General features: G+C 71.3%; 51 protein-coding genes and 2 tRNA genes (1 of these 53 running past the window's edge). 10 read left to right on the top strand and 43 right to left on the bottom strand.

The genetic code is table 11. The annotated features are described in order from the left end of the window. On the bottom strand, positions 1-662 hold the 5' portion of the coding sequence (locus tag P3G67_RS03230; protein WP_276092100.1) for an adenosine deaminase. 337 nt of this gene lie to the left of the window's left edge; the window shows 662 of its 999 coding nt (coding positions 1-662); the start codon lies at positions 660-662; its stop codon lies off the left edge, out of view. Positions 663-764: 102 nt separating this feature from the next. Here P3G67_RS03230 and P3G67_RS03225 point away from each other — a divergent pair, with 102 nt between their 5' ends. Next, on the top strand, positions 765-1,490 hold the full coding sequence (locus tag P3G67_RS03225; RefSeq protein ID WP_276092099.1) for an MgtC/SapB family protein: 726 nt from the start codon (positions 765-767) through the stop codon (positions 1,488-1,490). A gap of 115 nt (positions 1,491-1,605) precedes the next feature. Here the strand turns inward: P3G67_RS03225 and P3G67_RS03220 are convergent, their stop codons facing one another. From P3G67_RS03220 to hrcA, 7 genes are all read right to left on the bottom strand, one after another. Then, on the bottom strand, positions 1,606-2,511 hold the full coding sequence (locus P3G67_RS03220; RefSeq protein WP_276092098.1) for a ribonuclease Z: 906 nt from the start codon (positions 2,509-2,511) through the stop codon (positions 1,606-1,608). 54 nt (positions 2,512-2,565) lie between these two features. After that, positions 2,566-2,925: a histidine triad nucleotide-binding protein gene (locus P3G67_RS03215; RefSeq protein WP_276092097.1), complete on the bottom strand. Its 360-nt coding sequence runs from the start codon at positions 2,923-2,925 to the stop codon at positions 2,566-2,568. 79 nt (positions 2,926-3,004) lie between these two features. Further along, positions 3,005-6,250, bottom strand: coding sequence for a S41 family peptidase (locus tag P3G67_RS03210; RefSeq protein ID WP_276092096.1), 3,246 nt, complete (start codon positions 6,248-6,250; stop codon positions 3,005-3,007). Between the two features lie 67 nt (positions 6,251-6,317). Then, positions 6,318-7,055, bottom strand: coding sequence for a 16S rRNA (uracil(1498)-N(3))-methyltransferase (locus P3G67_RS03205; RefSeq protein WP_276092095.1), 738 nt, complete (start codon positions 7,053-7,055; stop codon positions 6,318-6,320). Next, positions 7,052-8,119, bottom strand: coding sequence for a nitronate monooxygenase (locus tag P3G67_RS03200; protein WP_269854053.1), 1,068 nt, complete (start codon positions 8,117-8,119; stop codon positions 7,052-7,054). Before P3G67_RS03200 ends, P3G67_RS03205 begins: the two co-directional genes overlap by 4 nt. An 85-nt stretch (positions 8,120-8,204) precedes the next feature. Then, the gene (gene dnaJ / locus P3G67_RS03195) at positions 8,205-9,344 is read right to left on the bottom strand and encodes a molecular chaperone DnaJ (protein WP_269854052.1); all 1,140 of its coding nucleotides are present in this window, start codon (positions 9,342-9,344) and stop codon (positions 8,205-8,207) included. Then, positions 9,345-10,361 (bottom strand): heat-inducible transcriptional repressor HrcA, encoded by a 1,017-nt coding sequence (hrcA, locus tag P3G67_RS03190; protein ID WP_269854051.1) that lies wholly within the window; start codon positions 10,359-10,361, stop codon positions 9,345-9,347. A 237-nt stretch (positions 10,362-10,598) separates the two neighbouring features. Between hrcA and P3G67_RS03185 the strand changes: the two genes are divergently transcribed. After that, positions 10,599-11,342: an MBL fold metallo-hydrolase gene (locus P3G67_RS03185; protein WP_276092094.1), complete on the top strand. Its 744-nt coding sequence runs from the start codon at positions 10,599-10,601 to the stop codon at positions 11,340-11,342. A gap of 24 nt (positions 11,343-11,366) precedes the next feature. Further along, on the top strand, positions 11,367-12,194 hold the full coding sequence (locus P3G67_RS03180) for a DUF3097 domain-containing protein (protein ID WP_276092093.1): 828 nt from the start codon (positions 11,367-11,369) through the stop codon (positions 12,192-12,194). A gap of 78 nt (positions 12,195-12,272) precedes the next feature. Here the strand turns inward: P3G67_RS03180 and hemW are convergent, their stop codons facing one another. The 4 genes from hemW to lepA all read right to left on the bottom strand — a co-directional run bounded on the left by hemW (position 12,273) and on the right by lepA (position 18,199). After that, positions 12,273-13,505 carry a radical SAM family heme chaperone HemW gene (hemW, locus tag P3G67_RS03175; protein WP_276092092.1) on the bottom strand — a complete coding sequence of 411 codons (1,233 nt, stop codon included), beginning with the start codon at positions 13,503-13,505 and terminating at the stop codon, positions 12,273-12,275. Positions 13,506-13,560: 55 nt separating this feature from the next. After that, a complete protein-coding gene (locus P3G67_RS03170) occupies positions 13,561-15,462 on the bottom strand; it encodes an AMP-dependent synthetase/ligase (protein ID WP_391858179.1) in 1,902 nt (633 codons plus the stop codon). A gap of 265 nt (positions 15,463-15,727) precedes the next feature. Further along, positions 15,728-16,177 (bottom strand): hypothetical protein, encoded by a 450-nt coding sequence (locus tag P3G67_RS03165; protein WP_276092090.1) that lies wholly within the window; start codon positions 16,175-16,177, stop codon positions 15,728-15,730. Between the two features lie 153 nt (positions 16,178-16,330). After that, complete coding sequence (gene lepA, locus P3G67_RS03160) at positions 16,331-18,199, bottom strand: translation elongation factor 4 (RefSeq protein WP_276092089.1); 1,869 nt, start codon at positions 18,197-18,199, stop codon at positions 16,331-16,333. A 197-nt stretch (positions 18,200-18,396) separates the two neighbouring features. On the opposite strand from lepA, the gene rpsT reads away from it, so the two are divergent. Further along, entirely contained in the window at positions 18,397-18,663 is a 267-nt protein-coding gene (gene rpsT, locus P3G67_RS03155; protein ID WP_269854044.1) for a 30S ribosomal protein S20, read from the top strand. A gap of 204 nt (positions 18,664-18,867) precedes the next feature. On the opposite strand, the gene holA is transcribed toward rpsT, so the two are convergent. Next, positions 18,868-19,854: a DNA polymerase III subunit delta gene (gene holA / locus P3G67_RS03150; protein WP_276092088.1), complete on the bottom strand. Its 987-nt coding sequence runs from the start codon at positions 19,852-19,854 to the stop codon at positions 18,868-18,870. Positions 19,855-19,938: 84 nt separating this feature from the next. Between holA and P3G67_RS03145 the strand changes: the two genes are divergently transcribed. Then, positions 19,939-20,184: a hypothetical protein gene (locus P3G67_RS03145; RefSeq protein ID WP_269854042.1), complete on the top strand. Its 246-nt coding sequence runs from the start codon at positions 19,939-19,941 to the stop codon at positions 20,182-20,184. A gap of 20 nt (positions 20,185-20,204) precedes the next feature. On the opposite strand, the gene P3G67_RS03140 is transcribed toward P3G67_RS03145, so the two are convergent. From P3G67_RS03140 to P3G67_RS03105, 8 genes are all read right to left on the bottom strand, one after another. After that, the gene (locus tag P3G67_RS03140) at positions 20,205-21,467 is read right to left on the bottom strand and encodes an MFS transporter (RefSeq protein ID WP_276092087.1); all 1,263 of its coding nucleotides are present in this window, start codon (positions 21,465-21,467) and stop codon (positions 20,205-20,207) included. Beyond that, positions 21,464-22,072 (bottom strand): winged helix-turn-helix domain-containing protein, encoded by a 609-nt coding sequence (locus tag P3G67_RS03135; protein WP_276092086.1) that lies wholly within the window; start codon positions 22,070-22,072, stop codon positions 21,464-21,466. Before P3G67_RS03135 ends, P3G67_RS03140 begins: the two co-directional genes overlap by 4 nt. Before the next feature lie 16 nt (positions 22,073-22,088). Further along, positions 22,089-24,644 (bottom strand): ComEC/Rec2 family competence protein, encoded by a 2,556-nt coding sequence (locus P3G67_RS03130; protein ID WP_276092085.1) that lies wholly within the window; start codon positions 24,642-24,644, stop codon positions 22,089-22,091. Beyond that, on the bottom strand, positions 24,641-25,498 hold the full coding sequence (locus P3G67_RS03125) for a ComEA family DNA-binding protein (protein ID WP_276092084.1): 858 nt from the start codon (positions 25,496-25,498) through the stop codon (positions 24,641-24,643). Before P3G67_RS03125 ends, P3G67_RS03130 begins: the two co-directional genes overlap by 4 nt. A gap of 195 nt (positions 25,499-25,693) precedes the next feature. Continuing rightward, positions 25,694-26,539, bottom strand: coding sequence for a DegV family protein (locus tag P3G67_RS03120; RefSeq protein ID WP_276092083.1), 846 nt, complete (start codon positions 26,537-26,539; stop codon positions 25,694-25,696). Positions 26,540-26,612: 73 nt separating this feature from the next. Then, on the bottom strand, positions 26,613-27,218 hold the full coding sequence (locus P3G67_RS03115) for a hypothetical protein (protein ID WP_269854038.1): 606 nt from the start codon (positions 27,216-27,218) through the stop codon (positions 26,613-26,615). A 131-nt stretch (positions 27,219-27,349) separates the two neighbouring features. Further along, a complete protein-coding gene (leuS, locus tag P3G67_RS03110; protein ID WP_276092082.1) occupies positions 27,350-30,223 on the bottom strand; it encodes a leucine--tRNA ligase in 2,874 nt (957 codons plus the stop codon). Positions 30,224-30,487: 264 nt separating this feature from the next. Continuing rightward, positions 30,488-32,431: a S53 family peptidase gene (locus tag P3G67_RS03105; RefSeq protein WP_276092081.1), complete on the bottom strand. Its 1,944-nt coding sequence runs from the start codon at positions 32,429-32,431 to the stop codon at positions 30,488-30,490. A 360-nt stretch (positions 32,432-32,791) separates the two neighbouring features. Here P3G67_RS03105 and P3G67_RS03100 point away from each other — a divergent pair, with 360 nt between their 5' ends. Beyond that, a complete protein-coding gene (locus P3G67_RS03100; RefSeq protein WP_276092080.1) occupies positions 32,792-33,643 on the top strand; it encodes a hypothetical protein in 852 nt (283 codons plus the stop codon). Here P3G67_RS03100 and P3G67_RS03095 read toward each other — a convergent pair. Then, a tRNA-Ala gene (locus tag P3G67_RS03095) sits at positions 33,625-33,697 on the bottom strand. The two genes, P3G67_RS03100 and P3G67_RS03095, sit on opposite strands and share 19 nt — an antisense overlap. 233 nt (positions 33,698-33,930) lie before the next feature. On the opposite strand from P3G67_RS03095, the gene P3G67_RS03090 reads away from it, so the two are divergent. Then, positions 33,931-35,289, top strand: a complete 1,359-nt coding sequence (locus P3G67_RS03090) for a glycosyltransferase 87 family protein (protein WP_276092079.1) — start codon at positions 33,931-33,933, stop codon at positions 35,287-35,289. Here the strand turns inward: P3G67_RS03090 and P3G67_RS03085 are convergent. From P3G67_RS03085 to P3G67_RS03050, 8 genes are all read right to left on the bottom strand, one after another. Beyond that, positions 35,234-35,704, bottom strand: coding sequence for a hypothetical protein (locus P3G67_RS03085; protein ID WP_276092078.1), 471 nt, complete (start codon positions 35,702-35,704; stop codon positions 35,234-35,236). The genes P3G67_RS03090 and P3G67_RS03085 overlap by 56 nt on opposite strands. A 172-nt stretch (positions 35,705-35,876) precedes the next feature. Continuing rightward, a tRNA-Ala gene (locus P3G67_RS03080) sits at positions 35,877-35,949 on the bottom strand. A gap of 75 nt (positions 35,950-36,024) precedes the next feature. Further along, positions 36,025-36,714, bottom strand: a complete 690-nt coding sequence (locus P3G67_RS03075) for a histidine phosphatase family protein (protein ID WP_276092077.1) — start codon at positions 36,712-36,714, stop codon at positions 36,025-36,027. 20 nt (positions 36,715-36,734) lie between these two features. Next, a complete protein-coding gene (gene rsfS / locus P3G67_RS03070) occupies positions 36,735-37,169 on the bottom strand; it encodes a ribosome silencing factor (RefSeq protein ID WP_269854031.1) in 435 nt (144 codons plus the stop codon). An 88-nt stretch (positions 37,170-37,257) separates the two neighbouring features. Next, positions 37,258-38,898 (bottom strand): LCP family protein, encoded by a 1,641-nt coding sequence (locus P3G67_RS03065; protein ID WP_276092076.1) that lies wholly within the window; start codon positions 38,896-38,898, stop codon positions 37,258-37,260. Positions 38,899-38,940: 42 nt separating this feature from the next. Then, positions 38,941-39,591, bottom strand: a complete 651-nt coding sequence (gene nadD, locus P3G67_RS03060) for a nicotinate-nucleotide adenylyltransferase (RefSeq protein ID WP_269854029.1) — start codon at positions 39,589-39,591, stop codon at positions 38,941-38,943. Positions 39,592-39,634: 43 nt separating this feature from the next. After that, positions 39,635-39,781 carry a hypothetical protein gene (locus P3G67_RS03055; protein ID WP_269854028.1) on the bottom strand — a complete coding sequence of 49 codons (147 nt, stop codon included), beginning with the start codon at positions 39,779-39,781 and terminating at the stop codon, positions 39,635-39,637. 195 nt (positions 39,782-39,976) lie between these two features. Continuing rightward, complete coding sequence (locus tag P3G67_RS03050) at positions 39,977-40,117, bottom strand: hypothetical protein (protein WP_269854027.1); 141 nt, start codon at positions 40,115-40,117, stop codon at positions 39,977-39,979. A gap of 91 nt (positions 40,118-40,208) precedes the next feature. Between P3G67_RS03050 and P3G67_RS03045 the strand changes: the two genes are divergently transcribed. Then, positions 40,209-41,258 (top strand): M48 family metallopeptidase, encoded by a 1,050-nt coding sequence (locus P3G67_RS03045; protein ID WP_269854026.1) that lies wholly within the window; start codon positions 40,209-40,211, stop codon positions 41,256-41,258. On the opposite strand, the gene P3G67_RS03040 is transcribed toward P3G67_RS03045, so the two are convergent. The 13 genes from P3G67_RS03040 to P3G67_RS02980 all read right to left on the bottom strand — a co-directional run bounded on the left by P3G67_RS03040 (position 41,224) and on the right by P3G67_RS02980 (position 55,601). After that, positions 41,224-42,291, bottom strand: coding sequence for an SCO2583 family membrane protein (locus tag P3G67_RS03040; RefSeq protein ID WP_276092075.1), 1,068 nt, complete (start codon positions 42,289-42,291; stop codon positions 41,224-41,226). The two genes, P3G67_RS03045 and P3G67_RS03040, sit on opposite strands and share 35 nt — an antisense overlap. Positions 42,292-42,400: 109 nt before the next feature. Continuing rightward, a complete protein-coding gene (locus tag P3G67_RS03035) occupies positions 42,401-42,919 on the bottom strand; it encodes an SCO2584 family spore wall biosynthesis protein (protein WP_269854024.1) in 519 nt (172 codons plus the stop codon). Positions 42,920-43,010: 91 nt separating this feature from the next. Further along, positions 43,011-44,303 (bottom strand): glutamate-5-semialdehyde dehydrogenase, encoded by a 1,293-nt coding sequence (locus P3G67_RS03030; protein WP_276092074.1) that lies wholly within the window; start codon positions 44,301-44,303, stop codon positions 43,011-43,013. 60 nt (positions 44,304-44,363) lie between these two features. Further along, on the bottom strand, positions 44,364-44,834 hold the full coding sequence (locus P3G67_RS03025; RefSeq protein WP_269854022.1) for a hypothetical protein: 471 nt from the start codon (positions 44,832-44,834) through the stop codon (positions 44,364-44,366). Positions 44,835-45,071: 237 nt separating this feature from the next. Then, entirely contained in the window at positions 45,072-46,169 is a 1,098-nt protein-coding gene (gene proB / locus P3G67_RS03020; RefSeq protein ID WP_276092414.1) for a glutamate 5-kinase, read from the bottom strand. A gap of 136 nt (positions 46,170-46,305) precedes the next feature. Further along, positions 46,306-47,739, bottom strand: coding sequence for a GTPase ObgE (gene obgE, locus P3G67_RS03015; protein WP_276092073.1), 1,434 nt, complete (start codon positions 47,737-47,739; stop codon positions 46,306-46,308). 117 nt (positions 47,740-47,856) lie between these two features. Beyond that, complete coding sequence (gene rpmA, locus P3G67_RS03010; RefSeq protein ID WP_269854019.1) at positions 47,857-48,111, bottom strand: 50S ribosomal protein L27; 255 nt, start codon at positions 48,109-48,111, stop codon at positions 47,857-47,859. Between the two features lie 14 nt (positions 48,112-48,125). After that, complete coding sequence (rplU, locus tag P3G67_RS03005; protein WP_255928715.1) at positions 48,126-48,446, bottom strand: 50S ribosomal protein L21; 321 nt, start codon at positions 48,444-48,446, stop codon at positions 48,126-48,128. A 283-nt stretch (positions 48,447-48,729) separates the two neighbouring features. Beyond that, entirely contained in the window at positions 48,730-52,224 is a 3,495-nt protein-coding gene (locus P3G67_RS03000; RefSeq protein ID WP_276092072.1) for an Rne/Rng family ribonuclease, read from the bottom strand. A 255-nt stretch (positions 52,225-52,479) separates the two neighbouring features. After that, positions 52,480-53,304, bottom strand: a complete 825-nt coding sequence (locus tag P3G67_RS02995; protein WP_276092071.1) for a TIGR03936 family radical SAM-associated protein — start codon at positions 53,302-53,304, stop codon at positions 52,480-52,482. A 113-nt stretch (positions 53,305-53,417) separates the two neighbouring features. After that, positions 53,418-53,849 carry a VapC toxin family PIN domain ribonuclease gene (locus P3G67_RS02990; RefSeq protein WP_276092070.1) on the bottom strand — a complete coding sequence of 144 codons (432 nt, stop codon included), beginning with the start codon at positions 53,847-53,849 and terminating at the stop codon, positions 53,418-53,420. Continuing rightward, positions 53,819-54,106, bottom strand: a complete 288-nt coding sequence (locus tag P3G67_RS02985; RefSeq protein WP_391858178.1) for a type II toxin-antitoxin system VapB family antitoxin — start codon at positions 54,104-54,106, stop codon at positions 53,819-53,821. Before P3G67_RS02985 ends, P3G67_RS02990 begins: the two co-directional genes overlap by 31 nt. A 127-nt stretch (positions 54,107-54,233) precedes the next feature. Beyond that, positions 54,234-55,601 carry a hypothetical protein gene (locus P3G67_RS02980; protein WP_276092069.1) on the bottom strand — a complete coding sequence of 456 codons (1,368 nt, stop codon included), beginning with the start codon at positions 55,599-55,601 and terminating at the stop codon, positions 54,234-54,236. 760 nt (positions 55,602-56,361) lie between these two features. Here P3G67_RS02980 and P3G67_RS02975 point away from each other — a divergent pair. Continuing rightward, a complete protein-coding gene (locus P3G67_RS02975; protein WP_276092068.1) occupies positions 56,362-56,583 on the top strand; it encodes a hypothetical protein in 222 nt (73 codons plus the stop codon). Further along, positions 56,583-57,560: an ATP-grasp ribosomal peptide maturase gene (tgmB, locus tag P3G67_RS02970; RefSeq protein WP_276092067.1), complete on the top strand. Its 978-nt coding sequence runs from the start codon at positions 56,583-56,585 to the stop codon at positions 57,558-57,560. The genes P3G67_RS02975 and tgmB overlap by 1 nt, the downstream gene beginning before the upstream one ends. The last annotated feature ends 111 nt before the right edge of the window (positions 57,561-57,671 follow it).

The raw sequence follows: 57,671 nt of genomic DNA, 5'->3' as shown, positions 1-57,671 counted from the left end.
AGGCAGCGCAGCCCGTGGTCGATCCGCTCCACGCCGAGGACGTCCAGCGCCTCGGTGATGTACTCGGCCGGCCCCTCCTCGCCCGCGTGCGCCACCCGGTGCAGTCCGGCGTCCGCCGCGCGCTGGAAGACCTCCCGGAACTTCGACGGCGGGTTGCCGACCTCGGCGGAGTCCAACCCGACCCCGCAGATGCGGTGCAGATGCGGTCTGGCGGCCTCGAAGGTCTCCAGGGCGGACTGCCCGGACTCGTCGCGCAGGAAGCACATGATCAACCGGGTGCTGATGCCGTACCGCGTCTCGCTGCCGTCCAGTGCGCGGGCGAGCCCCTCGATGACCGTGCCGATCGGCACCCCGCGCGCGGTGTGCGCCTGCGGGTCGAAGAAGATCTCGGCGTGCCGCACACCCTGTGCGGCGGCGCGGGCCAGATAGGCGTCGACCAGCTCCGCGAAGTCATCCTCGGTTCGCAGCACGGCCATCAACGCGTAGTACAGATCCAGAAAGGACTGAAGGTCCTTGAAGGAGTACGCGCGGCGCAGTTCCTCGGTGGTGGCGTAGGGCAGGGTGACACCGTTGCGCTCGGCGAGGGCGAATGCCAGCTCGGGTTCGAGGGTGCCTTCGATGTGCAGGTGAAGTTCGGCCTTGGGCAGGGGCTTCGCAGGCATTCCGCCATCGTAATGTGCCGTCGATATGCTCGCGTGAGCACGCAAAGAGCTGTTCCGAGCGGGCCGGATCCGTCCCGCCCCCGTCTTCGAGGAGGTGCGCCCATGCACGCCCTGTCCACCGCGGACTTCGTCGTCCGGCTCATCACCGGCCTGGGTTGCGGCGCACTGATCGGCGTCGAGCGGCAGTGGCGCGCCCGGATGGCCGGGCTGCGGACGAACGCCCTGGTCGCGACGGGCGCGACGCTGTTCGTGCTCTACAGCGTGGCGGCCGGGGACACCGGCAGCCCGACCCGGGTGGCCTCCTATGTGGTCTCCGGCATCGGCTTCCTCGGCGGTGGGGTGATCCTGCGCGAGGGCGCGAGCGTACGGGGGCTGAACACGGCGGCCACCCTGTGGTGTTCGGCGGCGGTCGGTGTGCTGGCCGCCTCCGGCCGGCTGGCGCTGGCCGTGCTGGGGACGCTGGCGGTCATCGGCGTCCATCTGCTGCTGCGGCCCGCCGGGCGGCTGATCGACCGGGTGCCGCAGGACGACCCGGACACCGGTCCGGCGCACGCCACCGTGCATCTGGTCTGCGACCGGCGTGACGAGACGCACATCCGCGCACTGCTGCTTCAGGCACTCGGCGCGGTGGGGCTCGCCCCGACCGCGCTGCGGGCCCGCCGCGACCAGTCGGAGAGCACCCGCCTCCAGGCGGTGGTGAGCGTCACCGGCGACCCGGCCCGGGGCCTGGAGCAACTCGTCTCCAGGCTGTCCCTGGAGCCGGGGATCCGCGATCTCCACTGGCATCTGGCGGACTCGTCCGACGAGGACTCGTCAGCGGACGCGTAGGCCCTTGGGGCTTCACCCCCTGGTTTCGGGGGCGTTGGGGGTCTGCCCCCGGCACCCCTTCCACCACGACGGCGCGAACCCCGACGGACCGGACCGGCGGTTAGCGCACCGCGGCCTAGACCCGCTTGGGCACCGGGATACGGTCCAGGTCCCGGGCGATGGTCAACTCGCCGGTGAAACCGGCGGCCCGCGCCTGCTGGGCGAAGACCGCGGGATCCGGGTACCGCTGCGAGAAGTGCGTGAGCACCAGATGCCGCACCCCGCAGAACGCGGCGACCCGGGCGGCCTGCCCCACCGTCAGGTGGCCGTGCTCGGTGGCCAACGGCTCGTCCTCGTCGAGGAACGTCGACTCGATGACCAGCAGGTCGCAGTCCTCGGCTAGGGCGAAGACCGCGTTGCACAGCCGTGTGTCCATCACGAACGCGAACCGCTGCCCACGCCGCGGCTCGCTGACGTCCTCCAGCAGCACCCCGCGCAACTCGCCCTCGCGCTGCAACCGCCCGATGTCCGGCCCCTGGATCCCAAGCTCGGCGAGCCGCTCGGGCAGCATCCGCCGGCTGTCCGGCTCCACCAGGCGGTACCCGAAGGACTCCACCGGGTGGTCCAGCCCGCGGGCGTACAACGTGAAGCCCTGGGTGGTGGTCAACGCGCCGCCCTGCGCGATGGGTTGCTCGCGCAGCCGCACGGTCTCCCGGTACGCGGTGGCGTACCGCAGGCGTTCGAAGAACCGCTGTCCGCTGGCCGGGTAGTACGCGGTTACCGGGTGCGGAACGCGGTCGAGGTTGATGCGCTGGATGACCCCGGCGAGCCCCAGGCAGTGGTCGCCGTGGAAGTGGGTGACGCAGATCCGGGTGAGGTCGTGCGCGGCGACCCCGGCGTGCAGCATCTGCCGCTGAGTGCCTTCGCCGGGGTCGAACAGGATGCCTTCACCGTCCCAACGCAGCACGTAGCCGTTGTGGTTGCGGTGCCGGGTGGGCACCTGGCTGGCGGTGCCCAGGACGATGAGTTCTCGTTGTGACAAGGGACTGTCCCGCGGCGCGAAGCGCCCGTTGAGGGTGGTGGGCGACGGGTGGGCTTATCCGGGCGGCCAGTTGAAGCCGCGGCCGCCGAGTACGTGGGCGTGGGCGTGCCAGACCGTCTGGCCCGCGCCGGAACCGGTGTTGAAGACGATGCGGTAGCCGGTACCGTCCACCTTCTCGTCGGCGGCGACCGCGCCCGCCTCACGCAGTATGTCCGCGCACAGTTCCGGTGCCCCGGCCGCGAGGCTGGCCGCGTCCTGGTAGTGGGCCTTGGGGATGACGAGAACGTGCGTGGGGGCCTGCGGGTTGATGTCGCGGAACGCGACCGTCGTGTCGGTCTCCCGGACGATGGTCGCGGGCACGTCCCCGCTCACGATCTTGCAGAACAGGCAGTCGGCCTGCGGTTCTCCCGGCACGGATGTGTCTCCCTCGGGTGTGTGACCTACGGGGCGCATGCTACCGGGCGCGCCCCGTAGGGATGGTGGCGCGCCGGGCCTACGGGACCGTGGGCGGCGTCTTCGCGGGGGTGGCGGCCAGCGCCTCCAGCGCGAGGGCGATGGCGGTGTCCAGTTGTGGGTCGCGGCCCGCCACCCAGTCCTGCGGGGTCGGCACCACCTCGACATCGGGGTCCACGCCGTGGTTCTCCACGTCCCAGCCGTACCCCTCAAGCCAGATCGCGTACTTGGGCTGGGTGACGCCGGTACCGTCCACCAACTCGTAGCGCGAGTCGATGCCGACCACACCGCCCCAGGTGCGGGTGCCGACCACCGGGCCGATGCCCAGGGCCTTGATGGCGGCGTTGACGATGTCGCCGTCGGAGCCGGAGTGCTCGTTGGCGATCGCCACCACCGGGCCGCGCGGCGCGTCCAGCGGATAGCTGGACGGCCGTACGCCGCGCGGTACGTCCCAACCGACGATCCGGCGGGCCAGCTTCTCCACCACGAGCTGCGAGGTGTGGCCGCCGCGGTTCTCCCGCAGGTCGACCACCAGCCCCTCGCGGGTCACTTCGACCCGCAGGTCGCGGTGGAGCTGCGCCCAACCGGAGCCGACCATGTCGGGTACGTGCAGATAGCCGAGGCGGCCACCGGTCTGCCGGTGGACGTGGGCGCGGCGGTCCGCCACCCAGTCGTGGTAGCGCAACGGCTCCTCGTCGGCGATCGGCACCACGACGACCGAACGGGTCTCCGCGGTACCGGAGTTGGCCGGGGCGATGGTCAGCTCGACCGGTTTGCCGGCGGTGCCGACCAGCAGCGGCCCCGGACCGGTCAGCGGGTCCACCGGGTGGCCGTTGACCGCGAGCACCCCGTCCCCGGCGCGTACCGCGACGCCGGGCGCCGCGAGCGGTGAGCGAGCCGCCGGGTCCGAGGTCTCGGAGGGCAGCACCCGGTCGATCCGCCACACGCCGTGCCGGTCCCGGGAGATGTCCGCGCCGAGCAGGCCCTGGCGGCTGAGCGCGTCACCGTGTCCGCCGGGCGGCGAGACGTAGGCGTGCGAGGTGCCCAGTTCGCCCTGCACCTCCCAGAGCAGGTCGACCAGGTCGTCATGGGTGGCGATCCGGTCCAGGACCGGACGGTAGCGGTCCAGCGCGCCGTCCCAGTCCACCCCCGACATGTCCGGCCGCCAGAAGTGGTCGCGCATCAGGCGGCCGGTCTCCTCGTACATCTGGCGCCACTCGGCCGCCGGATCGACGGTGACCCGTACCCGCGAGAGGTCGACGGTGACGCTGCTGTCACCGTCCTCGTCGTCGGAGGCCTTGCTGTCGGCCGGGACCAGCCGCAGCTTGCCACCGCAGACCAGCAGCAGCCGCTCGCCGTCCCCGGTGACCGTGAAGTCGTCGACGTCCTCGGCGAGTTCCTCGGAGCGCAGCCGGTGGAGGTCGTAGCGCTCCAGCGTGGTGGCGGGCGGCTGGGCCTGCGGGGTGGCCAGCGCCGAGCCGAGCACACCGGAGAGCGGGTGCCGCAGCCACAGCACGCCGTCCTTGGCGGTGCGCAGCCCGGAGTAGCGGGCGGCCTCCACCGGGAACGGCACGATCCGGTCGGCGAGACCTTCCAGGTCGACCCGGGTGACCGGCGCCCGCTGCTCCTCGCCGCCCGCGTTGTCGCCCTCGTGCCTGTCGCCCTCCGGCTTCTCCTCGGAGGGGGCGCCGAGCGGGCGTCCGTGGCGCTGCGGGCCGAACGGGGACGGGGTGTCGGCGGCGAGCGTGATCAGGTGCGGGCGGCAGGCGTTGGGGAACGACAGGTCGAAGACATGCGCGTCATAGACCGGGTCGAAGGCCCGCTCGGACAGGAACGCCAGGTGCTTGCCGTCCGAGGTGAACGCGGGCGCGAAGTCGTTGAAGCGCAGCGGTGTCGCGTCGGCGGCGGCGAGCGTGGTGGTGTTGGCGATCCTGAGCTGCCGCAGCGGGTCGGGTCCCGGCTGCGACCAGGCGAGCCAGCCGGAGTCGGGCGAGAACGCCAGGCCGCTGGCGTCGCCGTACTCGCTGGTCGACACCTCCCGCACCTCGCCGGTCTCCCGCTCCACCAGCAGCACCCGCCCGTCGTGCGAGGCGACCGCGATCCGCCGGCCGTCCGGGGAGACGACGAGTTCCAGCACCCGGCCGAGGCGCCCCGCGGCCAGTCGGCGCGCGGTGCCGCCGGGCGGCAGACCGGTGGCGGGCGCGTACTCCAGGGCGTCCTCGCCCTCGGCGTCGGTCACCCAGACCACCTGCGGCGCGCCCTCGCCGCCCACCCGGAAGGTACGGGGCAGCCGGGCGCGCACCCCGGGCTCGGCGGCGAGCGCCCGGGCCGGTCCCTCGCGGTGGGTCAGCCAGTGGATCGTGCCGCGCACCTCCACGGCGCTGCCGCGGCCGGTGTGGTCGGGCGACGCGTCGCCGAGGTGGTGGGCGGCGCGGACCAGGTGCGGGCGCAGATCGGTGCGCTGTCCGCCGAGCCGGATGGTCAGCGGGCGCGGCTCGGTACCGCTCGACAGGTCGTCCAACAGGTGGAGCCGACCGGCGCTGGTGTAGGCGACGCGGGTGCCGTCGGTGGCCGCCTGACGGGCGTAGTAACCGTCCAACGGGGTGTGGCGCCGCAGGTCGGAGCCGTCGGGCAGGCTGGAGTAGAGGGCTCCGGTGCCTTCGTGGTCGGACAGGAACGCGATCCGGTCCCGCACCCACATCGGGCATTCGAGGTTGCCGTCCAACTCCGCGTGGATCCGCCGGAACTCACCGTCGCCGTCGGTGTCCAGCCACAACTTGCCGGCCGTACCGCCCCGGTAGCGCTTCCAGGCGGCGGCGTCCCGGCCCATGGTCACCGACTGCAGCAGCACCGCGGCTCCCGGCCCGAAGGCGAGGGCGCCGACCGGGCCGTACGGGAGGCGGCGGGCGGGGCCGCCGTCGACCGGGACCGCCCAGGCCCAGGTGCGGCGCAGCGACGCCTGCCCGTAGGAACTGGTCGCGACGATCTCGCCGTCCGGTGTCCAACCGCACACCGCGGTCCTCGAACTCCCCCAGTACGTCAGCCGGTTGACCGGCCCGCCGTCCAGCGGCGCCACGCACACCTCGGGCGCTCCGTCGCGCGTGGAGGTGAACGCGATGTACTCGCCGTTCGGCGAGACACACGAATGACGTACGGGCATGTTGTCCGCGCTGACCCGCCAGGCCCGACCACCGTCGAGCGGCGCCGCCCAGACGTCGTCCTCGGCTGTGAAGGTGATCAGATCGCCGTGCGGATGCGGATACCTGAGGTACGAAGGCTGCGTCACACCGGCCACACTAATACTGGGCTTTTACCAGCGGGTCAGCCCCTGGAAAACCGCTTCCGCATCACCCTCAGGCCCAGCGGCCGGTGCGACCCAGCAGCAGTGCGGTGGCGGCCACACCCGCCGTCGAGGTGCGCAGCACCGTCGGACCCAGCCGGTACGGCTTGGCGCCCGCCGCCGCGAAGGCGTCCAGTTCCTCGGGCGCGACGCCGCCTTCCGGGCCGACGACCAGCACGATGTCGCCCTCGGTGGGCAGCGGTGCGGTGGCCAGCGGAGCGCTGCCCTCCTCGTGCAGTACGGCGGCGAAGGCGGCGCCGGAGAGCAGTTCCACAACCTGACGGGTCGTCATGAGATCGTGCACGCAGGGCATCCGCAGCCTCCTGGCCTGCTTGCCCGCCTCGCGCGCGGTGGCCCGCCACTTCGCCAGCGACTTGGCGCCGCGCTCGCCCTTCCACTGCGTGACGCAGCGGGAGGCGGCCCACGGCACCACCGCGTCGACCCCGGTCTCGGTCATCGTCTCGACGGCCAACTCGCCCCGGTCGCCCTTCGGTAGCGCCTGGACGACAGTGATCCTGGGGTTGGGCGCGGGTTCGACGCGGGTTCGGGCGACCGCGACCTCCAGCCGGTCCTTGCCCTCGACGGCGGCCACCGTGCCGAAGGCACCGGTGCCCTCGCCGTCGGTCAGCACGATCTCCTCGCCGACCCGCAGCCGCCGCACCGAGACCGCGTGACGGCCCTCGGGGCCGGTGAGCGTGAGTCGGTCGCCGGTCAACTCGCCCGGTTCCACCAGGAAGACGGGAGCGGTCATGGGCGGCCCTTCGCCAACTGCTCACGGGCCGCGTCGAGTTCGGCGCCGAGCACGTCCACCAGACGGGCGGCGGGCAGTTCACGGACCAGCCGGTGGCCCTGCCCGGCCCACAGCGCCATCGCCTGCGGGTCGCCGGCCGCGGCGGCGGCCTTGCGCAGGCCCGCGGTGAGGTAGTGCACCTGCGGGTAGGCGGCCGGGGCGTACGGGCCGTGCTCCCGCATGAAGCGGTTGACCAGGCCACGGGCCGGGCGGCCGGAGAACGCCCGGGTCAACTCGGTGTGGGTGAACAGCGGATCGGTCAGCGCGCGCTTGTGCAGCACGTTGGCACCCGATTCCGGGCAGACCAGGAAGGCGGTGCCGAGCTGGGCCGCGCTGGCACCGGCCGCCAGCACCGCGGCGATCTGGCCGCCGCGCATGATGCCGCCCGCGGCGATGACCGGCAGCTGGACCGCCTCGCGGACGGCGGGGATCAGCGACAGCAACCCGGCACCGGCGCCGTCCAGCTGCGGGTCGTCGCGGTGCGTGCCCTGGTGGCCGCCCGCCTCGACGCCCTGCACGCACACCGCGTCCGCGCCCGCCCACTGGGCCGCCTGCGCCTCGGCGACCGAGGTGACGGTGACCACGGTGTACGTACCGACCCGGGCGAACCGGTCGACCACGGCGCGGCTGGGGCAGCCGAAGGTGAAGCTGACCACCGGGACGGGGTCGTTCGTGAGCACCGCCACCTTCGCGTCGAAGGCGTCGTCGGTGCCCGCGTCGGGATCGCCGAGCGCGGTGTCGTACCAGCTTGTCTCACCGGCGAGTTGCTCCCGGTACACCTCAACGGCCGCCGGATCGGCGGTGTTCGGCTGCGGCATGAAGAGGTTGACGCCGAACGGCCGCGAGGTCAGCGTGCGTAGCTGCTTGATCTCCTGGTACATCGCCTCCGGCGTCTTGTACCCGGCCGCGAGGAACCCCAGCCCCCCGGCCTCACTCACCGCCGCGGCGAGCTGCGGACATGACGTCCCACCCGCCATCGGCGCCTGGATGACGGGCAGTAGCGAAAGGTCGGTCAACGCGGCCATGGGTACATCCTGTCACGGCGGTACGACAACGCCTCGGGAGGGGCGGGGGACGAAGCCCCCGCCCCTCCCGCCTGACCAGACCGCGTCAGCGGCCGTTGAACGCGTCCTTCAGACGCGAGAAAAGCCCTTGCTGACCAGGCTGGAAGTGGCCAGCAGGCCGCTCCTCCCCGCGCAGCGCGGCGAGCCGCCGCAGCAGCTCCTCCTGCTCGGGGTCCAGCTTGCTCGGCGTCTGCACCTCCACGTGCACCACCAGGTCACCTCGGCCACCACCGCGCAGATGCGTGATGCCCCGCTGGTGCAGCGGAATCGACTGCCCGGACTGCGTACCGGGCCGGATGTCGACCTCCTCCAGCCCGTCCAGCGTCTCCAACGGCACCTTGGTGCCGAGCGCCGCCGCCGTCATCGGGATGGTCACCGTGCAGTGCAGGTCGTCGCCGCGCCGCTGGAACACCGAGTGCGGCAGTTCACGGATCTCGACGTAAAGGTCACCGGCCGGGCCGCCGCCCGGGCCGACCTCGCCCTCTCCCGCGAGCTGGATGCGGGTGCCGTTGTCGACACCCGCCGGGATCTTGACCGTGAGCGTTCTACGGGAGCGGACCCGCCCGTCTCCCGCGCACTCCGGGCACGGCGTCGGCACGACCGTGCCGAACCCCTGGCACTGCGGGCACGGCCGCGACGTCATGACCTGGCCCAGGAAGGACCGGGTGACCTGGGAGACCTCACCGCGGCCACGGCACATGTCACAGGTCTGCGCCGACGTGCCGGGCGCCGCGCCCTCACCACTGCACGTGGTGCAGGTGACGGCGGTGTCCACCTGGATCTCCTTGGTGGTGCCGAACGCGGCCTCGTCCAGCTCGATCTCGAGCCGGATCATCGCGTCCTGACCACGCCGGGTCCGCGACCGCGGGCCGCGCTGCGACGCCTGGCCGAAGAAGGCGTCCATGATGTCGCTGAAGTTGCCGAAGCCCGCGCCGAAGCCACCCGCTCCGCCCGCACCGGCGCCGGACGCCGACAGCGGGTCCCCGCCCAGGTCGTAGACCTGCTTCTTCTGCGGGTCGGAGAGGACCTCGTAAGCGGCGTTGATCTCCTTGAACCGCTCCTGGGTCTTCGGGTCGGGGTTGACGTCCGGGTGCAGCTCGCGAGCGAGACGGCGGAACGCCTTCTTGATCTCGTCCTGGCTGGCGTCGCGTCGTACGCCCAGGACCGCGTAATAGTCCGTGGCCACTTACGACTCCGCCAGGATCTGTCCGACGTACCTCGCCACTGCGCGTACCGCTCCCATCGTTCCGGGGTAGTCCATGCGGGTCGGGCCGACCACGCCTAGCCTGGCGACCGCCTCGTCGCCGGAACCGTAGCCCATCGCGACGACAGACGTGGAACTCAGGCCCTCATGGGCGTTCTCATGGCCAATGCGCACCGTCACGCCGGAGTCCTTTACCTCGCCGAGCAGCTTGAGCAACACCACCTGCTCCTCCAGTGCCTCCAGGACCGGGCGGATCGTCAGGGGGAAGTCATGGTTGAAGCGCGTCAGGTTCGCGGTGCCGCCGAGCATGATCCGCTCCTCGGTCTCCTCGACCAGCGTCTCCAACAGCGTGGCGAGCACGGTGGAGACCGTGGGACGGTCGTCGTGCTCGAAGGACTCGGCCAGATCCTGCACCAGCGACGGCACGTCCGAGAAGCGGTGGCTCACCACCCGGCTGTTCAGCCGGGCCCGCAGGTCCGCCAGCACGGTCTCGCCGACCGGCGCCGGGCAGTCCACCAGCCGCTGCTCCACCCGCCCGGTGTCCGTGATCAGCACCAGCATCACCCGCGCCGGAGCGAGCGAGAGCAGCTCCACATGGCGCACGGTGGACCGGGTCAGCGACGGGTACTGGACCACCGCGACCTGCCGGGTGAGCTGCGCCAGCAGGCGCACCGTCCGCGCCACCACGTCGTCGAGGTCCACCGCGCCGTCCAGGAAGTTCTGGATCGCCCGGCGCTCGGCGGCGGTCAGCGGCTTGACCCCGGCCAGCTTGTCCACGAAGAGGCGGTAGCCCTTGTCGGTGGGGATCCGGCCCGCGCTGGTGTACGGCTGGTGGATGAAGCCCTCCTCCTCCAGCACCGCCATGTCGTTGCGCACCGTGGCGGGCGAGACGCCCAGCCGATGACGCTCGGTGAGCGCCTTCGAGCCGACCGGCTCCTCCGTGCCCACGTAGTCCTGGACGATGGCGCGCAGCACTTCGAGTCTGCGTTCGCTGAGCATTGCGCACACCTCCAAGCAGTGGTCCCGTTGCGGGCCGTTCGGTCCCTCAGGTACTTCCCCCTGGCACTCATCAGCCACGAGTGCCAGAAATCCCGCAGCCAGTGTACGGCCGAGTAGTCAGGGCGCGGCAAGGGTGTGCCCCCACGCCGCCGCGACCAGCCGTTACAACCCGCCAGTACAGCCCGTCAGCCACGGTACCGCGCGCGTCGTCGGGCGCCCGCCGATAGCGTCGTCCCTGTGGATAACGCGGAGGGCAACGCGTCGCACGCGGCCGCGGGCGGCGAGGTCTGGGAACGGCTCGCACCGGGGATCGCCCGGCGACGGCTGCCGTTCCTCGATGTGACGATCGGCGTGGTGGTGGGCACGGACGACGTGCTGGTGATCGACACCGGCTCCACGGTGCGCACCGGCGCCGAGCTGAACCGGCAGGTGAACGAGTTGACCGGGCGCCCGGTGAGCCATGTCGTACTCACCCACGGCCACTTCGACCACGTCTTCGGCACCGCCGCCTTCTCCGGTGCCCAGGTGTACGGGGACATGGCGCTGGACGGCTATCTGGAACGGGAGCGCGAGGCGCTGCGGGCGGACGCGGTACGGCACGGCACGGACCCCGGGGAGGCCGCCGAGGCGAGCGCGGCGCTGGTGCGCCCTGGCCATCTGGTCGACAACTGGTACGAGATCGATCTGGGCGACCGCGAGGTGCTGCTCGTCCACCCCGGGCGCGGGCACACCGACCATGACCTGGCGGTGGTCATCCCGGGTACCCCGACCGTGGTCTTCTGCGGCGACCTGGTGGAGGAGTCCGGCGAGCCGCAGGCCGGGCCGGACGCCGTACCGGGTGCGTGGCCACGGACCCTGGACCGGCTGCTGGAGGTGGGCGGTGAGACGGCGCTGTACGTTCCCGGGCACGGCGCGACGGTGGACGCACGGTTCGTCCGCCGCCAACGCGACGCGCTCGCCCGGCGCTTCGGGGAGTCGTGACCGCGCGCGGATACCATCTGGCCCATGCGCAGCAGGAGTTATGGCCCGGATCTGACCCCGCCCTGGAAGCGGAGCAAGCCCGCGCCCGAGGTGGCGGCCGAGCCGGACCTGGTGGTGGAGGAGGCCGCCACCGGCTTCTGCGGTGCGGTGGTGCGCTGTGAGAAGACCGCGCAGGGCCACACGGTGACCCTGGAGGACCGCTTCGGCAAGCGCCGGGTCTTCCCCATGGAACCGCGCGGCTTCCTGCTGGACGGCAAGGTGGTGACGCTGGTCCGCCCGGCGGGCCCGGCGGCGCCGCGCGGACCGCGGCTCACCGCCTCCGGTTCGATAGCGGTGCCAGGCGCCCGGGCACGGGTCGCCCGGGCGGGGCGCATCTATGTGGAGGGCCGCCACGACGCCGAGTTGGTGGAGCGGGTGTGGGGGGATGACCTGCGCATCGAGGGCGTGGTGGTGGAGTACCTGGAGGGGATCGACGACCTCCCGTCCATCGTCGAGGAGTTCGCGCCCGGCCCCGACGCCCGGCTGGGCGTCCTGGTGGACCACCTGGTGCCCGGCTCCAAGGAGTCCAGCATCGCGGAGCAGGTGAGCGGCGCCGACGTCCTGGTGGTCGGTCACCCGTACATCGACGTGTGGGAGGCGGTGAAGCCGTCCTCCGTCGGCATCGCCGACTGGCCGAGGGTCCCGCGCGGCCAGGACTGGAAGACGGGCGTCTGCCGTGCGCTGGGCTGGCCGCAGAACACGGGCGCCGCGTGGCAGCGCATCCTCGGCTGCGTCCGGTCCTACAGGGACCTCCAGCCCGAACTGCTGGGCAGGGTGGAGGAGTTGATCGACTTCGTCACGGCGGTCAGCTGAGGGCCCGGGACGCTTCCCTCGATGAGGACGGGTCGGCCGAAGGCTGCGGCCGGGTCCGGCGGACCGGCCGTCGGACGATCAGTCCACCAGGTCGCGCACGACCGCGTCCGCGAGCAGCCGGCCCCGCAGCGTGAGCACGGCCCGGCCGGCCTCGTACGGTCCGGCCTCCAGCAGGCCGTCGGAGACATGGCGGGCCGCCGCACGAGCCCCGGCGGGCGCGAGCAGGGCCAGCGGGCAGCCGTCGACGAGGCGCAGTTCCAGGAGGATGCGTTCGACTCGGCGGTCCTCCTCCGCGAGGATCTCCCGTCCCGCCCCCGGCGAGCGCCCCTCGGCCAGCGCCTGGGCGTAGGCGCCCGGGTGCTTGGCGTTCCACCACCGCACTCCGCCCACGTGGCTGTGGGCTCCGGGGCCGGCGCCCCACCAGTCGGCGCCGCGCCAGTACAGCTCGTTGTGGCGGCAGCGGCCGGGCTCCGAGGCCGCCCAGTTCGACACCTCGTACCAGCCGAACCCGGCCCGCGACAGCGCCTCCTCGGCCATCAGGTAGCGGTCCGCGTGGACGTCGTCGTCGGTCATCGGGATCTCGCCGCGCCGGATCCGCCGGGCCAGCTGGGTGCCCTCCTCGACGATCAGCGCGTACGCGGAGACATGATCAGGACCGGCCGCGATCGCCGCATCCAGTGACGCCTGCCAGTCCTCGTCACTCTCACCGGGGGTGCCGTAGATCAGGTCGAGGTTGATGTGCTCGAAACCGGCCGCCCGTGCCTCACCCACACAGGCCTCGGGCCGTCCCGGGGTGTGGGTGCGGTCCAGGATCTTCAGCACGTGCTGCCGGGCGCTCTGCATACCGAACGAGACCCGGTTGAAGCCGCTCGCCCGCAGCTCCGCCAGATACGCCGGGTCCACGGATTCCGGATTGGCCTCCGTGGTGATCTCGGCGCCGTCCGCCAGCCCGAACTCCTCCCGGATCGCGGCCAGCATCCGCCCGAGGTCGGCGGCTGGCAGCAGGGTCGGCGTGCCACCGCCGACGAACACCGTCTCCACCTGACGCGGATCGTCGCCCAGCACCTTGCGGGCCAGCCTGACCTCTTCGACGAGCGTCTGCGCGTAGTTGTCCCGTGAGGCGAGCGCACCGCCGGAACCGCGCAGCTCGCTCGCCGTGTAGGTGTTGAAGTCGCAGTACCCGCAGCGGGTCGCGCAGTAGGGCACGTGCAGGTAGAAGCCCAGCGGCCGGTCGGCCGCGCCCACCAGGGCGTCGGCGGGCAGCGAGCCGTCGTGCGGTACGGGCTCGCCGTCGGGCAGTACGGATGGCATACGGTCATTGTCCCGTATGCCGCCCCGGTCCGGCCCGCGCGGAGGGCCGGACCGATCAGGCCTCGCGGGAGCCCTCGTACATCTCGTCGATGAGGTCCTTGAACTCTCGCTCCACCACAGGGCGCTTGAGCTTCAGGCTCGGGGTCAGCTCGCCGTGCTCGACGGTCAGGTCGCGCGGCAGCAGCCGAAACTTCTTGATCGTCTGCCAGCGTTGCAGGCCCTCGTTGATCCGGGTGACATAGCCCTCGACCAGTTCCCTGGTCTGCGGGGCGGCGACCACCTCCGCGTAGCCGCGGCCCGCCAGGTCGTGGTCCGCGGCCCAGCCCATGATGGTGGGCTCGTCCAGCGCGATCAGCGCGGTGCAGAAGTTGCGGTTGGCGCCGATCACCAGCACGTTGCTCACGAACGGACAGGCGGCCTTGAACTGGCCCTCGACCTCGGCGGGCGAGATGTACTTGCCGCCGGAGGTCTTGATCAGGTCCTTCTTGCGGTCGGTGATCCGCAGGAAGCCGTCGTCGGACAGCTCACCGATGTCACCGGTGTGGAACCAGCCGTCCGGTTCCAGCACCTCCTCGGTCTTCTCGGGCAGACCGTGGTAGCCCTGCATGATGCCGGGGCCGCGCAGCAGGATCTCGCCGTCCTCCGCGATCCGCACCTCGGTGCCGGGCAGCGGCTTGCCGACGGTGCCGGTGCGGTAGTTCTCGCCCGGGTTGACGAAGCTGGCGGCGCTGGACTCGGTGAGGCCGTAGCCCTCCAGGATGTGGATGCCCGCGCCGGAGAAGAAGTAGCCGATCTCCGGGGCGAGCGCGGCCGAGCCGGAGACGCAGGCCCGAAGGCGCCCGCCGAAGGCCTCCCGGATCTTGGCGTAGACCAGTTTGTCGGCGACCGCGTGCTTGGCGGCCAGGCCGAACGGCACCGAGGGGTTGCCGCTCGCCTGGCGGTTCTCCTGCGAGGTCTTGGCGTACTCGCGGGCGACCCCGGCCGCCCACTGGAAGATCCGGTACTTGGCGCCGCCGCCCGCACGGGCCTTGGCCGCCACGCCGTTGTAGACCTTCTCGAAGATCCGCGGCACGGCCGCCATGTAGGTCGGCTGGACCACCGGCAGATTGTCGATGATCTTGTCCACCCGGCCGTCCACCGCGATCACATGCCCCAGCTCGATGTGGCCCGCGGTGAGCACCTTGCCGAAGACGTGCGCCAGCGGCAGCCACAGGTACTGCACGTCCTCCGGCCCGAGCAGGCCGGTGGAGGCGATGGCCTTGGCCATGTACGACCACGCGTCCTGCGGCAGGCGCACACCTTTGGGGCGACCCGTGGTGCCCGAGGTGTAGATGAGGGTGGCGAGCTGCTCGGAGGTGATCCCGTCGACTGCCTTCCTGACGGCCTCCGGGTGCTTCTCCAGGTAGGCGGCGCCGCGCTGCTCCAGTTCCTCCAGGGTGAGCACCCAGTCGCCGTCGCCGTCCGGCACGCCGGCGGGGTTGATCACCACGACATGGCTCAACTCGGGTAGTTCCGAGCGGCGTTCACGCGCCTTGGCCAGTTGGGCGGCGTCCTCCGCGATCAGCACCCGGCTGCCGGAGTCGGCCAGGATGAAGCAGGACTCGTCGGCGTTGGTGCTGGGGTAGATCGTGGTGGTGGCGGCGCCCGCGCACAGCACCCCGAGGTCGGCCAGTATCCAGTCGATCCGGGTGTTGGAGGCGATCGCGACCCGCTCCTCGGGGCGCACCCCGAGGTCGATCAGCCCGGCCGCGATCGCATACACCCGCTGCGCGGCCTGCGCCCAGCTCAGCGAGCGCCACTGCTCCTGGCCGCCGTCCGGGCCGGGCACCGGGTAGCGGTACGCCTCGGTATCCGGGGTGGCCTCGACCCGCTGGAGGAAGAGATGAGCCACGGACGGCGGCCGACTCTCAATCGATGCCTGTGTTTCGGTCACGACAACCTCCGGGGCCCGCGTCATTGCCAGGTCATTGCTTGTGACTCATCGGTAACCTTCGAGCAGGGATCAGGTTAGACGCCAGGCACCCGGCACGTAAGGGTCTACGGGCGCTTCGTTCAATCCGTGACCAGCGGGATAGGTGCTAGATGCACGAAAAATGGGGCCGGTGGCATTAAGTCGCGCCAACCCGTTGAAACGGGCAAGCGCGGAAAAGGGCCCGCCGAAGCGCCCGGACCGGGACGTGTGAAAGGGCCCGGCGCGCCGACGCCGGGCCCTTGGGTGGAGATCAGTGGCGGCTGATGGACAGCCCCCCGGCGGGCAGCCCGCCGAGCAGCCGCTTGGAGGCGCGCTGGGCGGCGCCCTGCGGAAGGTGCTGGCGCAGGCCCTTTGTCCGGTGCTGGGCGAGGGCGAACAGTCCCTGCGGCTGGTGGTTGGGACCCGGCGCCTGGCCCGGCGGCGGGGAGTCGACCGCGTGGCACAACTCGTTCACCGCGTCACTGCCACGGGTGACCCTGGCGTCGTTGAACGCCTTCGGGATCCTGCCGGTGGACAGCAGCGTCCAGCCGACCTGGGTGACGTCCTGGGTGGCACAGGAGGCGCCGTTGTTCAGGTTCAGATGGCCGCCGTCGAAGCGGTTGGCGTCGTCGGCGAACGCCACCGGCGATGCCGCCCCGACTGCCAGCGCTGAGGCCGCCACTACGAAGATCGCCCGCTTGGCAACCGAGGAGTCAGTCACAGTGCAGTCCCTTCTCTCGCGCCGCGCCGTTGCGCCGCTGCCACCGTGCGTAACGGCCGGGCGGCCCGGCCGTTACGGTACGAATACGGCGTACGAGTGGGACGAGGGCCCGTCCGGTGCGCGGGCGCTGCCGAACGGACCCTGGCGGAGGGGCTACTTCTTGGCCTTGGTGTCGCCCTCGTCGGTGGACAGCGCCGCGATGAAGGCCTCCTGCGGCACCTCGACGGCACCGACCATCTTCATCCGCTTCTTGCCTTCCTTCTGCTTCTCCAGCAGCTTCCGCTTACGCGAGATGTCACCGCCGTAGCACTTGGCGAGCACGTCCTTGCGGATCGCGCGCACCGTCTCACGGGCGATGACCCGGCTGCCGATGGCGGCCTGGATCGGCACCTCGAACTGCTGCCGCGGGATCAGCTCGCGCAGCTTGCCCGCCATCCGCACGCCGTACGCGTACGCCTTGTCCTTGTGCAGGATCGCGGAGAAGGCGTCCACCTTGTCGCCGTGCAGCAGGATGTCCACCTTGACCAGTTCGGACGTCTGCTCGCCGGTGGGCTCGTAGTCCAGCGAGGCGTAGCCGCGGGTCTTGGACTTCAGCTGGTCGAAGAAGTCGAAGACGATCTCGGCGAGCGGCAGTGTGTAACGCAGCTCCACCCGGTCCTCGGAGAGGTAGTCCATGCCGAGCAGGCTGCCGCGCCGGGTCTGGCACAACTCCATGATCGCGCCGACGAACTCGCTGGGCGCCAGCACGGTGGCGCGCACCACCGGCTCGTAGACCTCGGCGATCTTGCCGGTCGGGAACTCGCTCGGGTTGGTCACCGTGTGCTCGATGCCGTCCTCCATGATCACCCGGTAGACCACGTTGGGTGCGGTGGCGATCAGGTCCAGACCGAACTCGCGCTCAAGGCGCTCCCGGATCACGTCCAGGTGCAGCAGCCCGAGGAAGCCGACGCGGAAGCCGAAGCCGAGCGCGGCCGAGGTCTCCGGTTCGTAGACCAGAGCGGCGTCGTTGAGCTGGAGCTTGTCCAGCGCGTCGCGCAGTTCCGGGTAGTCCGAGCCGTCCAGCGGGTACAGCCCCGAGAAGACCATCGGCTTGGGGTCCTTGTAGCCGCCCAGGGGCTCGGTGGCCCCCTTGTTCAGCCGGGTGACGGTGTCCCCGACCTTGGACTGGCGGACATCCTTGACGCCGGTGATCAGATATCCCACCTCGCCGACGCTCAGGCCGTCGGCGGCCGTCATCTCGGGCGAGGAGACACCGATCTCCAGCAGCTCGTGGGCGGCGCCGGTGGACATCATCTGGATGCGCTCCCGCTTGGAGAGCTTGCCGTCGACCACCTTCACATAGGTCACGACACCGCGGTACGAGTCGTACACCGAGTCGAAGATCATCGCGCGGGCCGGGGCGTCCGCGTTGCCGACCGGGGCCGGAACCTCGGCGACCACCTTGTCCAGCAACTCGGCCACGCCCTCACCGGTCTTGGCGCTGACCTTGAGCACGTCGGAGGGGTCGCAGCCGATGATGTGCGCCAGCTCGGCGGCGTACTTCTCCGGCTGGGCGGCGGGCAGGTCGATCTTGTTGAGCACCGGGATGATCGTGAGGTCGTTCTCCAGCGCCAGGTAGAGGTTGGCGAGGGTCTGCGCCTCGATGCCCTGGGCGGCGTCCACCAACAGGATGGTGCCCTCGCACGCGGCGAGCGAGCGGGAGACCTCGTAGGTGAAGTCGACGTGGCCGGGCGTGTCGATCATGTTGAGGACGTGCGTGGTCCCCGTGGCGTCACCGGTGGTCGGGGCCCACGGCAGTCGGACCGCCTGGGACTTGATCGTGATGCCGCGCTCACGCTCGATGTCCATCCGGTCCAGGTACTGGGCGCGCATCTGCCGCTGCTCGACGACGCCGGTGAGCTGGAGCATCCGGTCGGCGAGCGTCGACTTGCCGTGGTCGATGTGCGCGATGATGCAGAAGTTGCGGATCAGCGCCGGGTCGGTACGGCTCGGCTCCGGCACGTGGGTTGGGGTCGCGGGCACGCAGGGTCCTGATTCTCGACTCGTCGTCGACGTCTGTGGGCGGATCGATACGTTGCCCTCCATAGTCCCATGCACGACGGGTGGACAGCGGTTTGGGAGCCGTATGGACCTGCTGGTAGCCTGGACCACTGCGCCTCGTGCCCTCTGACCCGAGGCGCTCAGTCGATTCACTCAGTCAAACCTGAAAAGGCTCATTCGTGGCGAACATCAAGTCCCAGTTGAAGCGGATCAAGACGAACGAGAAGGCTCGTCAGCGGAACAAGGCTGTCAAGTCCTCGCTGAAGACCGCGATCCGCAAGGCTCGTGAGGCCGTGGCCGCCGGTGACCTGGAGAAGGCCACCGTCGCCGCCCGCGAGGCGTCCAAGAAGCTCGACAAGGCCGTCAGCAAGGGCGTTATCCACAAGAACGCCGCCGCCAACAAGAAGTCGGCGCTGGCCACCAAGGTCGCCGCTCTCAAGGGCTGAGCCTCCGCCTCACTCCGTCGGTAAGGACCCAGCGGACCCTCTCAACCGCTCCACACCGACCCCCTCCGCTTCACAGCGGTACGCGCCGCACGCGGCCTGCGTTCGCCACGCGGGTGCGGCGCACCAGTAGTAACGACCGAAGGCCCCGTTGCCGTCATTCCCCGACGGCGACGGGGCCTTCGCGTTGCCCGGGGACCGCGCCGGCTAGCGCCGGGAGCGGGCGGCGCGGGCGATGGTGACGACCGCCTTCTCCAGCGCGTACGCCGGGTCGGCGCTCGCGCCCTTGACAGCCGCGTCCGCCTCGGCGACCGCCCGCAGGGCGGCCGCCACCCCGTCGCCGGACCAGCCGCGCATCTGCTGCCTCACCCGGTCGATCTTCCACGGCGGCATGCCCAGCTCGCGGGCCAGATCACCGGGGCGGGCACCGCGCGGGGCGGTGGCCAGCTTGCCGATCGCCCGCACTCCGGAGGCGAGCGCGAAGGTGATGCCCGGCAGCGGCTGGCCCACGGCCAGCGCCCACCGCAGCCGCTCCAGCGCTTCGGCCGTACGACCGGTGACGGCGAGGTCGGCGACCTCGAAGCCGGTGGCCTCGGCGCGGCCGGTGTAGTAGCGGGCCACCACCGCCTCGTCGATCGTGCCGTCCACGTCGGCGGCCAGTTGCGCGCAGGCGGAGGCCAGTTCGCGCAGATCGCTGCCGATGGCGTCGACCAGCGACTGGCACGCTTCCGGCGTCGCCGACCGCCCCGCGGTACGGAACTCCGTCCGCACGAAGGCCAACCGGTCGGCGGGCTTGGTCATCTTCGGGCAGGCGACCTCACGCGCCCCGACCTTGCGGGCCGCGTCCAGCAGGCCCTTGCCCTTGGCGCCGCCCGCGTGCACCAGGACCAGCGTGATCTCCTCGGCGGGCGCGTCGAGATACGCCTTGACGTCCTTGACCGTGTCCGCCGACAGGTCCTGCGCCGCGCGCACCACCACGACCTTGCGCTCCGCGAACAGCGACGGACTGACCAACTCCGCGAGCGTGCCGGGCTGGAGCGCGTCCGGGGCCAGCTCCCGTACGTCGGTGTCGGGATCGGCGGCTCGGGCGGCCGCCACGACCTGTGCCACGGCACGGTCGATCAGCAGGTCCTCCTGTCCCACGGCGAGGGTCACAGGGGCGAGCGGGTCATCGGTCGACGTCTTCTTTGCCATCGCGGTCCAGCATCCCACGGGCCACTGACAGTCCATCCCACACCTGCCGGAAGCCCCACCGCGGCCGTACCCGACAATGTGGCCGTGAGCATTGTTCGACATGTGTTGGTACTCCCCGACCGCGACGTGGCGGAGGAGGTGGCCGAAGAGGCGGCGGAGCGCTTCGGCCTTGAGCAGGAGCCGCAACTGGTAAGGGAAGCCCTGGCGGGCGAGGACGACGCCGAGGACGCCCAGTGGCTGGTCGTCATCGAGGACACCGAAGGGGAACTCGACCTCGCTGCCCTCGACACCCTCGCCGAGGAGTACGACGGCTGGCGCGAGGAGGAATAGCACCCGCCACCCCGGCGACCTCACACCGAGACGCGAACGGCCGCCGGGGGTTCCTCTTCCGGTTCCGGGAGCGCCCGCAGCCTCGGCACCGGAGACGGCAGCAGCCAGAGCACGGACGCAAGGGCCCCGATCGCGCCGATCCAGATCGTGGCGCGCAGCCCGAGCACGGTCCCGAGGACACCGGCGAGCATCGAGCCGAGCGGGCGCACCCCGTAGTTGAGCGTGCGATAGGCCCCCATGACGCTGGAGCGCAGGTGCTCCGGAACGACGGCGGCACGTAGCGCGCCCATGCTGATGTCCAGCACCATCACCCCGAACCCCGAACCGAACTCGGCGAGGAACAGCAGCGCGAGCACCAGCGGTCTCGGGCCGCCGGCGAGGGGCACGAGGAGCAGTGGCGCCGGGAACGCCGCGCAACCCACCACAACCCCGGGCCCGATGCCTATTCGGTCCAGCAGGCGGCCGGTGACGAGCGAACCGACGACGCCGCCCACCGCTCCGGCTCCCAACACAGCGCCGAGCACGCCCGGTTGAAGGTGCAGGTCGACTGTCATATAGAGGGCGAACAAGGCGAAGAACACGAAGTTGAAGAAGTTGACGGTCGCGACGGCGGCGAGGGTGGCACGCATGACTCGGTGGCGGGCTAACCACCGTACCCCCGCGGTCAGTTGCCCCCTGCCCGAGCGGGTGGGCGGCCGCTCCGCGAGGTCGATCCTGACCAGGCACATCGCGGAGACGAGATAGGAGAAGGCGTCCACGAGCAGGGCGAAAGGCGCGGCGCAGATCTGTACGACGAAGCCGCCGAGGCTCGGGCCGACCACATTGGACATGGCGCGGCTACCGTTGAGCAGCGAGTTGGCCCTGACATACGCGGCGGCGGGGACGAGCGACGGGAACAGCGCCGCGTCGCACACGTCGAACAGCACCGCGAGGGTCCCGACGCCGAACGCCACCGCGTAGAGCCGACCGAGGCCCAGATGCCCCATGGCGTATCCGATCGGCAGCGAGGCCAACAGCAGGGCGCGCCCGAGGTCGGCACCTATCATGAGGTGCCGACGGTGGGCGCGACCGTCCACCCATGCGCCGACGAGCAGCGAGAACACCAGCGCGGGCAGCAGTTCGGCGGTCAGCAGCCAGCCCATCTGCGCGGCGTCGGCGTGCAGTACGAGAACGGCGGTGAGCGGGACGGCGATCTGGGAGACCTGGTCGCCTACGAGCGAGACGCTCTGGCCGGTCCAGTAGCGGCGGAACGCGGCCTGCCGCAGTAACGCCGGGATCCTCATCGTGAACGCTCAGCGGGGTCGGGCGACGACGGGATGGCCGCGCGGATCAGTGTGACCAGACGGGCGCCGTCCGGTCGGCGGCCGGGATCCGCCAACCGGTCGGCGTACGGTCGTAGCAACTCGTTCATTCGCTCCCCCAGTTCGGCTAGTTCGGCGGCAGTCAGATACAGCGGTATGTCGCTGATCTGCTCGGCCTCCCGCCATTCGCGGGTGTCGCCGCGCCGAGCCTCCAGCCGCCTAGTCATCAGTTCGAAGTACCGCTCCACGACGGCGTGGCTGAGCGCGTCGGACGCCTCGGCGATCGCCGCGTCCCCGGAACTGTTCGGCCAGCTGGTGAACCGCGCGGTCGCCTGCCAGGGCTTCTCCCTGCCCTGGCCGCCCTCGGCCGTCTCCACCAGCCCGTACTTGGCGAGCATGCGCAAGTGGTACGAGCAGCTGGCGACGGACTCCCCCGTCAGCTCGGCGGCCTGGGTGGCGGTGAGCGGACCCTGGCTGCGTAGCAGGCCGACGAGTCTCATGCGCGTGGGATGGGCGTAGGCCCGCAGCGCGCGGGGGTCAGTGAGGTGGATGGTGCTGACGGGATGCGAGGCGGAAGGCTCGGACATGTATCTAAAGTTATCTTTATAAAGGTTCCTTTACAAGGCTCGCGCCCAGCCCCGCTCCGTTGCCGCCTGTGATGGCGATCGGGCCGTCGGTGTCGGTGCGGAGGACCGTCGTGCCTTCCGTGTGGAGGGTGTTCAGGGTTCGGGGGGACGGGTGGCCGTACTTGTTGCCCATGCCGCAGGAGATCAGGGCCAGGCGGGGGTGGAGGCGGGCCAGCAGGGCGGGGTCCTGGTGGGAGGAGCCGTGGTGGGCGACCTTGAGGACGTCGACCGGGGGAAGGTCGGGGTGCCGGGCCAGCAGTTCGCGCTGGGCCGGGGGCTCCAGGTCGCCCAGGAGTATCAGGGTGAGGCCCGCGGTTCTCACCAGCAGGGTGACGCTGGAGTCGTTCGGGTCGGCGTCCGGGAGGGCCGCTTCCGGTTCTGGCGGCCAGAGGATCTGCCAGTCCAGCTGGCCGAGTTGGCGCCGCTCCCCCTCCGTCGCCCGCAGCACCGGGATGTGTGACGCCGCGGCGCGGCGGCGTACCGAGGCGGCCTCGCCGGGCGGCGCGTCCACGGTCGTGGTCTCGATCGCGCCCACGCTGCGCCCGGCCAGGACGCCGGGGAGCCCGGCGACGTGGTCGGCGTGGAAGTGGGTGAGGATCAGCAGCGGAATCGTGGTCACGCCCAGCGACTTCAGGCACCGGTCGGCCAGCATCGGCTCAGGGCCGGTGTCGACGACCACCGCGGAGCCGTCACCGTCACCGGAGTTGAGCACCAACGCGTCCCCCTGCCCCACGTCGCACGCCGCCATCCGCCACCCCGCGGGCGGCCAGCCGGTGGCCAGCCGGGTGAGCGGGGCGGGCGCCAGCACCGCGACCAGCAGCAGCGCGGCCAGCGCCGCGCAGAACCAGGGATGGCGGGCGATGCGCCGGGCCAGCGACAGCAGAACGGCGGTGACGGCGGCGAGCAGCAGTCCGCCCGTCCAGCCGCCGGGCCAGTCCAGCGCCGCACCCGGTAGTGCGGCGCCCTCGCGGGCGACCATCGCCACCCAGACCACCGGCCAACCCGCCAGCCAGGCGAGGCACTTGGCGGCGAGCATCGACACCGGCGCCGCCGCCAGGGCGGCGAAGCCCAGCACGGTCGCCGGGGGCACCGCCAGTTCGGCCAGCAGGTTGCACGGGATGGCGACCAGGCTGATGTGCGCGGCGAGCACGGCGACCAGCGGTGCGCACAGCACCTGCGCGGCCGCGGCGGCCGCCAGGGCCTCCGCCAGGTGGGCCGGAACACCGCGCCGCCGCAGCGCGGCGCTCCACCCCGGCGCGAGGGTCAGCAGCCCGGCCGTGGCCAGCACCGACAGCGCGAAGCCATAGGAACGGGCCAGCCACGGGTCGTAGAGGACCAGGGCGATGACGGCGGCGGCGAGCGCGGGCAGCAGCGTGCGGCGACGCCCGGTACCGATGGCCAGGAGAGTGATCAGACCGCAGACGGCGGCCCGCAGCACGCTCGGGTCCGGCCGGCACAGCACCACGAAGCCGATGGTCAGTACCCCGCCGAGCACCGCGGTGAGCCGCAGCGGCAGGCCGAGCCGGGCGGCGATGCCCCGGCGTTCCGCGCGTACAGCCAGGGACGAGGGGCCGATCAACAGGGTGAGGATCACCGTCAGGTTGGAACCGCTGACCGCCAGCAGATGGGTCAAATCGGTTTCGGCGAAGGCCTCCTGGAGATCGGGCGCCACCCGGGAGGTGTCTCCCACCACGAAGCCCGGGAGCAACGCGCGGGCGTCCGGCGGAAGCTCGTCGGTCGCGTCCCGCAGCCCGGCGCGCAGCGCTCCGGCCAGGCGTTGCACCGCCGACGGCGGCCGGGTGACGGTCGGCGGGCCGTGCACCTGGAAGACGGCGGCGCTGCGGTCGGCCTGCCGGGTGGTGGGGGCCAACTGGCCGTCCAGGGTGAGGCCGGTGGACGGCAGCAGCCCCAGCCACGCCTGGGCGCCGTCCCCGGGCTGGACGATCAGCAGCACGGGGGTGTGCACGGCCGTGGTGGTGCCCCGGGAGGTGACGCGTAAGGCGTCGGCCTCCGCGATGACGGAGGGCGGGGCCGGGGTCGAACCACGCACCCGGGGCCGCACCGCACGAGGGTCACCCGTGAGCGTCAACTCAGCGGTGACGCGGGTGCGTTGGGCGGCGAGCGCCGGGACCGGTCCCCGGTGCAGTCCCGCCACGCCCAGTCCGGCGACACCCGCGGCGGCGCAGGCGCACAGCAGTGCCGCGGCCGCCACGGTGGCGGTCCCGACGCCCCGCCGGGCGGGAGCGCCGGTCATTGCGCCGGTGGCCGTGCGGTGCACGACGCACAGGGCGAGGGCCGCCACGAGACAGACCCCGGCGCCGACGGCGACCCAGCGGCCCGGTGCGTTCAGCGCGATGACGGCGGCCAGCCAGGTCGCCAGCGCGGGCGGCACCAGGCGCAGGTCGGCCGGACCGTCCTGCCGTGGCGGGGACGTACCGAGCCCGCCGGCGGACGCGGGCGGCGCGGACGCCCGCGGCGCCCGCACCGTTCGGCCCGGCGCCGCGGACGACGCGGAGGACCGTGGCGTGTTCATGGCCGCACCAGGGCCTGGAGCTCCTGGAAGCGACGCTCCCCCACCCCGGTGACCTGGCGGAGTTGGCTGACGGAGGTGAATCCGCCGTGCTCCGTGCGGTACTCGACGATGCGGCGGGCGAGCACCGGGCCGACGCCGGGGAGGGCGTCAAGCTGCTCGGCCGTGGCGGTGTTGAGGCTGAGCTGAGCACCGGGCCCGCCGCCCGTGCCCGCCGCCTGCGCCGCGCCGCCCCCTCGGGCGCCCGCGGCCTCGGCGGGCGGGACGGGCTGGCCGACCACGACCTGTTCCCCGTCCGTGAGGGGGCGGGCCAGGTTGAGACCGCTGGTGTCGGCGCCCGGCAGAGGGCCGCCCGCCGCCTTCAGCGCGTCGGTGACCCGTGACCCGGCCGGAAGCCGACGCACCCCCGGCTCGCGTACCTTCCCCGCGATGTCGACCACCACCTCCGCAGTGGAGGGCCGGGCTGTCGGCATCGCCGAGCCACCGGCCACCTGTCCCACCGCGGTGGTGACCGCCCGCGCGACGGGTGGCGGCTGCACGGTGCGCGGCCTGCCTGTCCAGAAGTGGTGCACCGCGAAGACGGCGGCCAGCATCAGCACCCCGGCGAGGGCGGCGACGGTGCGCAGTTCCATCCCGCATCTCAACTGCACCCATACCGGCAGCCGTTCGAAGACGGCGGTCCGCCACGACGCGCGGCGTGACGGGTGGTCCGCCAGCGCGTGAGCCGGTTCCGGGGAGGGATCGGCGACCGTCGGTTCCCGTACTGGCGGCGGCCGGTCGAACAGCGCGTCCGCACGCGCTCGGGCGACGGCGTCGATGTCGCTGCGGCGATTGGCAGTTGCGGTGTGCGTTCCCATGCCGACTGACGGTAGGCACGCCGTCCGGCTCCCGCTGAGACCGGTTGAATCCCGTGGATTACCGGCCAGTTGTGGATAAGTCCGCCACCCGAGCGGGTGAGGCCACCTCCGGGCGGCATGAGTTCACCTCACACCGCACACGACCGAGACCCGCCGAAGCCGGACATCCGCCTCCAACGCCCCGCCCCGGCATCCTCACCGTGGCGAGACGACCGCCCCCAACAGTCCCGGCCCGGTGTGCGCGCCGATGACCGCCCCGACCTCGCTCACATGCAGCTCCGCCACCCCCGGCACCCGCGCCCGGAGGCGTTCCGCCAGGGCCTCGGCGCGCTCGGCGGCGGCCAGGTGGTGGACGGCGATGTCAACCGTCGCCTGGCCCGCCCGCTCGGCAACGACCTCCTCCAGCCGGGCGATGGCCCGCGACGCCGTGCGCACCTTCTCCAGCAACTGGATCCGGCCCTCCGCGAGTTGCAGCAGCGGCTTGACCGCCAGCGCCGAGCCCAGCAGGGCCTGCGCAGCGCCGATCCGGCCGCCGCGCCGCAGATAGTCGAGGGTGTCCACGTAGAAGTAGGCGGACGTGCCGGCGGCGCGCTTCTCCGCCGCCGCGACGGCGTCGTCCACCGTGCCTCCGGACTCCGCCGCCTCGGCCGCCGCGAGCACCGGGAAGCCCAGTGCCATGGCCACCATGCCGGTGTCCACCACCCGTACCGGAACCGGCGCGGTCTCCGCGGCGACGCGGGCCGCGTCGTACGTGCCGGAGAACTCGGCCGACAGATGGAGGGAGACCACGGCTGCAGCGCCCGCGTCGGCCGCCGCGCGGTACGCCGCGACGAACCGCTCGGGGCCCGGCCGTGAGGTGGTCACCGGCCGGCGGCGCCGCAACGCGGTGGCGACCGTGAGGGCCAAGCCCTCGGTGCCCTCCTCCAGCGCCTCGTCACCCAGGATCACGGTGAGCGGCACGACCGTGATGTGATGGCGGGTCACCGCCTCCTGCGGCAGGTAGGCCGTGGAATCGGTGACGATGGCGACATGGGCTGGCATGAGCGGGACCCTACCCGTCAACCCTGTGGTAACAACATCGTTGCCCGGCCCGCCGGCAGCCGTCACCGCCGGCTCAGCGGCGGCCGCCCGGCCAGTCCTGACCCAGCTCCGACCGTGCCGGAGCCTCCACCTCGGTCGGCGCCCAGTGCCGCAGCGCGCCGGCCTCCACCTCGATCTCCCGCCCGAGCGCGGCGAGTTCGTCGTCGCCGAACTGCCGGGCCCGGTCCTGCGCCGCCCAGCGCAGCGAGTCGGCGGAGTGGGTGACGCGTTCCGTGCGCTGGCGCAGTTCCGGCAGGCGGGCGGTGATCCGGCCCTTGTCGGGCTCACGCTCCAGCAGCCGCAGTTCGTCGTCCAGGGCGTGCGCGTGCTCCCGCAGCCTGCCCAGCAGGGACAGCGCCTCGCGTAGCGCCGGGTCGTCCGTGACGCCCGCCTCCAGCGCCTGGCGGGTGCCGATCATGGACTCGCGCAGTTCCAGCCGCAGCGACGCCAACTCGCCGAGGGCGCCCGGCTGACCGTACTTCTTCGCCTTGAGGGTGGTCTCCTCGACGACCCGGCGGGCCTGGGCGCTGGTGCGCTCCACACCGCGCCGCACGGCCCGTGCCGTCTTGACCGTCGCGACCACGCCGAGCACCACGGCCGCCAGCAGGACCAGCGCGAGTACCCCGAAAACGGCAACCATGGACGCTCCCTCTCACACCACGCCGAAACACCACACCGAGCCGGTTGTCTCCACGGTAGACGGCCGGGGCCGGTCGCGGGCTCCAGTGGAACCCGCAACCGGCCCCGAATCGGCCCCTAGGGGGCGTGATGTCACGCGGGCACGATGTTCACCAGCTTCGGCGCCCGGACGATGACCTTGCGGATGCCCGCGCCGCCCAGCGCCGCCTGTACCGCCTCGTCGGCCAGCGCCAGCTTCTCCAGCTCCGCCTCGCCGATGGCGGGCGGCACCTCAAGGCGCGCCCTGACCTTGCCCTTGACCTGGACGACGCAGGTGACCGTCTCATCCTGAACATAGGCCGGGTCGGCGACCGGGTAGTCGGCGTGGGCCAGCGACTCGGTGCGCCCCAGCTTGCGCCATAGTTCCTCGGCGGTGTGCGGGGCCAGCGGGGCGACCAGCAGCACCATCTGCTCGGCCACGGTGCGCGGCACCCTGGGCAGCTTGGTCAGGTGGTTGTTCAGCTCGGTGGCCTTGGCGATGGCGGTGTTGAAGCGCAGGCCCGCCATGTCGCCGCGGATGCCGTCGATCGCCTTGTGCAGCGCGCGCAGGGTCTCCTCGTCCGGCTCCTCGTCCACGACGGTGACCTCGCCGGTGGCCTCGTCCACCACGTTGCGCCACAGCCGCTGCAGGAAGCGGTAGGAGCCGACGACCGCCCGGGTGTCCCACGGCCGGGACACGTCCAGCGGGCCCATCGCCATCTCGTACAGGCGCAGCGTGTCGGCACCGTACTCGGCGCAGATCTCGTCCGGAGTGACCGCGTTCTTCAGGGACTTGCCCATCTTGCCCAGCTCGCGCTTGACCTGCTCGCCGCCGTGGAAGTACTTGCCGTCCCGCTCCTCGACCTCGGCCGCCGGGACCGGGAAGCCGCGGCTGTCCCGATAGACGTAGGCCTGGATCATGCCCTGGTTGTACAGCTTGTGGAACGGCTCGTACGAGGAGATGTGCCCCAGGTCGTACAGCACCTTGTGCCAGAAGCGCGCGTAGAGCAGGTGCAGTACTGCGTGCTCCTGGCCACCGATGTACAGGTCGACGCCACCCGCGGGCTGGCCCTCGCGCGGGCCCATCCAGTACTCCTCGGCCGCCGGGTCGACCAGCCGGTCGCCGTTGTGCGGGTCCAGGTAGCGCAGCTCGTACCAGCACGAACCCGCCCAGTTCGGCATGGTGTTGGTCTCACGGCGGTAGGTCTTCGGCCCGTCGCCGAGGTCCAGCTCCACGTTGACCCAGTCCTCGTTGCGGGACAGCGGGGTCTCGGGCTCGGTGTCGGCGTCGTCCGGGTCGAAGGTGCGCGGCGCGTAGTCGTCGATCTCGGGCAGCTCGACCGGGAGCATCGACTCGGGCAGCGGGTGCGCCACACCGTCCTCGTCGTAGACGATCGGGAACGGCTCGCCCCAGTAGCGCTGACGGCTGAACAGCCAGTCGCGCAACCGGAAGTTGACGGTGCCCTCGCCGATACCGCGGGCGGCCAGCCACTCGGTGATCTTCGACTTGGCCTCGGGAACCAGCAGGCCGTCCAGCGAGACGTCGGCGTTGGCGGAGTTGATGATCCGCGCGTCATAGGAGTCGAAGGCGTCCTCCCATGTCGACGGGTCCGTGCCGCGGTCGTCCGAGGGCTGCACCACGCAGCGCATCGGCAGCTCGAAGGCGCGGGCGAACGCGAAGTCACGGGTGTCGTGTGCCGGTACGGCCATGATGGCGCCGGTGCCGTAGCCCATCAGCACGTAGTCGGCGATGAAGACCGGAACGTGTTCGCCGCTGACCGGGTTCACCGCGTACGCGCCGGTGAAGACGCCGGTCTTCTCCTTGGCCTCGGCCTGCCGCTCCAGGTCGGACTTGGCGGCGGCCTGCTTGCGGTACTCGGCGACCGCCTCGGCCGGGGTGCTGTGCCCACCGGTCCACGCCGCGGGGGTGCCCTCGGGCCAGCTGGCCGGGACGATCTTCTCCACCAGCTCGTGCTCGGGGGCCAGCACCATGTAGGTGGCGCCGAACAGAGTGTCGGGGCGGGTGGTGAAGACGGTGATCCTGGCGTCGCCGTCGAAGCTGACCGGGAAGTCCACCCGGGCGCCCTCGGAGCGTCCGATCCAGTTGCGCTGCTGGAGCTTGATGGCCTCGGGCCAGTCCAGCGCGTCCAGGTCCTCCAGCAGGCGGTCGCCGTACGCGGTGATGCGCATCATCCACTGGCGCAGCTTGGCCTTGAAGACCGGGAAGTTGCCGCGCTCGGAGCGGCCGTCCGCGGTGACCTCCTCGTTGGCCAGTACGGTGCCCAGGCCCGGGCACCAGTTGACCGGTGAGTCGGAGGCGTAGGCCAGCCGGTAGCCGCTGAGGACGTCGGCGCGCTCGACGGCGGACAGCTCGCTCCAGGCGCGGCCGTCGGGGGTCGGCCGGGCGCCGGAGGCGAACTGCTCGACCAGTTCGTCGATGGGCCGGGCCCTGCGCGCCTCGGGGTCGTACCACGAGTTGAAGATCTGCAGGAAGATCCACTGAGTCCACTTGTAGTACTCGGGATCGATGGTGGCGAAGGAGCGGCGCTTGTCGTGGCCCAGGCCCAGGCGGCGCAGCTGCGCCTTCATGGTGGCCATGTTGGCCTCGGTGGTCACCCGGGGGTGGGTGCCGGTCTGTACCGCGTACTGCTCGGCGGGCAGGCCGAAGGCGTCGAAGCCCAGCGTGTGCAGCACGTTGTGGCCGGTCATGCGGTGGAAGCGGGCGAAGACATCGGTGGCGATGTAGCCCAGCGGGTGGCCCACGTGCAGTCCCGCGCCGGACGGGTACGGGAACATGTCCATGATGAACTTCTTGGGCCGACCGGTGACCTCCGCCGGACCGCCGAGCTCGCCGCCACCCGGGTTGGGGGCGTTGAAGGTGCCCTCGCGCTCCCAGAAGTCCTGCCAGCGTGCCTCGATGTCGGCGGCCAGCTGGGCGGTGTAGCGGTGCGGCGCGGCCGCCTCGGCGGCGGGGGTGGTCTCGCTCATGTCCCTCGAAGCTCCATCGATGTCATGACAGGCGTACGCCCGGTCTGCCTTCGGATCGTTTCGCCCGGACCGCGTACCGGCCTGGTCCGGAAACGAAAAAACCCCTCGCACAGGAGGGGACGCCGCACTGACTGGTTCCTTGTCAGCGCGGCTGGCTAAGCAGAAGGCGTACGGCACGCATGGGCTCAGGGTACCCCAGCGCGGGAAGGGCCCGCACCGGGATATCGGTGCGGGCCCCTACGCCTTGTGCCTGTCCGCTGTCGCTCAGTGGCGCGGGCGGTACGAGAGCACGTAGTCCGCGCCGGGGCTGCCGACGCCGGTGACGTTGTCGAATCCGATCGTCGCGTTCAGCGAGCTGTCGTGGCCGAGGGTGCGCAGCGAGGTGTTGTAACCGCCCTTGGCGTCGAAGCCGTTCTTGAAGTCGACGCGCACATCGGCGAGGGACTGGCCCTGGCCGAGCGGGTGGTCGGTCACGTCGTGGTACGCCGAGGTGCCGAACCGGTCGTAGATGGCCGGGTTGGCGAAGCCGATCGGCACACCGCCGCGGGCCTGCTGGGCGAGCGCCTGGATCGCGGAGATCACCGGCGCGGCGAGCGAGGTGCCGCCGATGCGGTACTCGCTGTACTTCACGGAGTGGTCCGGGAAGGTCTGCGACTGGCCGACCAGGAAGCCGGTGGACGGGTCGGCCACCGCCGCGATGTCCGGGACCACGCGCTGCGGGGTGGCACCGTTCTGCTTGCTCAGCGTGTCCGGGACGACGCCGCGCTGGTAGTACGGCTGCGGGGTGAGCTTGCTGGTACCGCCGCCGGCGCCGTAGAGGTAGTCACCGGGCAGCGAGGACCAGTTCTTGCCGTCCGCGGAGAGCGTGGCCTTGGTGGTGCCCCAGCCGGTCTCCCACTGGTACTTGTCGCCCTTGCCGACGGCCAGCGAGGTGCCGCCGACCGAGGTGACCCAGGCGGAGTTGGCCGGGGTGTCGATCTGCTTGGTGCCGGTGTTGGCGAGTTCGTCGCCGTTGTCACCGGAGGAGAAGTAGAAGCCGATGCCCTCGACCGCGCCCTGCTGGAAGATCTGGTCGTAGGCGGCGGCCACGTCCGGGGTCTCGTTGGCCTCCACATCGCTCCAGGAGTTGGAGACGATGTCGGCGAGGCGGTTGTCGACCACCTTGTTCAGGCTGTCCATCAGGTCGGGGTCGTTGCACGAGGCAGCGCCCACGTAGACGATGTTGGCGCCCGGGGCGACCGCGTGCACGGCCTCGACGTCCAGCGTCTCCTCGCCGTACCAGCCGGCGGCCTTGCAGGAGTCGATGTTGTTGTAGGCACTCGGCAGGACCTGGGTGAACTGGCCGCTCTTGTAGGCCGCGTCACCGTTGCGCTTGGCGTACTCGGCCGCGTCCTTGGCGATGTACGGCGAGGCGAACGCGTCGGTGATGGCGACGGTCACGCCCTTGCCGGTGTAGCCCTTGGCACCGTAGGCGGCACGCAGCTGCTTGCCGGTGTAGCCCTTGACGACGTAGGGCGCCGAACCGCCGTAGGCCTTGGGCAGGTTCTTGGCCACGTTGGAGCCGTAGTACGTGGAGAACGGACCGGCCTGCCGGGCGACGGCCTCCGGCGGGGGCAGTTCGTCGTGCCTGGACTGCTTGGGGGCGTTGTCCAGGCCGGTGATGGTGAGCACCGCGCCGTGCAGCGAGGCCGGTACCGAGGCGGCCTGGGCGGGGGCGTGGTAGAGGTGGCCGTCCTTGGAGTAGTTGCGCAGCTCCGTGTTGAAGGCCTTCTCCACCGCGGCCTTGTCGCCGCTCACCGCGACGTAGTGCTGGTTGGAGCCGGTCACCGTCAGGCCGGAGTTCCTCAGCCAGGCGGTGACCTCGGCTATCTGCTGCCTGGTCGTGCCGAAACGGTCCTGCACCTGCTTCGGCGTCAGGTACTTGCCGTAGTTGGGCGACGAGGGGTCGGAGACCCCCTGCGCGTAGGCGGCCAGGCCCTGCGCGTCCTTGCCGGCCAGGTACACACGGGCGTTGACGGTGGTCGACCCGGCAGCGGTGCCGTGGTCGGCGCGCGCCGTCGCCCACAACGGCTTGGTGTTGGTCAGCACCTGCCGGTTGTTGGAGTCGGCCTGGGCGGTGGGAACGCCCATGGCCAGAGCGCCGGCCACCAGCGGCAGCGTGGCTGCCACCGCCAGACCGGCGCGCGCTCTGTGACGGACAAGCTTCATGAAACCCCCAAAGAGACACGAATGGTCGCGGCATGCTCGCGTGACCCGGATCGCGTTCACCGAATAGCGGTGATCCGCATGCCGTAGGGCCAAACTCTGTCGCTGATCTGTTCACATCAGGGGAATGATTGAGTCAAGAAATGGTCAAGTGGACGTAATGGCCGGGAAGTTGTAATGCGCCGTTGACATGCGATGGAGGCAGCGGACCGGAAGGCGGAATTCCGTACGGCAGTTGACAGGGTGACCGGGTTCGAGGGTCGCCCGCAAGACCATCGCCCGACGCTAGCAGCGCGGCCCGGCGGCCGACCGCTTTTACCGCAATCCCCCATGATGCGGGGCGAGTTCGCCTAGACATTCACCATGCCCACGCATCGACACCGTCAACGGCCGCCCCTGGCCCGCGTCGCACCGAGCGGCCTACCCAGGCGGTACGCGCTCGCAGGGTGCGTTGTCCCGGCGGCGGCCCTGCCGCTCGTGATCCCCGGCGCACGCCACTGGCTGGACACCTACGCGGGGGTCGGCGCGCTGCTGTCCCTGACCGCGACCGTGGTGTGGGGGCTGGTCAGTACCGACAGCCGCTTCCTCGGCCCGCGTCAGCGGCTGTTGGCGCAGGCCGCGCACCGGGCGGCCACGGTGGCGTGTCTGGGCCTCCTCGGGCTGCACATCGCCGTCAAGGTCGCCGAGCGGCACGCCACGGCCGCCGAGGCGCTGGTCCCGGCCGGGCCGGGCGGCCGGGCGCTGCTGATCGGCCTGGGTACGGTCGCCGGGTACCCGCTGCTGTTGGCGGCGGCCACCGGAGTGCTGCGCGGGGCGTTCGCGGCGCGCGGTCGACCGGCGCGCTGGCGGGTGCTGCACGGGTGCGGGTATCCGGCATGGTTCGCCGCCGTGGTGCACGGCCTGAAGTCGGGGCGCGCGGCACCGGGTTGGGCGGTGGCCTGCTACGCGGTGTGCCTGGTGGCCGTGAGCGCGGCACTGGCGGTGCGCGCGACCCGGCGCGGCACACCGGCCGGGCGCCGCCCCCGCGGGCCGCGGAAGGCGGCCCCGCGCCCGCATGTGACGCCCGTCACCTTCTCCAACCCCGGCGCGCCCGAAGGGGGGTGCGGAGGCTTCGCCACCGCGCGGCGAGGCCCTGCGGAAACGACGAAGGCGACCCGGCCCGCGCTTCTCGCGGACCCGGATCGCCTTCGTACTCGTGGAGCTAAGGGGAATTGAACCCCTGACCTCTTGCATGCCATGCAAGCGCTCTACCAACTGAGCTATAGCCCCAGGTCTTGCTCTCCGCCGGGAACCCCCGGCGACTCCGTAAACATTACACGGTGCGGGGGGCGTTTCGCCAAATCGATCGAGCGGCGCCCCCGCGCCCGCAAGGCCAGGGGGAATACCGTGCCCTGCTGCGCGAACCCGGCAGAAGGTACTGTCGGGCTTCCGCGCCGCCCGATCGACGACCCGGACCACCGGACCGGGCCGAGCCAAGCCCCCGGACCCAGGAGCCAACCACCGTGACCGCGACGCAGCCGATCAGCGACCCGCGTACCGGCGCGGTCCGGGACCTCATAGCGCGGCGGCCGACCATGCTCGCCGCACTGGCCTGCCTGGTGTCGTTCACCGGTTTCTGGATCGCACAGCGCGCCGCGCACGTCTCCATGATCGACCTCATGGTGTACCGGGCCGAGGGCTGGACCATGCGGACCGGCCGCGACCTGTACGCGATGGTGGCCACCGAGGCCAACCTGCCGAACACCTACCCGCCGTTCGCGGCGATCATCTTCGCGCCGCTGACCTGGCTGGGCGTCCCGGCGATGCGGACCGCGGCCACAGCGGCCAACCTGGGGCTGCTGGTAGCCGTGGTCCACCTGTCGCTGCGCCTGGTCGGACGGCCGCAACGGGTGCCGCGCACCGCCGCGACGCTGGCGATCAGCGCCGTGGCGGTGTGGTGCGAACCGGTGTGGACGACGCTGCGATACGGGCAGATCAACCTGCTGCTGGCGGTCCTGGTGCTGTGGGACCTGACCCGGCGGGCCGACCACCGCTGGGCCGGGACCGGCATCGGGATCGCGGCCGGGATCAAGCTGACCCCGGCGCTGTTCGCCGTCTTCCTGGCGCTGGTGGGCGCCGCCCAGGGCTGGCGGCGGCTGCGCGGCGGCGGCAGGGTGTGGAACCCGGCGCTGCGCCGGGCCGCGGTGGCGGCGGGCGCCTTCGCGGCGACGGTGACGGTCGCGGCGGTGGCGCTGCCCCGGGACTCGCGCGACTTCTGGACCCGGATGGTCTTCGCCGCCAACCGGGTCGGCCATGCCGAGGAGACCGCCAACCAGTCGGTACGCGGTGTGCTCGCCCGCCTGCTGCACACCCCGGACCCGGGCGGGTCCTGGCTGGTCGCCGCGGCGCTGGTCGGCGCGCTGGGGCTGGCGGTCGCGGTGGCCGCGGCGCTGGCCGGCGACCGGCTGCCGTCCGGGACGGCCTGGGCGGCCTGCGCCTGCGCGGTGACGGCGCTGCTGGTCAGCCCGGTGTCCTGGTCGCACCACTGGGTGTGGTGCGTGCCGATGGTGCTGCTGCTCGGCTCGGAGGCGCTGCGGCGGCGTGATCCGCGGTGGCGGGTGGGAGCGGCGCTGACCGCGGTGCTGTTCTGCTCCTTCGTGCCGTGGGCGGTGCCGCACACCCCTGGGCGGCGCTTCGAACTGCACCAGAACCCCGGGGAGATGCTGCTGTCCGCGGTCTATCCGCTGATCGGCCTGGCGTTCCTGGCCGTCGCCGGGACCCAGGCGGTCCGGGCGCTGCGGATCCGGCGCGAGGCCCTTCGCGCGGTCATCCCGGCGCAGTCCCGTGGGACACGGCAGGACCAGGCGTACGCCGACCGCTGAGCGGTGCCCCGGCGAACACGCCCGGCGGCGCGGTCCCGGCCAGCGCGACCGTTGTCAGCCACGGCGCGTGCGCGCAGGACGCGGCCGTGCCGGGGGCGGAACGGGCGTAGTACGAGAGGCGGTTGAGGCACAGCGTGCCGAGGGTGGCCACGTCCACCAGTTGACCGGGCTGGGTGACGGTCACCAGCAGCCCATCGGCGTCGGCCGCGAAGCGCTCCAGCGCCCGGTTGAGGTTCGGCCCGTACGTCGGCCCCACGCCCGCCACCGCCATGGCCGGGCAGAGCCACGCACCGCCGCTGCCGCCACCGCGTGGCAGCAGGCCGCACAGCACGCGGGCCGCAGCGTCGGTGACGAGGCCGAGCGGCACCAGTGCGCTGTGCCAACGCCGCGAGGCCCGCCGCCAGTTGAGGCTCACCCACCCGGTGGCCGGCTTTCGCGTGCACGGCCGCCCGCTCCGCGAACTCCCGGCGGAACGCGAGAGGACAGCCCAAGGGCGCTGATGCACCGGGGAGTTCGGGACGGGCCGGGGCGCGGCCCCGAGTGTGCGCACAAAAAACGGACCACCCGAAGGATGGTCCGTTTCGCTGTGGAGCTAAGGAGAATTGAACTCCTGACCTCTTGCATGCCATGCAAGCGCTCTACCAACTGAGCTATAGCCCCGATTTTCTCGGCTCGTCTCCTTGCCGGAACGTGTAGAAGCTTAGCGTGTGACCTGCTGATTCGCGAAATCGGCGATCACACGTCGTCGCCGAGCACGGGCTGCGGCAGGGTGCCCGCGTTGTGCTCCAGCAACCGCCAGCCGCGGGCGCCGTGTCCGAGCACCGACCAGCAGCAGTTGGACAGTCCGCCGAGCGACTCCCAGTGCCTCGGCTCCAGTCCCAGCAGGCGGCCGATGGTGACCCGGATCGCGCCACCGTGGCTGACCACCAGCAGCGTGCCGTCCTCCGGCAGCTTCTCCAGCTCGCGCAGCACCACCGGCGCGGCCCGGTCGGCGACCTCGGTCTCCAGCTCGCCGCCGCCGCGCCGCACCGGCTCCCCGCGCTTCCACGCCAGGTACTGCTCGCCGTAGCGCTCCATGATCTCGTCGCTGGTCAGGCCCTGCCAGGCGCCCGCGTAGGTCTCCCGCAGCTCCTCGTAGAACGTGGGCTGCAGGCCGGTGACAGCGCTCAGCTCGGTCGCGGTGGCCGCGGCCCGCCGCAGGTCGGAGGAGATCACCGCGTCCGGCTTGAGCGCGGCGAGCAGCCTCGCCGCCCGGCGCGCCTGGGCGACGCCGGTCTCGGTCAACGGGATGTCCGTGGAGCCCTGGAAGCGGCGCTCCAGGTTCCAGGAGGTCTGGCCGTGCCGCCACAGCACGACGCGACGGCCGCGGCCGTTCTTACGGCCGGGCTCCCGCTCGGCCGTCTCCTGCTGCGCCGCGCCGTTCACCGGCGGCTGGGGCTGCGCGCTCAGCTGAGCTCTCCGTCCGCCTCGGCGCCGTGCTGTTTGGCGTACTCCGCGGCCTTGCCCCGGGTCGCCACCGCGTCCTTGGGCAGCTCGATCTCCGGGCAGTCCTTCCAGAGCCGCTCCAGCGCGTAGAACACCCGCTCCTCGGCGTGCTGGACGTGCACCACGATGTCGACGTAGTCGAGCAGCACCCAGCGGCCCTCGCGCTCGCCCTCGCGGCGCACCGGCTTCGCGCCCAGCTCCTTCTGCAACCGTTCCTCGACCTCGTCCACGATCGCTTTGACCTGCCGGTCATTGGGCGCGGAGGCGAGCAGGAACGCGTCCGTGATGGCGAGCACGTCGCTGACGTCGTAGGCGATGATGTCGTGCGCGAGCTTGTCGGCTGCCGCCTGGGCGGCGGCGGTGATCAGCTCGATGGAGCGGTCCGTGGCGGTCACAAGCCATGCTTTCCGGTCGGGAACGGGTACGCCTCCAGGGTCTCATGTCACAGCGCCCTCCCTCCCGTCGCCCACCACCACCTCGGGGTCACCCCTTGTAGTCGCCGCCCAGTACGACCGTGATGTCCGCGTTGTTGGCCGCCTGTCCCTTGCTGACTGCGCTGTCCGGCAGCCCGAGGGTCTTGGCCAGCTCCTTGGCGGTCTGCGCCTGGCTGTCGGCGCCGTAGACCACCTGCGACCTGGCCTGCGGGGAGGCGGTGCCGCCGTCCACGTAGGTGTAGCCGGAGTTGACCACAGCGACCTGGGCCGAGGACGCCGCCTTCTTGCTGCCGGTGGCGTCGCGCACCGCGACCCGCGGGATGCCACTGGTGTCGGTGTTCTTCACGGTGCCGCCGAGCACGTCCTTGACGACGGTGTCGGTGGCCTGCTGGCTGAGGGTGCCGTCCGCCTGCACGGGCAGCGTGGTGGTGCTGTAGTGGCCGGCCTTCTCCTGGTCGGCGAGGTGCGCCAGGGTGGCGCCGAGTTGCGCGTCGCTGAGCGAGGGGTCGGGGATGGCGCCCAGACTGTCGATGATCTTGGTGGCGGTGGCGGCGTCGCCCGGCATCTTCATCAGCACCGCCTGCATGACCTGCCCGAACCGGTTCAGCTGCTTGTCCTGCGACTCGCCAGGGCCGCGATAGCTGGCGTAGGCGACCGCCGCCTGGCCGTTCAGGTCCTGCTGCTGGCCCGCGTTCACCACGGTCTTGCCGCCCGAGGTGATCGTGGTGTCGGTGTCCACGGTGATGTCGCCGACGGCGTCGACCAGGATCTCCAGATACGGCGTGTCAAGCCGCCAACTGCCCTGGATGTTGGCGCCCAGCAGGGCGTTGAGCGCGTCCCGGGTGGGCCCCGCGCCCTGGTCCACCACCGACTTGCCGAGCGTGGTGCTGCCGTTGCCGTCGGGGTTGACGGAAAGGGAGTTGGGCAGCAGGACGGTGGTGCCCTTGCCCGTGGTCTCGTTGCCCACCAGCAGCGCGGTGGAACTGGCGTTGCTGTCGACCTGCCGCAGGTGCACCACGATCACGTCGCGCTTCTGGGCGCCGCCGGCCTGCGCGGCGGCGCTGGCCTTGCCCAGGCCGGGCAGCTTTCCGGCCTGCCACAGGTAGCCGACGCCGCCGAGCAGTGCCAGCACCAGCAGCACGACCAGCACGACCACCCGGGTACGGCCGCGCCGCTTGCGCTCGTCGCGGCGTTCGGTGCGGGACTCGGAGAACTTCAGCCAGTCGATGACGTCTTCGGCCTGCTCGTCCTCGTCCTCGACGAACGCGAACTGCTCGGTGTGGAACTCCCGGGGCGCCTCCTCGTCACGGATCGGCGGCTGCTGGGGTTCGGGTTCCGGAACGCGCGGCGGCTCCTCCTGGCGCGGCTGCGGGACCTGGTAGCGCTGCTCTTCGTAGGACGGCTGGGGGTACGCCGCAGGGTCCTGGTAGCCGGGCTGCTGGTACGTCTGGTAGCCGTCGTGGCCCGGGTAGCCCTGCTGCGGGTACTCCTGGGGGTACGGCTGCTGGACGTACCCCTGCTGCGGGTACTGCTGCTGGTCCGGGTACGGGGCGTAGGGCTGCTGGCCCTGGTGGTACGCCTGGTCGTAGCCGCCCTGCTGTGCAGGGGCGTACGGGTCGTATCCCTGCTGGCCCTGCTGGTAGCCGCCCGCGTAGGGGTCCTGGCCGTAGTGCTCCTGGTCGCCGCTCACGGGTGCCCCTCCAGATCAGAAAACGAGTACCGCGAGCGATCGCTACCCGGCGTCCCGGTACAGATTCCGCTTGTTGATGTAGCGCACCACGCCGTCGGGCACCAGGTACCAGACCGGTTCGCCCTGCGCCACACGGTCCCTGATCTCGGTGGACGAGATCGCCAGCGCGGGCACCTCGACCAGGGACACACCGCCGTTGGGAATGCCGGGGTCGGACAGGGTGTGCCCCGGTCTGGTCACCCCGATGAAGTGCGCCATGGAGAAGAGTTCCTGGGCGTCCCGCCAGGAGAAGATCTGCGCCAGCGCGTCGGCGCCGGTGATGAAGAAGAGGTCCACGTCGCCGTACTCGGCGCGCAGGTCCCGCAGGGTGTCGAGGGTGTAGGTGCGGCCGCCGCGGTCGATGTCGATCCGGCTCACCGAGAACTGCGGGTTGGACGCGGTGGCGATGACCGTCATCAGGTAGCGGTCCTCCGCGGGGGACACCAGCTTGTGTTCCTTCTGCCACGGCTGGCCGGTCGGTACGAAGACGACCTCGTCGAGGTGGAAGAGACTGGCGACCTCGCTCGCCGCCACCAGGTGGCCGTGGTGGATGGGGTCGAACGTCCCGCCCATCACACCGAGTCGTTTCTTCACTGGCCCGGCCCCTCCGTCAGCGGTCGCGGAGGGGCGCGTGGGCACTGCCTGCTCTCCCATGCGAGCACACCCTACTTGGCCGCTCGGGAAGCCTTGACCCGGCTCAGCGGTCCCGGTTGAAGCGCGTGGTGATCCACAGCAGGAGCAGCAGGATGAACAGCGCGCCGCCCCCGGTGAGGTACGGGCTCAGGCTCTGGTGGTTGCCGCCTTCGGCGAGCTGCGTCAGAGCTGCTGGGATGTTTGCGGTCATGGTCGGCAGGACCCCTTGCGGTCGAGGATGCGGTCGAGTCGCGGTGAGCCACCGGGCGGCGGACCGGGCCGGAAACTCGTGCCACATCGTACGTGCGGGGCGCCAGGAACCCCAGGCAGCCCCCGCGCGTCCTGACTGTGTAGGCGATCTACCCGTCCGCAGCCGTATCCGACCGCGGAACCGAGTAACCGACCGTCAGTCCTTGTCCCCGTAACCGCGCAGCAGGAACCACGCGAGGAAGACCACGCCGACTACCGCGACGACGATGACGACGGGCAGGAGCTCGCTGGAGATCGGTGCCCCGTCGGCGAGGTGGTTCAACACGGCGTTCTGCATGCTTCTCAGCGTAGTCCTGTCGGCGCCGGGCCCTATCGTGGGGTGTGTCAGGGGGACGAGCACGAGACGGCTAGCAGGGGATTGAGGCCCAATGACCGTGCCGAACGAATCGAACGACCAGGTGCCGAGCCGTAACCGCACCCGTTTCCCAGGGATATCGTCACGCGCCTACGAGCATCCGGCGGACCGCTCGGCGCTGGTGGCGCTGCGCAAGCTGAGCGGTTTCGACACCGTGTTCAAGGCGCTCAGCGGGCTGCTGCCGGAGCGGTCGTTGCGGCTGCTGTTCCTGTCGGACTCGGTACGGGTCAGCGAGCAGCAGTTCCCGCATCTGAACACGATGCTGCGGGACGCCTGCTACATCCTGGACCTGGAGAAGGTCCCCCCGATGTACGTCAACCAGGACCCGCAGCCCAACGCCATGTGCATCGGCCTGGACGAGCCGATCATCGTGGTCACCACCGGTCTGGTGGAGCTGCTGGACGAGGAGGAGATGCGCGCGGTCGTCGGGCACGAGGTGGGCCACGCGCTGTCCGGCCACGCGGTGTACCGCACGATCCTGCTGTTCCTGACCAATCTGGCGCTGCGGGTGGCGTGGATCCCGCTGGGCAACATGGCGGTCATGGCGATCGTCACCGCGCTGCGCGAGTGGTTCCGCAAGTCCGAGCTGTCCGCGGACCGGGCGGGGCTGCTGGTCGGCCAGGACCTGCAGGCGTCGATGCGCGGGCTGATGAAGCTGGCGGGCGGCAACCACCTGCACGAGATGAACGTGGACGAGTTCCTCAAGCAGGCGGAGGAGTACGAGTCCGGCGGCGACCTGCGCGACTCCGTGCTGAAGATCCTCAACGTGCTGCCGCGCAGCCACCCGTTCACCACGGTGCGGGCGGCCGAGCTGAAGAAGTGGGCGGGCAGCCGCGACCACCAGCGGATCATGGACGGGCACTACCCGCGCCGCGAGGACGACAAGGACACCTCGGTCTACGAGTCCTTCAAGGAGTCCGCGAACCACTACGCGGACCACGTGAAGTCCAGCAAGGACCCGCTGATGGGCCTGATCAACGACATCGCCGCGGGCGCCGGGGACATCGGCGGGAAGCTGCGGGACAAGTTCACCGGATCGGGCTCGGGCTCGGAACGGTCCTGAGCAGTCCGCACACCGAGGTGACCGGCCTGCCGTGGTCATAGGGGTCCACCCCGGCCCCGGCGGGCACGCTCTGTCCGGCCAGTAGCGGACGGAAGTACCCGGCCGGGTTTCCTGTGCAGGCGAGCGGCCCGGCCTCGACCGCCGCCTGCTCCACCTCCACCTGGCGGTTGCGCAGGTCGGCGCGGTCGAAGAACAGCTTCAGCTGCCGCCGTACGGTGAACAGCGAGGCCTGGTCGGGTCCGGCGCCGACCGCCCGCACCACGTAGACCATGGTGTGGTCGGTGTCGACCAGCAGGCCGCCGGGGCCGTCCTCGTTCACCGTCATGCTGCCGCGCACCCGCACCCCGGGGTCGGCCAGCGCGATCCGGGCCGGGTCGAAGCGGACCAGCCATCCGATCGCGGCGTACTGTCCGTCATCGACCGGGTGCGCCAAACTCCGGTCGAACTGGTCGAGTTGACCGGGATTGAGCAGTTCGCGCACCGCGCGTACATCACCGCCGGTGAGCGCGCTGCGGTCGAGCGAGGAGGCGGCCAGATACTCCTTGGCGATGGTCACCGCCTGGAGCACCTGGCTCTGCGAGAAGTGGTCGGTGCCGCTGATCTGCGGCAGGACGATGCCCTTGGCGCCCACCTGGTAGTGCGCCGCGTCCTCGGCGGCGAACATCCGGTCGGCGGCGGCGACCGGCACCGGCCCCTGCGGGGCCAAGGGCACCAGGGTGATCCGCGCCGGGTCGACGTCCGCAGGCGTGGCCGACCGATACGGGTGCCGTATGCCCAGGTACAGGGCGATGCCGAAGGCCATCGCGATCAGCAGCACCAGGACCAGTGCCTGCCGCCCGGCGCCCATCCATCCGAGCGGCCGCCGGGTGCGCACCGCACTGGCCGTCCCGCCCATACGTTCCTGCGCCGAGAACTCCTGTATGCGGGCAGCCCGGACGAACGACTCGTCGAACACGACGGATCGGTACTCGTCGTCACCGCCCCCCGGGACGCCCTCGGGTGTCCCCTCCGGAGGGTCTGCACGCCCGGCCATACAACAAGAGTAGGTCGGCCGTGCCGCAGGTGAACGCCCCGGTACGAGACAAGTTTTGAGTGGCCGTCACCGGCACGTCCCGGGCGCTCCTCGCGCCGCCCCGGCTCGCTCAGGGCGGCCCGGCGGGCGACGCCGCCCGGACCTGTGGCGGCGCGGTGTCCACCCGGCCGGTGGCGGGCACGGGCGCGGGCTGCCGACCGCCGCCACCGGCGCCCCGGTAGACGGCCACGAAGGTCAGGGCGATCACCCCGATGCCCATCACAAGGGCCAGCACCCAGGCGACGGTGCGCTGCCAGCGGGTGTGGCCGCGGTAGGCGTGCCGGTGCGGGTGGCCGTAGCGGTCGAGGGCGTCGTCGGTGTCGTCCGCGAAGCTGCGGTAGCGGTAGGCGCCGTAGCGCGGCGTCTCGTCGTCGAGGACGTCGTCCTCCACCCCGCCGATCCTGGCGCGTGCGGCGTCCGCCTCCGTCCAGGCCTGTGCGGCGGCCAACAGCCGCTCGTGCGCGGTGGGTTCATGGAGCGTCGCCGCCCGTACGAAGGCCTCGTCGAACACCACGGATGCGAACTCGTCGTCCGCGCCGCCGTGGTCCTCACCGTCCGGGAACGGCTTGCCGCCCACATCCTCAGACACCCGTCCAGAGTAATCCCGGGAAGGCCGGGTTGGGCAGTCGGAAGCCGAATTCGACCGTGGCGGCCGCCACTTCGCGCCAGCGGGCGGACGGTCAGCGGATGTGACCGTCGCCGGTCACCACGTACTTGGTGGAGGTCAGCTCGGGCAGGCCCATCGGTCCGCGGGCGTGCAACTTCTGGGTGGAGATGCCGATTTCGGCGCCGAAGCCGAACTGGCCGCCGTCGGTGAACCGGGTCGAGGCGTTGACCATCACGGCGGTGGAGTCCACCAGCGCCACGAAGCGGCGGGCGGCGGACTGGTCGCGGGTGACGATGGCCTCGGTGTGTCCCGAGGACCACCGGCGGATGTGCGCCACGGCGGCGTCCAGGTCGGGCACCACGGCGGCGGCGATGTCGTACGACAGGTACTCGGTCGCCCAGTCCTCCTCGGTGGCCGCCAGCACGGCGTCGGAGGCCCGCTGCCAGCGCTCGTCGCCGTGTACGGTCACCCCGGCCTCGGCGAGCGCGGCCAGCGCCCGGGGCAGGAACGCGTCGGCGACGGCGGCGTGCACCAGCACCGTCTCCGCGGCGTTGCACACGCTCGGCCGCGACGCCTTGGCGTTGACCAGGATCTTCACGGCCATGTCGAGATCGGCGTGCTCGTCCACGTACACATGGCAGTTGCCGACCCCGGTCTCGATCACCGGCACCGTGGACTCCTCCACGACCGTCCTGATCAGCGAGGCGCCACCGCGCGGGATGAGCACGTCCACCAGACCGCGGGCGCGCATCAGCTCCTTGACCGAGTCACGGCTCTCGCCGGGCACCAACTGCACCGCGTCCGCGGGCAGTCCGGCCGCCTGCACCGCGTCCCTCAGCACCGCGACCAGCGCGGTGTTGGAGGCGTACGCGGACGAGGACCCGCGCAGCAGTACCGCGTTGCCGGACTTCAGGCAGAGCACGGCGGCGTCCACGGTGACGTTCGGCCGGGCCTCGTAGATGATGCCGACCACACCGAGCGGGACCCGGACCTGGCGCAGCTCAAGGCCGTTGGGCAGCGTGGAGCCGCGCAGCACCTCACCGACCGGGTCGGGCAGCGCCACCACCTTGGTCACGTCCGCGGCGATGGCCTCGATCCGCTCCGGGGTGAGGGTGAGCCGGTCGATGAGCGCCTCGCTGCTGCCGCCCGCCCGTCGCCCGCCACCGGCCGCCGCCATTTCGCGGCGGGCCTTGTCGATGTCCTCCGCGTTGGCCGCGACGATCTCCCCGGTACGGGCGCGCAGCGCGTCGGCGATCGCGAGCAGCGCGCCGTCGCGTACGGACCGCGGCAGCGGTGCGAGCACGGCGGCGGCCGCCTTCGCACGGCGGGCGGTGTCAAGTACGGGCGAGGTCGCGCTACTGGTCATGGGGGAAGCCTACTGACCTGCGGCGGCATGCCGGACCGTGATTCCACATGCCGGACCGGATCAGTACGGGTGCACCCCGACCGGGGTGGCGGGCGGCGGCCCATAGCCTTCGGCCACGCGCTGGTGGTACGTCTCGCGGTCGATGACCTCAAGACCGACGATCTCCCAGGGCGGCAACTTGGCGGTGGCGCGGTGCTCGCCCCACAGCCGCAGCGCGATGGCCGCCGCGTCATGCAGGTCGCGCGCCTCCTCCCAGTAGCGGATCTCCGCGTGGGTGGTGGCGTAGCGGCTGGTCAGCAGGAAGGGGTGATCGTGGGCGAGTTGCTCCAGCGCCCGTCTGACCTCCGTGAGTGGCGCCTCGTCCCCCGAGACGCTGAGCGTGACATGCCACAGACGGGAGGCGTCGCGCTCCCGGCTGTGCGATTCCGGCGCCGGATCCTGTCCTGGACGGTCCGTCTGTATGCCGTCGACGCTGGTCAGGGTCCGTTCCGCCGTTCCTCGGGGCAGCGCCCCCGGGCGCCCTCGTCTCACCGGCGGCCTCCTGTATGCGTTCTCCGCCTTGGGGTCAGCGGATTGTGGTGCGGGGTCTGGCGATCCTGCCTGGCATGCTCTGCTGGGCTTGCGTGTGATTCGGACGTTCTTGTTTGGAGTTTCCTGTGTGGAAACGGCCCCCCGCATCAAAGTTGACCAGTCCCGGGCCGACCGCGGGGCGTTTTTCCCCAAGAAGCCCTCGGATCGTCGACCCGCCTGCCAGCCTTCACACGGCCTTCACCGCAGCACGACCAGGTCGTCGCGGTGCACCACCTCGCGCTCGTACGCCGGACCGAGTTCCGCGGCCAGCTCCCGGGTGGACCGGCCGAGCAGCCTCGGCAGCTCCTTGGCGTCGAAGTTGACCAGACCGCGGGCGACCGCCCGACCGGTCTCGTCGACCAGGTCCACCGGGTCACCCGCGGAGAAGTGCCCCTCAACCCCGGTCAGCCCGGCGGGCAGCAGCGATGTGCGCCGCTCCACCACCGCCTTGACCGCTCCGGCGTCCAGCCGCAACGCGCCGCGCGGGGCGGAAGCATGCGCCAGCCACAGCAGCCGGTCCGCGGAACGCTTGCCGGTGCGGTGGAACAGGGTGCCGGTCGGCCGCCCGGCCAGCGCGTCCGCGGCGTGCGTCGCCGAGGTGAGCACCACCGGCACACCCGCCGCCGCGGCGATACCGGCCGCCTCCACCTTGGTCACCATGCCGCCGGTGCCCACACCGGCCTTGCCCGCGCTGCCGATCGACACCCCGTCGAGGTCCCGCGGACCGGCCACCTCCGCGATCCGCTGGGCGCCCGGGGAGCGCGGATCGCCGTCGTACAGCCCGTCCACGTCGGAGAGCAGCACCAGCAGGTCGGCGCGGACCAGGTGGGCGACGAGCGCGGCCAGCCGGTCGTTGTCGCCGAACCTGATCTCGTCGGTGGCCACCGTGTCGTTCTCGTTGACGATCGGCAGGGCGCCCATGGCGAGCAGCTTGTCCAGCGTGCGGTAGGCGTTGCGGTAGTGCGCCCGGCGGCTGACGTCATCGGCGGTCAGCAGCACCTGCCCGACCCGGATCCCGTACCGCGCGAACGACGCGGTGTAGCGGGCGACCAGCAGCCCCTGGCCCACGCTGGCGGCGGCCTGTTGACGGGCCAGGTCGCGAGGGCGCCTGGCCAGACCCAGCGGGGCGAGCCCGGCGGCGATCGCGCCCGAGGAGACCAGCACGATCTCCCTGCTGTCCCGGCACTTCGCCAGCACGTCCACCAACGCGTCCACCCGGTCGGCGTCCAGGCCGCCCGCGGCGGTGGTCAGCGAGGACGAACCGACCTTGACGACGACCCTGCGGGCCGCCGTCACATCGCCTCTCAGACCCGCGTCCTGCTGCCGTACCACCGCGTGTACCCCACAACTTCCTGCTGGTCCCGTTCCGCCGAGCGCAATGTACGGGACTCGGCGGACCGTTCGCCTCCGAGTATCGAACCGCGGAACGACGTCAGAACGGATTGAACTCGTCGTACTCGCGCTCCGCCTCGTCGCGTTCGGCGTCGCGGTCCTTGCGCCGCTGGGCGGCCGGGCGCGGGGCGTCGAAGCGGTGGTCCTCGCCGCGGCGGCCCAGCATCTCGGCACCGGCGGCCAGCGAGGGCTCCCAGTCGAAGACGACCGCGTCCTCCTCCGGGCCGATCACCACCTGGTCGCCCGCGCGGGCGCCGACCTTCACCAACTCCTCTTCCACACCGAGGCGGTTGAGCCGGTCGGCGAGGTAGCCGACGGCCTCGTCGTTGTTGAAGTCGGTCTGCCGGACCCAGCGTTCCGGCTTCTCGCCGCGCACCCGGTAGAAGCCGTCCTCGACGGTGACGGTGAAGCCCGCGTCGTCCACGGCCTGCGGGCGGATGACGATCCGGGTCGCCTCCTGCACCGGCCTGGCGGCCCGCGCCCTGGCGACGATGTCCGCCAGCGCGAAGGACAGTTCCCGCAGCCCGTGCCGGGAGACCGCCGACACCTCGAAGACCTGGTAGCCGCGGGCCTCCAGGTCGGGACGGATCAGATCGGCGAGGTCCTGGCCGTCCGGGATGTCCACCTTGTTGAGCACCACGATCCGCGGCCGGTCCCCGAGACCGCCGTACTCCGCCAGTTCGGCTTCGATCGCATCGAGGTCGGTGACCGGGTCGCGGTGCGATTCGAGCGTCGCGGTGTCCAGTACGTGCACCAGCACCGAACAGCGCTCGACATGGCGCAGGAACTCCAGACCGAGGCCCTTGCCCTGGCTGGCACCCGGGATCAGCCCGGGCACGTCGGCGATGGTGTAGACCGTCGAACCGGCCGTCACCACACCGAGGTTGGGCACCAGCGTGGTGAACGGATAGTCGGCGATCTTCGGCTTGGCCGCGGAGAGCACCGAGATCAGCGACGACTTGCCCGCGCTCGGGTAGCCGACCAGCGCCACGTCCGCGACCGTCTTCAGTTCGAGCACGATGTCGTGCGCCTGGCCGGGCTCGCCGAGCAGCGCGAAACCGGGGGCCTTGCGGCGCGCGGAGGCCAGCGCGGCGTTGCCCAGGCCGCCGCGACCGCCCTGGGCGGCGATGAACGAGGTGCCCTGGCCCACCAGGTCGGCCAGTACGTTGCCCTTGGCGTCCAGTACGACCGTGCCGTCCGGGACCGGCAGGACCAGGTCCTGGCCGTCCGCGCCGGAGCGGTTGCCGCCTTCGCCGGGCTTGCCGTTGGTGGCCTTGCGGTGCGGGGAGTGGTGGTAGTCGATCAGCGTGGTGATGCCGGTGTCGACCACCAGGATCACATCGCCGCCGCGACCGCCGTTGCCGCCGTCCGGGCCGCCCAGCGGCTTGAACTTCTCCCGGTGCACGGAGGCGCAGCCGTGGCCTCCGTTACCCGCGGCGACATGCAGTTCGACGCGGTCCACGAAGGTGGTCATGGTCTGGGCCTCCTAGGGATTTCTATCGGTTTGCCAAACACATCGAGGGCGGACCTGCCTCCCGGTGCGGGAAGCGAGGTCCGCCCTCGGTGTGTCGCGTTACGGCAGCTGGTTGTTTCAGCTGGCCGGAACGATGTTCACAACCTTGCGACCACGGCTGGTGCCGAACTCGACCGCACCGGCGGTGAGGGCGAACAGCGTGTCGTCGCCACCGCGGCCAACGCCGTTGCCCGGGTGGAAGTGAGTGCCGCGCTGGCGGACCAGGATCTCACCGGCGTTGACGACCTGACCGCCGAAGCGCTTCACGCCGAGCCGCTGAGCGTTGGAGTCGCGACCGTTCCGGGTGGACGATGCGCCCTTCTTGTGTGCCATCTCTCCTCAGTCCCTTACTTCGCAGCCGTGGGGATGCCGGTGATCTTCACTGCCGTGTACTGCTGGCGGTGGCCCTGGCGCCGGCGGTAACCGGTCTTGTTCTTGTACCGCAGGATGTCGATCTTGGCACCCTTGTGGTGGTCCACGACCTCGGCCTGGACCTTCACGCCCGCCAGCACCCACGGGTCGCTGGTGACGGAGTCGCCATCGACAACGAGCAGGGTCGAGAGCTCGACCGTGTCGCCAACCTTGGCGGTGGAAATCTTGTCAACCTCGACGATGTCACCGACAGCAACCTTGTGCTGGCGGCCACCGCTACGCACGACTGCGTACAACGCGGATCTCACTCTCTCGCTCGAAATGGCACTCCCGATGCCAGCCCGCACGAGGTTCGCTGTGTGAGCCTCTCCCGACAGGAGCGGGAGGGATTTGCTCAGGAGTGGGCGCAGAAACGCCGAAGGTCAAGGTTACGGGGCGCCTTCGGCGGGGTCAAACCGGGGGGGTTCCCGCCCACCCCGTCCCCTACGTCACCGCCCCCGTCCGGGCGGACCCGGCGGGGGCGGTGACGGCGAAAAGGTGGGCGGGCGGGCGGGAAGACCCACCCGCCCGACCGCGGGCTTACGACTCGTCCGCCGGGGCGGCGGCCGCCTTCTTGGCCACGGCCTTCTTGGTCGTGGTCTTCTTGGCGGCGGCCTTCTTGGTCGTCGTCTTCTTCGCGGCAGCGGTCTTCTTGGCCGCCGCCTTCTTCGCGGGAGCCTTCTTGACCGCCGTCTTGCGAGCCGCCCGCTTCTTGGGCGCGGGCTCGGGCTCCTCGGCGGCCTCCACGGCCTCCACCGGTGCCGCCGGGACGACCACCACAGCCGCCTCCGCCTCCGCCGCAGCGGGCGGCGGGCCGGCCGGAGCCGACGCCTTACGGGCGCGCCGACGCGGACGTACCGCCCCGGGCTCGGCCACCTCGGCGGCCGGTGCCGTCTCGACCGGGGCCGCCTCGGGCGCGGCCTCGGCCGGTGCCGCCGGGACGACGATGACCTCTGCGGCGGCTGCCTCCTCGGCGGCCTTGGGCGAGCCCGCGGGCGCGGTCGCCTTGCGGGAGCGGCGGCGCGGACGTACCGGCTCCGGCGCCGCCTCGGGCTCCGGCTCGGGCTCGGGCTCAGCCGCGACCGGGGCCGCCGGTACGACGACCTCCGCCTCGGCCTGCTTCGGCGCGCCCGCCGGAGCGCTCGCGGCCCTGGTCGCCCGCCGGCGGCCGCGCGGAGCGGCGGCCTTCGCCGCGGCCTCCGCCTCGGCCGGGCTGCCGAACCACTCCTCGTCGCCGCCGATGGCGGGCACCAGCTCGCGCTCGGTGACCTCGACGGGCTCGACCACCTCAGCGGCCTCCAGCGCCTCCGCGGCTTCGGCCACCGTGGCCGCCTCCACCGCCTCGGGCTGCGCTGCCGCACGGCCCTTCTTCTTGCGCTTGCCGCCGCCACCGGGCGTGGTGGCCTGCTCCATGTGGACGATGACACCGCGGCCGTTGCAGTGCACACAGGTCTCGGAGAAGGACTCCAGCAGACCCTGACCCACCCGCTTGCGGGTCATCTGGATCAGTCCCAGCGAGGTGACCTCGGCGACCTGGTGCTTGGTGCGGTCCCGGCCCAGGCACTCCAGCAGCCGCCGCATGACCAGGTCGCGGTTGGACTCCAGCACCATGTCGATGAAGTCGATCACGATGATGCCGCCGAGGTCGCGCAGCCGCAGCTGGCGCACGATCTCCTCGGCCGCCTCCAGGTTGTTCCTGGTGACCGTCTCCTCCAGGTTGCCGCCCTGGCCGGTGAACTTGCCGGTGTTGACGTCGATGACGACCATCGCCTCCGTCCGGTCGATCACCAGCGAACCACCGGACGGCAGCCAGACCTTGCGGTCCAGCGCCTTCAGCAGCTGCTCGTCGATCCGGTAGGTGGCGAAGGCGTCGACCTCGGAGGTCCACTTCTGCAGCCGGTCCACCAGGTCGGGCGCGACGTGCGAGACATATCCGTGGATGGTCTCCCATGCGTTGTCGCCGCTGATGATGACCTTGGAGAAGTCCTCGTTGAAGATGTCGCGCACGACCCGGACGGTCATGTCCGGCTCGCCGTACAGCAGCGTCGGGGCGTTGCCGTTCTTCGCCTTCTTCTGGATCTCCTCCCACTGCGCCTGCAGCCGCTCGACGTCGCGGCGCAGTTCCTCCTCGCTCGCGCCCTCGGCGGCGGTGCGCACGATGACGCCCGCGTCCTCGGGGACGATCTTCTTGAGGATCTGCTTCAGCCGCGCCCGCTCGGTGTCCGGGAGCTTGCGGCTGATGCCGGTCATCGAGCCCTCGGGCACGTAGACCAGGTAGCGGCCGGGCAGCGAGACCTGGCTGGTCAGCCGGGCGCCCTTGTGGCCGATCGGGTCCTTGGTGACCTGGACCAGCACGGACTGGCCGGACTTCAGCGCGGACTCGATGCGGCGCGGACCGCCCGCCAGACCCAGCGCCTCGAAGTTGACCTCGCCCGCGTACAGCACGGCGTTGCGGCCCTTGCCGATGTCGACGAACGCGGCCTCCATCGACGGCAGCACGTTCTGGACCTTGCCCAGGTAGACGTTGCCGACGTAGGAGGTGGCCTGCTCCTTGTTGACGAAGTGCTCGACCAGCACGCCGTCCTCAAGGACGCCGATCTGGGTGCGCTCGCCGCTCTCACGGACCACCATCACCCGCTCGACCGCCTCGCGGCGCGCCAGGAACTCGGCCTCGGTGATGATCGGCACCCGGCGACGGCCCTGCTCACGGCCCTCGCGACGGCGCTGCTTCTTCGCCTCCAGACGGGTCGAGCCCTTGATGGACTGGACCTCGTCGGACGGCTCCTCCTTCTTCTTGCGCGGCTCGCGGATCTTGACGACGGTACGCACACCGTCCTCGTCGGCCGGGGCCTCCGCCTCACCGGCCGCCTCACCGCTGCGGCGGCGCCGACGGCGGCGGCGACGGCTGGTGCTGCTGCCGTACTCGGCCTCCTCGTCCTCGGCCTCCTCCGGCTCCTGCTCGGCCTGCGGCTGGGCGGCCTCGGTCTCGGCCTCCTCCTCGCCGTCCGCCTCGGCCTCGGCCGCGTCGCCACGACGGCGGCGACGGCCGCCACGGCGGCGGCGACGGGACGGGCGCTCGCCGGTCTCGTCCTCGTGCTCGGCCTCCGGTTCCGCCTCCTCGGCGGCCTCCTCAGCGGCGGTCGGCTCCTCGGCGGGAGCGGTCACCGGCGCCTCCTCGGCGGCGACCCGGCGACGGCGGCGACGGCGCGAACCGCCCTCCTCCTCGTCCTCGGCGGCCGCACTGGCGGCCTCGGCCGCGGTGAAGACCGGCGGCTGGAAGACGGCCGTGGGCGGCCGGACGGCGCGGCGACGGCCGCGTACCGGCTCCTCGGACACGTCCTCCTCGGGCGCCATGGACGCCACCGGCTCGGTCGTGTCGCTGTCCGCGGCGGCGAACGAGGGCGGCCCGGCCTCCGCGGTGGCCTTACGGGTGCGACGGCGGGTGCGCTGCGGGGCCACGTCGGGCTCCGCGGCGGCCTCGATGGGCGCCTGCTCCGGCTCGGCCTCCTCCTTGGGAGCGAGGGAGCCGGGCTTCAGCCGACGGGAGTCGTCGCCGGGCTCCGCGGCGGCGCGCTTGCGAGTGCGGCGGGCGCGCTGCGGGGCCTCCTCGGCCGCGGCTTCCTCGGTGGCGGCGGGCGCCTCCGGGGCGGCGGCCTTACGGGTGGCGCGACGCCGCGGGGTGCGGGCGGGCGCCTCCTCGGCCTCTGCGGCGGGCGCCTCAGGAGCTTCCTCGGCGGCCTTCGGCGGGCCCGCGGGCGCGGTGGCCTTACGGGTGGCGCGACGCCGGGTGGCGGTCGTACGCGCCGGTGGGGCCTCTGCCGACTCGGTGGCGGCTGGCGCCTCCGGGGCGGCGGGCTTCTCGGAAGTGGTCTGTGTGTCCTCGGCGGACGCGGCAGCCGGTGGACCGGCCGGGCGCGAAGCGGCCCTACGCCGACGGCGGGGCGCCGCCGGGGTCTGGGATTCGGCGCTCACGCCGGAATCACTGCCGTTCGGCGCCTCGGGCGCCGCGTTGCCGGGCTCGGGGGTATCGAGCATGCGGGCGTTTCTCCCGTCACGCTCCCGGGCGCCGCGCTCTGGTTCCGGCCGCGGCCGCTGTTTCACGGCTGCGCGGCCCGGGGCACGGGCGCCACACGGGAGCTGTTGTCTCACTCGCCGGGCCCGTCCTGATGGCCGAGACCGGCGAAAGTCTCCTGGTCAGCGCGTCGCCGGACGCTAAGAACGACCCCTGCCCGCCCGGTGACGGGCGGCGAGGCGACTCCCTGGCGCATCGGCGATGCGTCAACGACGGTCCTACGCGGGACCGCCCGGCACTGTCGCAACGGACTGCCCGGCGGCCGTGTTGAGTACGGCCGAGGCGGCGTCGCGGTCTGGCGCGAACGGATCGGTCACCGTGCCGGTCTTCTCGTCAAGCGGCCCCTGCGCCAGCCTGGTCACCGCTGCGGGGACCGGCGGCGCGAGGTCGGCCGTCGAACGGAGGCCGGACAGGACGTCGTCGGGTCGTACGGCAGGTGTCAGATGCCGAACAACCAGCCGCAGTATCGCACAGCTACCACGTCCCGGCCTATCGGCACTCTGCTCTACGGATGTCAGCGCGTCCGCCGTGTCCTGCGGCGACGCGTCCGGCGGTACCACCGTCAGCTCCGTCACCGCGGCACGCGCGTCGAAGGTCCGCACACCGTTCTTCGTGGTACGCCGGACCTCGACCGCCTCCGCGGCGAGGAACGCGTCCACCGCGCGCTGCGCCTCGGCGGGCTCCACGCCCTCCAGCCGCAGCTGCCACACCGAGGCCTCCAGCCGGTCGGCGAGGCCGGAGGTGTGCGCCTCCACCGCGTCGATCACATCAAGGCCGGGCGGCAGCGACTCGTCGAGCAGCACCCGCAGCTTCTCGGGGTCACGCGGTGCGGTGAGAGCGATCTCCAGGTACTCGGCTTCGCTGGCCACACCGGTGGGTGCGGCGTTGGCGTAGCTGACCTTGGGGTGCGGGGTGAACCCCGCCGAGTACGCCATGGGCACCTCGGCGCGGCGCAGCGCCCGCTCGAACGCGCGCTGGAAGTCGCGGTGGCTGGTGAACCGAAGGCGGCCCCGCTTGGTGTAGCGCAGTCGGATGCGCTGCACCGCGGGTGCGGGCGGAGGGCCTTCGGGCTGTCGCTTGCCCAGTGTCGTTCAGTCCTTCATGAGAGCGGTCATACCTCTCCCAAGGTTACGCGGCCGGGGTGGCTGGGCGGGACTCAGCCCAGGGACCCGGGCTCGGCGAGCCAGCGGGTCTTCAGCTCGGTGTGCTGGGCGATGGTCTCGAAGCCCCGGTCGTAGTGCAGCAGCGTGAGGCGGTGGTCGAGCGCGGTGACCGCGACCAGCAGCCCGGCCACCCCAGCGGACCGGTGGCAGCCCGCCCGAACCAGGTTCCGCTGCAGCGCCCTGGCCCGCGTCCACGCCTCCTCCGTCACCCCGTACCGGCCGTACAACGACGCGAACCCGTCGGCGAGCCGGTCGTACTCGTCCGCTGAGCGGGCCGAACGCAGCAGCTGGACGCGCGTCGCCTCGCACATCCCGACGCGGCCCTGCCTGAGCACCGGCGCCCACTTCTCCAGTGCCGCCGCCCGGTGGACCCGGGCAGCCGCCGACGCGTCGATCAGGAAGCGATCGGCTCCGTCTGCGAGCACCGCACCTCCCCCAGGGCCTTGTCGAACACGCCGTCCTCCGCCATCTCGACCAGGTCCCGCAGCGCCTCTTCGCGCCGGACCCGCGCCGCCACCTCGTGGAGCGCCGCGTTGACCGTGTCCTTCTTGGTCTTCGTGCCGAGCGCCCGGGCCGCGAGAGCCAACGCCTCTTCGTCGATGTCGATCACGGTCTTGGCCACCCGCACCACCACCTCCCTCTCGACACCCAGGGTATCGATCCCGTCACAGTGCAGAATCATTTCCGCTGATCGGACCATCATCTACGTCAAGCACTTATTCGTATAAGTTGGAGCCACGAAAGAGCCCGACCGTGGCTGATGCATGGTCGGGCTGGTCTAACTCTGCCGAGCGACGCGGCCGGAAGCGTCAGGCGGCGAGAGCGTCTCGCAGAAGATCACGCCCCCGCGCATCTTGAGGGAGCGCTCGATAGAGCGCCAGCGCGCGCTCACGCGTCAACCCTGTGCGGTACCCGGCCGGAAGCGTGCCGTATGCCTGCGCTGCTGTGTGCGCCGCTTCCTCGATCTCCCCGTCGTGCACCAGACAGGACGCCCGGTCAATCGCCAGGAGCGCGCGGGTCATCAGCGACGGCGACCGAGATAACGACAGGGCCTCGGCCTGGACCGCGTACGCACGGCTGGTGTCGCCCAGCAAGGTGAGCGCCTGGGACATGTGCACCAAATGCTTCTGCCTGGGGTAGCCAGTCCAGGTGTCCGCAGCCTGCTGAGGGCTGATCTGGCCCATCAACCGTTCAGCATCCGCTACGGCAGCGAGCGCCTGTTCCCGGTCGCCCTGAGCAGCGTAGGCACGGGCAGCAACTGCGGCGGCGAGAGCGGCAGGGGCCGACGGGTCCTCTCCGGCCTCATACCGAGCGCGCTGCGCGAGGTCCGCCGCGCGTCCAGGCGCACCGTAGTTCAGTGGCACCATCGCATGGCGCCCCAGCACCCACGCGCCTAGGCGACCATCGCCAGACTCCCCGGCCGCACGCGCCGCTGTGGCGAACCACCCTTGCGCGTCTCGGTGTTCGCCGACATCGTGCATCACGATCGCTAGCGAGCCAGCGAGCTGCCCGCCCACGTGCGCAAGCCGACGTCGTGCATGTGCGGTCTGCGGACGATCCAGCAGCGTGACCACATTCGTGCAGTCATCCGCGAGGGCGCCGAGCACCGCGTGAGGGTCCTGGCCGTGGTACCCGTAGCTGTACCGCTCGGCCTGGCCCTCCAAATATTCGAGGTCAGCGTGATCGGTGTTGGCGAACGCAGCGTCAAGACGCTGTCGGGCAGCCGTGAGCGTAGGCAGACCGGGGGCAGCTACCCCGGCAGCAAGAGCACCACGCAAGAGGTCGCGGCGCTTCATCGGGTCATCACCATCGTGTGCATTGGCGCGCTCCGTGACGATGGAAGGGGCGAACTGCTCCCAGGGTCGCGCACTTAAGCCCAATAGGTCACCCGGAAGACGTAGGCCGTCCGCCACACGCTCAATGACATCGATAGCGCGGATCTCCCCGTCACCGCGGGCCAACCTCCCGACGCGTTCCGCAGGGATTCCACAGGCGGTGCTGATCTTGTTGTAGGAGACCCCAAACCGATGCGCGATAGCGAAGAGGGCGCCGATATCGCGCCGAGCAGCGGCGGCAATCACCTCCGGATCAGTGCGCAGCGGGTCCGGTAGCGCAGCCGGTGACGGCGGTAAGTCCATCCTCAACCCCCAGAAGGTTGACGGCGATTCAGTGACCATACCCCCACCGTGTGTACACGCGCAGGGGGTACAGCGTGGGGTTACTGGCCTTCCCTCCACAGGCGTTCACTGCGTCGTGGCAGCGCCTCACACATCCAGACCTGTTCTGACGCTGCAAGCCGTATACCGCCGCTGCCCGCAACCAGCGCCCGAACGGTGCGGACGGCGGAACCCCCGATGGAGGAGCAATGACCAGCGAGCGCCCGACTTGGGTACGAGAAGGAGCCCGCGCTTACGACCCCGGAAAGGACCGCGAGGGCATCATCCAGTTCATCGGCGATCCCGCGACCGGTGCCCCGAGCGCTAAGTGTTTCCTGCGCCCAGAGGGCGGAGGCGAAGAGTGGACAGCTGACGCAGCGACGCTTCGACCGACGGACGCACAGTGAACGGGCGCCACCGGTTACCCGCTGCCGACGGTCGATTAGCCACCCTGGCGTGGATCGCTGCCCAGGTCGTGACTCTCGGAGTGCTCGTCAGCGCATGCCGCGCCCAACTCCCGCCGCAGCAGCCCGATTCCCCGCCACCAATGGCTGTCCCCGACCGGACGCCGCCAGACAGCGGCGAACACTGATTTTGGCCTATGCGGTGGCCACGACCCACGGCCTCACGGCCCGCTACTCACCCACCGTTCGGCCTGCCACAGTGGCCTTTCCAACGGAGCGGCGTTACATCCCGTCCGCTTACCGCGAGGTCGCGTAGCCCCCAAGTTCCCCGCCGTGCAACCGCCGACGGGGTTGGAAGCACACGCCATGGAGGATCGATGACCACCGCCACGATTCCGTTCGCTGCCCGTGCCGCCGCACCGCCTTGCCTAGTCACCACGTCCGTCAAGGGGGTCACCTGGGACGAGGATCGTCAGCTCAATGTGCAGGCGGACGGTACGCCCTGGCACACCGCCGACCATGCCGCATCGACCACAGACACCAACAAGGACGGCCAGGGCGACGACGTAGCCGACCCGTACTTCGCACCGGCATCCTGATGGGTGCCGCCCGACCTGTGCTCGTCGTCGCTGAACGACTCGACGCCTCTGCTGACATGGTTGTGGACCAACTCAATCAGCGGAACGTGCCCGTGATGCGCTTCGATTCAGCCGACTTCCCGCAGAAGATCACCCTGACCGCTGGCCACCGGCCGACTGTCGCTGGGTGGGAAGGAAAGCTGGACGACGGACACCGATCGGTGCGGCTGGAGGACGTCCGGGCCGTCTACTACAGGCGGCCCGGACGCCCTGTCATTGCCGACACCGTGAAAGAGCCGTACTCGACCTGGGCGCAGAACCAGGCGGATGCCGCGATGCTGAACCTGCTGTCCGCGCTCCCCGTCCGCTGGATCAACAACCCGCACTACGACCGCATTGCCGCGCACAAACCACAACAGCTTGTCGCTGCCACCCGCGTGGGTTTGAGGGTGCCACGCAGCATCGTCACCAACGATCCCGATGCCGCTCGCGCCTTCGCCAAGCAGGTGGACGGACCGCTGATCTGTAAGCCAGTCCTCGGTGGGCGCCTGAACACGGGCAAGGACCGGCAAATGATGGTGGCGACTCATCGAATCGACCCGGCTGACTTTGACGACAGCATTCGACTGACCGCGCACTATCTACAGGAAGCCATCCCGAAGAAGTACGAAGTCCGCCTGGTGGCCGTGGACGGCAACATGTTCGCGGGGACCCTGCTCGGCACCTCCGAGAAGGCACGTACGGACTGGCGCACGGACTACGAGGCAATCGAGTACGGCACGACCACCGCGCCCGAAGCGGTGGCAACGGCCGTGCGGCGCTTCATGGCTTCCTACGGAATTGTGTTCGGTTCATTCGACTTCGCCGTGACTCCAGACGACGACTGGGTGTTCTTCGAGAACAACCCGGCTGGCACCTGGTCGTGGGTCGAGAACCGCACCGGGCTGCCCATCGCCGCCGCACACGCTGACTACCTGCAAGGGACTTCCCAATCGTGATGTCAAGCCGCAGTCGTGACGGGAGGTGAACCTTGGTAGCACTGGCCGTCACGGATCATCGCCCACAGAACGTTGAGGCGTCGGCGGGCGAGGGCCAGCAGTGCCTGCTTG

This window comes from Streptomyces silvisoli (assembly GCF_029269905.1).
Classification (GTDB): Bacteria; Actinomycetota; Actinomycetes; order Streptomycetales; family Streptomycetaceae; genus Streptantibioticus_A; species Streptantibioticus_A silvisoli_A.
The sequence above is the reverse complement of the archived record's forward strand: the minus strand, read 5'-3'. Positions and strand labels throughout refer to the sequence as shown.

Excerpts from the sequence above, each read along its gene's own strand:
- tgmB (WP_276092067.1), top strand. The coding sequence starts at position 56,583 with ATGGGTGCCGCCCGACCTGTGCTCGTCGTCGCTGAACGACTCGACGCC.
- P3G67_RS03115 (WP_269854038.1), bottom strand. The coding sequence starts at position 27,218 with ATGGTTGCCGTTTTCGGGGTACTCGCGCTGGTCCTGCTGGCGGCCGTG.
- hrcA (WP_269854051.1), bottom strand. The coding sequence starts at position 10,361 with ATGCTCAGCGAACGCAGACTCGAAGTGCTGCGCGCCATCGTCCAGGAC.
- P3G67_RS03030 (WP_276092074.1), bottom strand. The coding sequence starts at position 44,303 with ATGACCAGTAGCGCGACCTCGCCCGTACTTGACACCGCCCGCCGTGCG.
- obgE (WP_276092073.1), bottom strand. The coding sequence starts at position 47,739 with ATGACCACCTTCGTGGACCGCGTCGAACTGCATGTCGCCGCGGGTAAC.
- P3G67_RS03105 (WP_276092081.1), bottom strand. The coding sequence starts at position 32,431 with ATGAAGCTTGTCCGTCACAGAGCGCGCGCCGGTCTGGCGGTGGCAGCC.
- holA (WP_276092088.1), bottom strand. The coding sequence starts at position 19,854 with ATGGCAAAGAAGACGTCGACCGATGACCCGCTCGCCCCTGTGACCCTC.
- P3G67_RS03205 (WP_276092095.1), bottom strand. The coding sequence starts at position 7,055 with ATGACCGCTCCCGTCTTCCTGGTGGAACCGGGCGAGTTGACCGGCGAC.
- P3G67_RS03140 (WP_276092087.1), bottom strand. The coding sequence starts at position 21,467 with ATGAGGATCCCGGCGTTACTGCGGCAGGCCGCGTTCCGCCGCTACTGG.
- leuS (WP_276092082.1), bottom strand. The coding sequence starts at position 30,223 with ATGAGCGAGACCACCCCCGCCGCCGAGGCGGCCGCGCCGCACCGCTAC.
- P3G67_RS03055 (WP_269854028.1), bottom strand. The coding sequence starts at position 39,781 with ATGACCGCAAACATCCCAGCAGCTCTGACGCAGCTCGCCGAAGGCGGC.
- P3G67_RS03000 (WP_276092072.1), bottom strand. The coding sequence starts at position 52,224 with ATGCTCGATACCCCCGAGCCCGGCAACGCGGCGCCCGAGGCGCCGAAC.
- P3G67_RS03125 (WP_276092084.1), bottom strand. The coding sequence starts at position 25,498 with ATGGGAACGCACACCGCAACTGCCAATCGCCGCAGCGACATCGACGCC.
- P3G67_RS03225 (WP_276092099.1), top strand. The coding sequence starts at position 765 with ATGCACGCCCTGTCCACCGCGGACTTCGTCGTCCGGCTCATCACCGGC.
- P3G67_RS03180 (WP_276092093.1), top strand. The coding sequence starts at position 11,367 with ATGCGCAGCAGGAGTTATGGCCCGGATCTGACCCCGCCCTGGAAGCGG.
- P3G67_RS03050 (WP_269854027.1), bottom strand. The coding sequence starts at position 40,117 with ATGCAGAACGCCGTGTTGAACCACCTCGCCGACGGGGCACCGATCTCC.
- P3G67_RS03170 (WP_391858179.1), bottom strand. The coding sequence starts at position 15,462 with ATGACGCGGGCCCCGGAGGTTGTCGTGACCGAAACACAGGCATCGATT.
- P3G67_RS03045 (WP_269854026.1), top strand. The coding sequence starts at position 40,209 with ATGACCGTGCCGAACGAATCGAACGACCAGGTGCCGAGCCGTAACCGC.
- P3G67_RS03130 (WP_276092085.1), bottom strand. The coding sequence starts at position 24,644 with ATGAACACGCCACGGTCCTCCGCGTCGTCCGCGGCGCCGGGCCGAACG.
- P3G67_RS03135 (WP_276092086.1), bottom strand. The coding sequence starts at position 22,072 with ATGTCCGAGCCTTCCGCCTCGCATCCCGTCAGCACCATCCACCTCACT.
- P3G67_RS03200 (WP_269854053.1), bottom strand. The coding sequence starts at position 8,119 with ATGGCCGCGTTGACCGACCTTTCGCTACTGCCCGTCATCCAGGCGCCG.
- P3G67_RS03100 (WP_276092080.1), top strand. The coding sequence starts at position 32,792 with ATGCCCACGCATCGACACCGTCAACGGCCGCCCCTGGCCCGCGTCGCA.
- rpmA (WP_269854019.1), bottom strand. The coding sequence starts at position 48,111 with ATGGCACACAAGAAGGGCGCATCGTCCACCCGGAACGGTCGCGACTCC.
- P3G67_RS03040 (WP_276092075.1), bottom strand. The coding sequence starts at position 42,291 with ATGGCCGGGCGTGCAGACCCTCCGGAGGGGACACCCGAGGGCGTCCCG.
- P3G67_RS02980 (WP_276092069.1), bottom strand. The coding sequence starts at position 55,601 with ATGGTCACTGAATCGCCGTCAACCTTCTGGGGGTTGAGGATGGACTTA.
- nadD (WP_269854029.1), bottom strand. The coding sequence starts at position 39,591 with ATGGGAGAGCAGGCAGTGCCCACGCGCCCCTCCGCGACCGCTGACGGA.
- hemW (WP_276092092.1), bottom strand. The coding sequence starts at position 13,505 with ATGCCATCCGTACTGCCCGACGGCGAGCCCGTACCGCACGACGGCTCG.
- P3G67_RS03120 (WP_276092083.1), bottom strand. The coding sequence starts at position 26,539 with ATGCCAGCCCATGTCGCCATCGTCACCGATTCCACGGCCTACCTGCCG.
- P3G67_RS02975 (WP_276092068.1), top strand. The coding sequence starts at position 56,362 with ATGACCACCGCCACGATTCCGTTCGCTGCCCGTGCCGCCGCACCGCCT.
- P3G67_RS02985 (WP_391858178.1), bottom strand. The coding sequence starts at position 54,106 with ATGATTCTGCACTGTGACGGGATCGATACCCTGGGTGTCGAGAGGGAG.